General features: G+C 72.4%; 52 protein-coding genes. 28 read left to right on the plus strand and 24 right to left on the minus strand.

The window, feature by feature from the left end:
* Together KME80_RS31610 and KME80_RS31615 are read right to left on the minus strand one after the other, a co-directional pair.
* Nucleotides 1-1293, minus strand: a 1293-nt coding sequence (locus KME80_RS31610; RefSeq protein WP_219510140.1) for a serine/threonine-protein kinase, incomplete at its 3' end; no start/stop codon positions are given.
* Between the two features lie 58 nt (nucleotides 1294-1351).
* Entirely contained in the window at nucleotides 1352-2548 is a 1197-nt protein-coding gene (locus tag KME80_RS31615) for a serine hydrolase domain-containing protein (protein ID WP_219510142.1), read from the minus strand.
* Between the two features lie 122 nt (nucleotides 2549-2670).
* Here KME80_RS31615 and KME80_RS31620 point away from each other — a divergent pair, with 122 nt between their 5' ends.
* Genes KME80_RS31620 through KME80_RS31635 form a run of 4 tightly spaced genes read left to right on the plus strand, consistent with a single transcriptional unit; the run spans nucleotide 2671 to nucleotide 7482 of the window.
* On the plus strand, nucleotides 2671-3606 hold the full coding sequence (locus KME80_RS31620) for a cucumopine synthase-related protein (protein ID WP_308126003.1): 936 nt from the start codon (nucleotides 2671-2673) through the stop codon (nucleotides 3604-3606).
* Nucleotides 3603-4697 (plus strand): NAD(P)/FAD-dependent oxidoreductase, encoded by a 1095-nt coding sequence (locus KME80_RS31625; RefSeq protein ID WP_219510144.1) that lies wholly within the window; start codon nucleotides 3603-3605, stop codon nucleotides 4695-4697. Before KME80_RS31620 ends, KME80_RS31625 begins: the two co-directional genes overlap by 4 nt.
* Before the next feature lie 2 nt (nucleotides 4698-4699).
* Nucleotides 4700-5944, plus strand: coding sequence for a cytochrome P450 family protein (locus KME80_RS31630; protein ID WP_219510145.1), 1245 nt, complete (start codon nucleotides 4700-4702; stop codon nucleotides 5942-5944).
* Entirely contained in the window at nucleotides 5941-7482 is a 1542-nt protein-coding gene (locus tag KME80_RS31635) for a class I adenylate-forming enzyme family protein (RefSeq protein ID WP_219510146.1), read from the plus strand. Before KME80_RS31630 ends, KME80_RS31635 begins: the two co-directional genes overlap by 4 nt.
* Nucleotides 7483-7496: 14 nt before the next feature.
* Here the strand turns inward: KME80_RS31635 and KME80_RS31640 are convergent, their stop codons facing one another.
* A complete protein-coding gene (locus tag KME80_RS31640; RefSeq protein ID WP_219510195.1) occupies nucleotides 7497-8591 on the minus strand; it encodes a M20 family metallopeptidase in 1095 nt (364 codons plus the stop codon).
* Nucleotides 8592-8642: 51 nt separating this feature from the next.
* Nucleotides 8643-10151, minus strand: coding sequence for an AbgT family transporter (locus KME80_RS31645; protein ID WP_219510147.1), 1509 nt, complete (start codon nucleotides 10149-10151; stop codon nucleotides 8643-8645).
* Nucleotides 10152-10277: 126 nt separating this feature from the next.
* Here KME80_RS31645 and KME80_RS31650 point away from each other — a divergent pair, with 126 nt between their 5' ends.
* Nucleotides 10278-11246: an Lrp/AsnC family transcriptional regulator gene (locus tag KME80_RS31650; RefSeq protein ID WP_219510149.1), complete on the plus strand. Its 969-nt coding sequence runs from the start codon at nucleotides 10278-10280 to the stop codon at nucleotides 11244-11246.
* A gap of 10 nt (nucleotides 11247-11256) precedes the next feature.
* Nucleotides 11257-12483 (plus strand): alpha/beta fold hydrolase, encoded by a 1227-nt coding sequence (locus KME80_RS31655; RefSeq protein WP_308126005.1) that lies wholly within the window; start codon nucleotides 11257-11259, stop codon nucleotides 12481-12483.
* On the opposite strand, the gene KME80_RS31660 is transcribed toward KME80_RS31655, so the two are convergent.
* From KME80_RS31660 to KME80_RS31675, 4 genes are all read right to left on the minus strand, one after another.
* Nucleotides 12455-13894, minus strand: coding sequence for an ATP-binding protein (locus tag KME80_RS31660; protein WP_219510150.1), 1440 nt, complete (start codon nucleotides 13892-13894; stop codon nucleotides 12455-12457). The genes KME80_RS31655 and KME80_RS31660 overlap by 29 nt on opposite strands.
* A gap of 20 nt (nucleotides 13895-13914) precedes the next feature.
* Nucleotides 13915-15564 (minus strand): NAD(P)/FAD-dependent oxidoreductase, encoded by a 1650-nt coding sequence (locus KME80_RS31665; protein ID WP_219510151.1) that lies wholly within the window; start codon nucleotides 15562-15564, stop codon nucleotides 13915-13917.
* An 86-nt stretch (nucleotides 15565-15650) separates the two neighbouring features.
* A complete protein-coding gene (locus KME80_RS31670) occupies nucleotides 15651-16412 on the minus strand; it encodes an SDR family oxidoreductase (RefSeq protein WP_219510152.1) in 762 nt (253 codons plus the stop codon).
* Nucleotides 16413-16420: 8 nt separating this feature from the next.
* Nucleotides 16421-17284 (minus strand): RNA polymerase sigma-70 factor, encoded by an 864-nt coding sequence (locus KME80_RS31675; protein WP_219510153.1) that lies wholly within the window; start codon nucleotides 17282-17284, stop codon nucleotides 16421-16423.
* Nucleotides 17285-17408: 124 nt separating this feature from the next.
* Here KME80_RS31675 and KME80_RS31680 point away from each other — a divergent pair, with 124 nt between their 5' ends.
* Both KME80_RS31680 and KME80_RS31685 read left to right on the plus strand, forming a co-directional pair.
* Complete coding sequence (locus KME80_RS31680) at nucleotides 17409-18083, plus strand: ThuA domain-containing protein (RefSeq protein ID WP_219510154.1); 675 nt, start codon at nucleotides 17409-17411, stop codon at nucleotides 18081-18083.
* Between the two features lie 965 nt (nucleotides 18084-19048).
* Entirely contained in the window at nucleotides 19049-19555 is a 507-nt protein-coding gene (locus KME80_RS31685; protein WP_219510155.1) for an NUDIX hydrolase, read from the plus strand.
* A 9-nt stretch (nucleotides 19556-19564) separates the two neighbouring features.
* Here KME80_RS31685 and KME80_RS31690 read toward each other — a convergent pair whose 3' ends face one another.
* From KME80_RS31690 to KME80_RS31700, 3 genes are all read right to left on the minus strand, one after another.
* Nucleotides 19565-20446, minus strand: coding sequence for a phosphotransferase (locus KME80_RS31690; protein WP_219510156.1), 882 nt, complete (start codon nucleotides 20444-20446; stop codon nucleotides 19565-19567).
* A 148-nt stretch (nucleotides 20447-20594) separates the two neighbouring features.
* Entirely contained in the window at nucleotides 20595-21191 is a 597-nt protein-coding gene (locus KME80_RS31695) for a hypothetical protein (protein WP_219510157.1), read from the minus strand.
* Between the two features lie 31 nt (nucleotides 21192-21222).
* Nucleotides 21223-21756, minus strand: coding sequence for a DinB family protein (locus KME80_RS31700; protein WP_219510158.1), 534 nt, complete (start codon nucleotides 21754-21756; stop codon nucleotides 21223-21225).
* 142 nt (nucleotides 21757-21898) lie between these two features.
* Here KME80_RS31700 and KME80_RS31705 point away from each other — a divergent pair, with 142 nt between their 5' ends.
* Nucleotides 21899-23014: a right-handed parallel beta-helix repeat-containing protein gene (locus tag KME80_RS31705; RefSeq protein ID WP_219510159.1), complete on the plus strand. Its 1116-nt coding sequence runs from the start codon at nucleotides 21899-21901 to the stop codon at nucleotides 23012-23014.
* 8 nt (nucleotides 23015-23022) lie between these two features.
* On the opposite strand, the gene KME80_RS31710 is transcribed toward KME80_RS31705, so the two are convergent.
* On the minus strand, nucleotides 23023-23376 hold the full coding sequence (locus tag KME80_RS31710; RefSeq protein WP_219510160.1) for a winged helix-turn-helix transcriptional regulator: 354 nt from the start codon (nucleotides 23374-23376) through the stop codon (nucleotides 23023-23025).
* Between the two features lie 68 nt (nucleotides 23377-23444).
* On the opposite strand from KME80_RS31710, the gene KME80_RS31715 reads away from it, so the two are divergent.
* The gene (locus tag KME80_RS31715) at nucleotides 23445-24347 is read left to right on the plus strand and encodes an NAD(P)-dependent oxidoreductase (protein ID WP_443681635.1); all 903 of its coding nucleotides are present in this window, start codon (nucleotides 23445-23447) and stop codon (nucleotides 24345-24347) included.
* Here the strand turns inward: KME80_RS31715 and KME80_RS31720 are convergent.
* From KME80_RS31720 to KME80_RS31735, 4 genes are all read right to left on the minus strand, one after another.
* A complete protein-coding gene (locus KME80_RS31720) occupies nucleotides 24322-25110 on the minus strand; it encodes a class I SAM-dependent methyltransferase (RefSeq protein ID WP_219510162.1) in 789 nt (262 codons plus the stop codon). The two genes, KME80_RS31715 and KME80_RS31720, sit on opposite strands and share 26 nt — an antisense overlap.
* A gap of 44 nt (nucleotides 25111-25154) precedes the next feature.
* On the minus strand, nucleotides 25155-25775 hold the full coding sequence (locus tag KME80_RS31725) for a MerR family transcriptional regulator (RefSeq protein WP_246646090.1): 621 nt from the start codon (nucleotides 25773-25775) through the stop codon (nucleotides 25155-25157).
* A gap of 21 nt (nucleotides 25776-25796) precedes the next feature.
* Nucleotides 25797-26645, minus strand: coding sequence for a LysR family transcriptional regulator (locus KME80_RS31730; RefSeq protein WP_219510164.1), 849 nt, complete (start codon nucleotides 26643-26645; stop codon nucleotides 25797-25799).
* Nucleotides 26646-26767: 122 nt separating this feature from the next.
* Nucleotides 26768-27910, minus strand: a complete 1143-nt coding sequence (locus KME80_RS31735) for a methyltransferase domain-containing protein (protein WP_219510166.1) — start codon at nucleotides 27908-27910, stop codon at nucleotides 26768-26770.
* Nucleotides 27911-28056: 146 nt separating this feature from the next.
* Between KME80_RS31735 and KME80_RS31740 the strand changes: the two genes are divergently transcribed.
* On the plus strand, nucleotides 28057-28614 hold the full coding sequence (locus KME80_RS31740; protein ID WP_219510168.1) for a hypothetical protein: 558 nt from the start codon (nucleotides 28057-28059) through the stop codon (nucleotides 28612-28614).
* 315 nt (nucleotides 28615-28929) lie between these two features.
* Here the strand turns inward: KME80_RS31740 and KME80_RS31745 are convergent, their stop codons facing one another.
* The gene (locus KME80_RS31745; protein WP_219510170.1) at nucleotides 28930-30012 is read right to left on the minus strand and encodes an N-acetylglucosamine kinase; all 1083 of its coding nucleotides are present in this window, start codon (nucleotides 30010-30012) and stop codon (nucleotides 28930-28932) included.
* A gap of 59 nt (nucleotides 30013-30071) precedes the next feature.
* Here KME80_RS31745 and KME80_RS31750 point away from each other — a divergent pair, with 59 nt between their 5' ends.
* From KME80_RS31750 to KME80_RS31775, 6 genes are all read left to right on the plus strand, one after another.
* Nucleotides 30072-30956, plus strand: a complete 885-nt coding sequence (locus KME80_RS31750; RefSeq protein ID WP_219510172.1) for a MurR/RpiR family transcriptional regulator — start codon at nucleotides 30072-30074, stop codon at nucleotides 30954-30956.
* Nucleotides 30953-31699 (plus strand): sugar isomerase domain-containing protein, encoded by a 747-nt coding sequence (locus KME80_RS31755; protein ID WP_219510174.1) that lies wholly within the window; start codon nucleotides 30953-30955, stop codon nucleotides 31697-31699. The genes KME80_RS31750 and KME80_RS31755 overlap by 4 nt, the downstream gene beginning before the upstream one ends.
* Before the next feature lie 98 nt (nucleotides 31700-31797).
* Nucleotides 31798-33141: a cellulose binding domain-containing protein gene (locus KME80_RS31760; RefSeq protein WP_219510175.1), complete on the plus strand. Its 1344-nt coding sequence runs from the start codon at nucleotides 31798-31800 to the stop codon at nucleotides 33139-33141.
* Nucleotides 33142-33152: 11 nt separating this feature from the next.
* On the plus strand, nucleotides 33153-34400 hold the full coding sequence (locus KME80_RS31765; protein WP_219510176.1) for an extracellular solute-binding protein: 1248 nt from the start codon (nucleotides 33153-33155) through the stop codon (nucleotides 34398-34400).
* 4 nt (nucleotides 34401-34404) lie between these two features.
* The gene (locus KME80_RS31770; protein ID WP_308126006.1) at nucleotides 34405-35283 is read left to right on the plus strand and encodes a carbohydrate ABC transporter permease; all 879 of its coding nucleotides are present in this window, start codon (nucleotides 34405-34407) and stop codon (nucleotides 35281-35283) included.
* The gene (locus KME80_RS31775) at nucleotides 35280-36098 is read left to right on the plus strand and encodes a carbohydrate ABC transporter permease (RefSeq protein WP_219510177.1); all 819 of its coding nucleotides are present in this window, start codon (nucleotides 35280-35282) and stop codon (nucleotides 36096-36098) included. Before KME80_RS31770 ends, KME80_RS31775 begins: the two co-directional genes overlap by 4 nt.
* On the opposite strand, the gene KME80_RS31780 is transcribed toward KME80_RS31775, so the two are convergent.
* Complete coding sequence (locus KME80_RS31780; protein WP_219510178.1) at nucleotides 36088-37029, minus strand: N-acetylglucosamine kinase; 942 nt, start codon at nucleotides 37027-37029, stop codon at nucleotides 36088-36090. The two genes, KME80_RS31775 and KME80_RS31780, sit on opposite strands and share 11 nt — an antisense overlap.
* Before the next feature lie 79 nt (nucleotides 37030-37108).
* On the opposite strand from KME80_RS31780, the gene KME80_RS31785 reads away from it, so the two are divergent.
* From KME80_RS31785 to KME80_RS31805, 5 genes are read left to right on the plus strand one after another with little or no spacing between them, the layout of a single operon-like run.
* Nucleotides 37109-37978, plus strand: coding sequence for a MurR/RpiR family transcriptional regulator (locus KME80_RS31785; RefSeq protein ID WP_308126007.1), 870 nt, complete (start codon nucleotides 37109-37111; stop codon nucleotides 37976-37978).
* Entirely contained in the window at nucleotides 37979-38713 is a 735-nt protein-coding gene (locus tag KME80_RS31790; RefSeq protein WP_219510179.1) for a sugar isomerase domain-containing protein, read from the plus strand.
* Nucleotides 38714-38737: 24 nt separating this feature from the next.
* Nucleotides 38738-40147: an N-acetylglucosamine/diacetylchitobiose ABC transporter substrate-binding protein gene (ngcE, locus tag KME80_RS31795; protein ID WP_219510180.1), complete on the plus strand. Its 1410-nt coding sequence runs from the start codon at nucleotides 38738-38740 to the stop codon at nucleotides 40145-40147.
* Nucleotides 40147-41058, plus strand: a complete 912-nt coding sequence (locus KME80_RS31800; RefSeq protein ID WP_219510181.1) for a carbohydrate ABC transporter permease — start codon at nucleotides 40147-40149, stop codon at nucleotides 41056-41058. Before ngcE ends, KME80_RS31800 begins: the two co-directional genes overlap by 1 nt.
* A 3-nt stretch (nucleotides 41059-41061) precedes the next feature.
* A complete protein-coding gene (locus tag KME80_RS31805) occupies nucleotides 41062-41979 on the plus strand; it encodes a carbohydrate ABC transporter permease (RefSeq protein ID WP_246646093.1) in 918 nt (305 codons plus the stop codon).
* 3 nt (nucleotides 41980-41982) lie between these two features.
* Here KME80_RS31805 and metE read toward each other — a convergent pair whose 3' ends face one another.
* Nucleotides 41983-44160 carry a 5-methyltetrahydropteroyltriglutamate--homocysteine S-methyltransferase gene (metE, locus tag KME80_RS31810; RefSeq protein WP_219510183.1) on the minus strand — a complete coding sequence of 726 codons (2178 nt, stop codon included), beginning with the start codon at nucleotides 44158-44160 and terminating at the stop codon, nucleotides 41983-41985.
* 88 nt (nucleotides 44161-44248) lie between these two features.
* Between metE and KME80_RS31815 the strand changes: the two genes are divergently transcribed.
* Nucleotides 44249-45088 (plus strand): LysR family transcriptional regulator, encoded by an 840-nt coding sequence (locus KME80_RS31815; RefSeq protein ID WP_246646098.1) that lies wholly within the window; start codon nucleotides 44249-44251, stop codon nucleotides 45086-45088.
* A gap of 19 nt (nucleotides 45089-45107) precedes the next feature.
* Here KME80_RS31815 and KME80_RS31820 read toward each other — a convergent pair whose 3' ends face one another.
* Nucleotides 45108-45788, minus strand: a complete 681-nt coding sequence (locus tag KME80_RS31820) for a DNA alkylation repair protein (RefSeq protein WP_219510186.1) — start codon at nucleotides 45786-45788, stop codon at nucleotides 45108-45110.
* A complete protein-coding gene (locus KME80_RS31825) occupies nucleotides 45785-46456 on the minus strand; it encodes a TetR/AcrR family transcriptional regulator (protein ID WP_219510187.1) in 672 nt (223 codons plus the stop codon). The genes KME80_RS31820 and KME80_RS31825 overlap by 4 nt, the downstream gene beginning before the upstream one ends.
* A gap of 213 nt (nucleotides 46457-46669) precedes the next feature.
* On the opposite strand from KME80_RS31825, the gene KME80_RS31830 reads away from it, so the two are divergent.
* Nucleotides 46670-48205 carry a glycoside hydrolase family 3 protein gene (locus KME80_RS31830; RefSeq protein WP_219510188.1) on the plus strand — a complete coding sequence of 512 codons (1536 nt, stop codon included), beginning with the start codon at nucleotides 46670-46672 and terminating at the stop codon, nucleotides 48203-48205.
* Nucleotides 48206-48209: 4 nt separating this feature from the next.
* Complete coding sequence (locus tag KME80_RS52915; protein WP_219510189.1) at nucleotides 48210-48881, plus strand: pentapeptide repeat-containing protein; 672 nt, start codon at nucleotides 48210-48212, stop codon at nucleotides 48879-48881.
* A gap of 525 nt (nucleotides 48882-49406) precedes the next feature.
* Here KME80_RS52915 and KME80_RS31840 read toward each other — a convergent pair.
* Nucleotides 49407-50060 carry an NIPSNAP family protein gene (locus tag KME80_RS31840; RefSeq protein ID WP_219510190.1) on the minus strand — a complete coding sequence of 218 codons (654 nt, stop codon included), beginning with the start codon at nucleotides 50058-50060 and terminating at the stop codon, nucleotides 49407-49409.
* Between the two features lie 216 nt (nucleotides 50061-50276).
* On the opposite strand from KME80_RS31840, the gene KME80_RS31845 reads away from it, so the two are divergent.
* From KME80_RS31845 to KME80_RS31855, 3 genes are all read left to right on the plus strand, one after another.
* Nucleotides 50277-50534, plus strand: a complete 258-nt coding sequence (locus KME80_RS31845) for a hypothetical protein (protein WP_219510201.1) — start codon at nucleotides 50277-50279, stop codon at nucleotides 50532-50534.
* Between the two features lie 77 nt (nucleotides 50535-50611).
* Nucleotides 50612-50872, plus strand: a complete 261-nt coding sequence (locus tag KME80_RS31850; protein ID WP_219510191.1) for a hypothetical protein — start codon at nucleotides 50612-50614, stop codon at nucleotides 50870-50872.
* Between the two features lie 251 nt (nucleotides 50873-51123).
* A complete protein-coding gene (locus tag KME80_RS31855) occupies nucleotides 51124-51939 on the plus strand; it encodes an ATP-grasp domain-containing protein (RefSeq protein WP_219510192.1) in 816 nt (271 codons plus the stop codon).
* Between the two features lie 10 nt (nucleotides 51940-51949).
* On the opposite strand, the gene KME80_RS31860 is transcribed toward KME80_RS31855, so the two are convergent.
* Both KME80_RS31860 and KME80_RS31865 read right to left on the minus strand, forming a co-directional pair.
* A complete protein-coding gene (locus KME80_RS31860) occupies nucleotides 51950-52696 on the minus strand; it encodes an SDR family oxidoreductase (protein ID WP_219510193.1) in 747 nt (248 codons plus the stop codon).
* 34 nt (nucleotides 52697-52730) lie between these two features.
* The gene (locus KME80_RS31865; protein ID WP_219510194.1) at nucleotides 52731-54035 is read right to left on the minus strand and encodes a DUF2252 domain-containing protein; all 1305 of its coding nucleotides are present in this window, start codon (nucleotides 54033-54035) and stop codon (nucleotides 52731-52733) included.
* Nucleotides 54036-54195 lie beyond the last annotated feature (160 nt).

Below are 54195 nucleotides of genomic sequence, written 5' to 3' on the forward strand. Positions count from 1 at the left end.
CGGGGTCGGGGGCCGGGTCGGGGGCGGGGTGGGCGCGGCGGACGGCCGCACCGCCGACGCCGTCGCCGTAGGGGCCCGGGGCGTCGGCGTGCGCGTGGGCGTGCGCGTGGCGCGGCGGTCGGCGGGGGGCGCGGTGCCGGGCGGCGGGTCGCGCCTGTCGGGGGTGGTGGTGACCGGGTCCAGCGCGCTCGGGGTGTCGTCCGGGGGGAGCAGCACCGCGCCCGGCGGGACCCGGCCCTCGGTCATCAGCAGCGTGACCGCCACCGCCACCACCGTCGCGCCCGCCAGCCACAGATGCGTCGGCACCCCGGCCGCCCACGCCGTCCCGCGCCCTCTCCGCGCCCCACGGGAGGGCCGGGGCGCGTCCCCGGTCGGGGAGGCGGCGGGGGAGCTGCGAGCCATGGCCTCCGCGCGGGGCCGGGCGGCCGGGGCCGCGTCGGCCAGCGGGAACCGGAGAGCCAGCAGGGTGGCCAGCTCGCCCAGGTGGCGGCGTCCGCGTTTCTCCCATTCGGGCCCGTACGCGGTGAGGGCGTCACGTTCCAGCTCGGCGGCGAACCGGCGGGCCGAGGCGAACCGGGTGGCGGGGTCCTTGGCGAGGCCGAGGCGGAGCAGGTTGCGCAGGGAGTCCGGGGCGACCTCCAGCGGCACCGGCTCCACCAGGTGCCTGTCGCGCAGCGCCGGGACGCCGTCACCCCGGTAGGGCACGCGGCCCCGTACGGCCTCGAAGAGCACGCACGCCGTCGCGTACAGGTCGGCGGGCGGCCCGGCCTCGCCGCGCGTCCACAGCTCGGGCGACATGTACGGCGGGCTGCCGGGCGGGACGCCGGGCTCCTCGGCGTGCGCCACGACGCCGAAGTCGGTCAGCTTGACGGCCCCGTCGGCCTGGACGAGCACGTTGCCCGGCTGGACGTCGCGGTGCGCCAGCCCCCGCTCGTGGGCGGCGGCCAGACCGCCCAGCACGGCCTTGACCAGGGCGAGCGCGGCCTCGGGGCGCACCCGGCCGTGCTCGGCCAGGATCGCGCGCAGCGACACCCCGTCGACCAGCTCGGTCACGACCGCCGCCCGGCTGCGCGTCCGCACGTACTCGTACGTCCTGGCCACGCCGGGGTCGTCGAGCTCCACCAGGATCGCGGCGTCCTCGGCGAAGCGAGCCATGAAGGCGTCGTCGCGGCGCAGGGTGGCGTTCAAGTACTTGATGGCCACGTGCGCCCCGGTGGCCTGGTACGTGGAGAGGAAGACGCGGCCGGTCCGGCCCTCGCCCAGCTGGCGTACGTCGCGATAACCAGGGACCAAGTCGAACCCCCAAGGCAGACCGTCCAGGATTCGACGTTCTCACCCGAGGTTCCGGTTGTCACGAAATATCCGGCAGCGACGCGTACACCGCCTCCGTCAGGCGGTGGGCCCGCATGCTGCCCGACACCATGTCGGCCATCCGGTTCATCACGTAGCCCACGGCCAGCTCGTGCTCCGGATCGCCCAGCCCGAGGAACCCGCCCATCCCGCTGTGCCCGAACGCCGTGCGCGACGGCATCAGGAACGTCATCGACGGCCGCATGAACCCGAGCCCGAACGAGCTGTCGACCACCAGTACCCGGTCGGGCCCCGCGACCCGGGGCCGGATCGCGTCGGCCAGCGTCGCGGGCCGCAGCAGCTCGCCCGCCACCAGCGCCCGGTAGAAGCCGGCCAGCCCGGCGGCCGTGGTGACGACGCCCGCCGCCGGCCAGCCCGCGCGCAGGATGACGGGGTGGTTCGCGCCGCCGTCGAGGAGCCGCATCGCCGGGTTGCCGAGCGCCCGGTTCATCAGGCTCTCCGGGTCCCGCGCCGCCGCGGCCATCCGGTCGACCACGTCACCCCCACCAGGGGCCTCACGGGGCGCGGCGGCCTCCGAGGGGGCCTCCGGGGCGGGCTCCGGGGCGGGCGTCGCGGGGCGGCGGGCGGGGCCCGTGATCCGGGCGGCGCGGGCGATGACGTCGTCCGGCGCGCCCATCCACAGGTCCAGCCCGAGCGGCCCGGCGATCTCCGCCGCCACCAGCTCGCCGACGGACTTGCCCGTCACCCGCCGCACGACCTCGCCGACGAGGAACCCGTACGTGAGCGCGTGATAGCCGTGCGCCGACCCGGGCTCCCACAGCGGCTCCTGGCCCGCCAGCCGGGCGGCCATCGCCGGCTGGTCGCCGAACTCCGCCACGGGCACCGGCGTCTCGATCACCGGCAGCCCGGCCTGGTGGGTGAGCAGGTGCTCGACGGTGACCGCACGGGCGGCGAACTCCGGCCACACGTCGGCCACCGGCGCGGCCAGGTCCACCAGCCCGCGCTCGGCGAGCTGGAGCAGGACGGTCGCGGTGAGCGCCTTGGTGCAGGAGTACGCGAACGCGGGGGTGTCGCGCAGCCACGGCCGTCCGGTGTGCCGGTCGGCGATCCCGTCCCACAGGTCGACGACCAGCTCGCCGCGATGGTAGACGGCGAAGGCGGCGCCGAGCTCCTGTCCGTCGGTGAACTGCCGCTCGAACACTTCGCGCACGCGGGCGAACCGGGGATCGCAGTGCATCGTCCCTCCGGGGGCAAGGAAGCGCTTACTTGGCCAGCCGAGCGTAACAACGCAAAGGACAACCAGGCACCCCTCCTGATATGTCACGATATGCATGGGTACAAATACACACTGTGACTACTGTGAGACGCGTAGAAATCGGCTGGCCCAGCTTGGGCATGGCCGTCACGGCAGAACTGGACGAGCGCAACGCCGCTCTGGCACAGAGCCTGTGGGACGCGCTGCCGTACCGCAGCCTGCAGGGCCATGCCCTGGTGGCGGGCCATCACCTCTATCACGTAGCTCCGGTCCACCAGATGCTGCACCAAGCAGCCACGCACTCGGTGGACCGGCGGACCGTGCCCGACGGCACGATCTTCTCATCCCGGCTGCAACACCTCGGGATCAAGTACGGCGAACTCACCGAGCCGATGCCGGCCACGCCCATCGGCCGCATCACCGAAGGCGACCTCGACACGCTCGTCGAAGCCGGCCAGGCCGTCTGGGAGGCGGTCTACCGCACCAAGAAACCCGTCATCGCCGAGGTCAGAAGGGCCGGTGAGAGCTTCGGGCACAGCCTGCCCCGCCTGACCGTCTCCGACCCGGAGGTCGACGCCCTGATCGCCGACCTGCACGCCGAGACCGAGCGGATCTGGCTGGTCCCGCCGCAGGAACTGGTCGACCTGCACGAAGGCCGCATCACCTCGAACGCGGGCAGCTTCGAGACCGTCCTCACGACCCTGCTGTTCGTCAACGGCGAGACCCGGCCGCTCGGCTACGCCTGCTACGGCGGACTGGTGCGGGCCGCCCACGAGCAGATGCCGATGGAGTCGCTGCACCAGATGGCCAGGGTCCTGGCCAAGACCCCGGCCGAGTTCCTCGGCTACTGCGGCCTGCAGACGCTGTGGGGGTTCACCGAGAGGCTGTTCGACGTCCTGGACCGGCTCGACGACCGCGAGGACTTCATCGCGGTCATGTCGCACATGGCCCTGTACGTCAACTGCCTCGGCGGCTGGAACCTGCACCTGTTCCCCTGGCAGGTGGGCGACCACCTGCGGCGCGTGCGAGCGCTCGGGTGAACGCGCAGGCGCAGGTCGTCGTCATCGGCGGCGGGGTCATCGGCCTGTCGATCGCCTACCACCTGGCCGAGGCCGGGGTGCGCACCGTGCTGCTGGAGCGCGGCGAGCTCGGGTCCGGCGCGTCGAGGGCCACGGCCGACGTCGTCAGGTCGTACTTCGCGGGCAACCCGGTCAGCTCCGCGATGGCCGTCCGCAGCCTGGAGGCCTACCAGGCCTTCGGGTCGCGGCCGGCCGCCCAGGTGCCGCTGCGGCAGGTCGGCTACCTGGTGCTGCTCACCGAGCCGGAACAGGTGGCGGCGATCGAGGCCGAGCTGCCCGCGCAGCGGGCGGCCGGGGTGCGGGTCGAGCTCGTCGACGCGGGAGAGGCCCGCCGGCTCAACCCGCTCGTCGGCCCCGACCTGCCGCTGCTGGCCGCCGCCTGGTCGCCCCAGGCGTACGTGTCGGACACGGCGGCGATCGTGGCCGGATACGCCGAGGGCGCCAGGCGGGCCGGGGCGAAGCTGCGCACCGGCTGCCCGGTGCTCTCCGTCGACCCCGACCGGGGCCGGGTCGAGACCACCGACGGCACGATCACGGCCGAGGCCGTCGTGTGCGCCGCCGGCGCCTGGTCGGCGCCGCTCGCCCGCTCGGCGGGCGTCGACCTGCCGCTCACCGAGCCGGTCACCCAGGAGCTGCTGCTGACCGACCCGCTGACCGAGCTGTCGCCCATCCCGTCCGTCCCGGTCACCCTGCACGCCGCGAGCGGCCTGCTCATGCGGCTGCGCGGGGACCGGATCCTGATCGGCATGGGCTACCCGGACCGGGACAGGGAGGCCTGGCGCGCCCGCGTCGCGGAGCGGCTGGCCGGCACGTACCCGCGCCTGGCCGGGGTGGCGCTGCACCCGGCGATCAGCGGCGTGCGGGACGCCAGCCCGGACAAGACGGCGTTCATCGGGCACCGGCCGGGGCCGCCCGCGTTCCTGTACGCGGCCGGGTTCTCCGGGCACGGGCTGTGCAACGCGCCCGCCGCCGGGGAGCTCGTCCGCGATCTCTACCTGGGCAAGGACCCGTGGCTCGACGTCGCGGACCTGGCCGTGGAAAGGGCCGGATGACCATGACGACCGAACAGGAGAGCCGGGAGACCGGGCGGGCCTTCGTGCTCGACCCGGCCACCCCGGACGTGCACGCCGACAACGAGCGGCTGCGGGAGGCGGGGCCGCTGGTCCCGGTCGAGGTCGAGGGGGTGCGCGCGTGGGCGGCCACCCGCTACGCGACGCTGGCGGCCGTGCTGGCCCACCCCGACCTGTCCAGGGACGTCAGCCACTGGGCTCCGGAGGGCCGGGCCGAAGTCCGCAAGGCCACGGCCGTGGAGAAGATCACCTCGGACACGTCCATGCTGAACTCCGAGGGCGAGACCCACAAGCGCCTGCGCGGGCCGCTGATCAAGGCGTTCACCGCCCGCCGGGTGCAGGGGCTGCGGCCCAAAATCGAGCGGATGGCCGCCGCGCTCGTCGACGAGCTGGCCGCACTGCCGCCCGAACCCGTCGACCTGCGGCTGCACTACGCCTACCCGCTGCCGCGCGACGTCATCTCCGAGCTGATGGGCATCCCGCCCGGCATGCGCGACGAGCTGCACGAGCTCACCGACGTGGCCGCCCGCGTCGGCGACGGCCCGGACGACGTCAGCGGCTCCCGCGACGCCCTGTACGTGCTGCTCGACAAGGTCATCGAGGTGCGGCGCGGCACGCCGGGCGAGGACGTGATCACCGACCTGATCAGCGTGCGCGAGCAGGACGGGGAGCGGCTGACGCGCTCGGAGCTGCTCGACACGATCGAGCTGCTGTTCATCGCCGGGCACGTGACGACCGTCAACCTCATCACCAACGCCATCCGGGCCATGCTCACCCAGCCGGGCCAGCTCGACCTCGTGCTCGGCGGCTCGCTGCCGTGGAGCGCGGTCGTGGAGGAGACGCTGCGCTGGGACTCGCCGGTCGCCCACTTCCCGATGCGCTACGCCGTACGGGACCTGGAGATCGACGGGGTCACGGTGCGGAAGGGGGAGGCGGTGCTGGCCTGCTTCGCCTCCGCCGGGCGCGACCCCGACCAGTACGGCGAGCGGGCCTGCCGGTTCGACGCGGCGGCGCCGCAGCCGGGGCACCTGTCGTTCGGGCACGGGCCGCACTTCTGCCTGGGGGCGCCGCTGGCCCGGATGGAGGGCGAGGTGGCGCTGGCCGCGCTGTTCTCAGCCTTTCCGGAGATGAAGCTCGCCGGGCCCGCCAGCGGCACCCGGCCGCTGGGCACGGTGCTGGGCAACAGCACCCGGTCGCTGCCGGTGCTGCTGGGCAGGCGGGCGGGATGAGCGGGACGACGGCCCGCCGGGTTCCGCCCGGCGGGCCGGACCCGTTGCGGGCCGGCCGCCGGGCCTCCGGGCGGTCCAGGCCCGCCCGGACGCCCGGGTTCGGGGAGGCGCTGGTGCGCGGGCTGACCGCGGCCGGGCCCCGGGACGCGCTGGTGTGCGGGCAGGAGCGGCTGAGCGGGGACCAGGTGCTGGCCATGACGGCCTCGGCCGCCGCCGCCCTGGAGGCGCGCGGCGTGCGCGCCGGGCAGGCGATCGCCCTGCTGTACGGCGGCCGGCCGGAGTCGCTTGCCGCCCGGCTCGTGACGCTGGCGCTCGGCTGCCCGGCCATCCTGGTGCCCGTCGGGCTGCCGCCGGAGACCGCCGCCCGCGCGATGCGCGCGACGGGCGCCACGGCCCTGCTGTACGAGGCCGGGCGGCAGGAGGACGCCGAGGCGCTGCTGCGGATCTGCCCGGTGCCCGTCCACGGCCCGCTCGACCGGCTGCTCGCCACCGCGGGCGCCGGGACGGCGACGATCCCGGCCGGCCGGGGCCTGGCGTCGGTGACGTTCACCAACGGCACGACGGGGGAGCGCAAGGCCGTCGCCTACAGCCACGCCGTCGAGGCCGCGCAGCTCGGCGCGGCCAGGGCGCTGATAGGGCCCGGAGCGTGGCGCTTCCTGGTGTGGCCGGGCTTCCACCTGCCCACGCTGACCGCGCTGTGGACGCTGGCGACCGGCGGCACGGCGGTCCTGGCGACCGGCGAGGACACCGGGCGCGAACGCGAGCTGATCGCCCGCGAGGGCGTCACCCACGTGCTGGCCGGGCCGCCGTTCGGCTTCTACGGCCTGGCCCGGCGGCTCGGCCACGTGCCCGGCGTGCGCCAGATCCTGTACGGGGGAGCCCCGGCGGTGCCGGCCCGCAGCCGGGAGGCCGTCGAGGCGCTGGGCCGCGTGGTGCGGCAGTCGTACGGGCTGACCGAGGGCGGGTTCGTCACCACCCTGTCGCCCGCCGACCACGCGCGGCCGGGGCTGCTCGCGTCGGTGGGCCGGGCCGTGGCGGGGGTGGAGCTGGAGATCCGCGACGAGCGCGGCGCCCGCGTGCCGGACGGCGAGGTGGGCGAGGTGTGGACGCGCTCGCCGCAGGTCATGACCGGCTACCTGGACGATCCCGGGCTCACCGCGGCCACGCTGCGCGACGGCTGGGTCCGCACCGGCGACCTCGGCCGCCTCACCCCGCCGGCCGAAGGCCGCCACCTGTTCCTGGTGGACCGGGCCGGGAGCGGGCTGCCGCCCGGCGTGTACGCCTATCCGGTCGAACAGGTGCTCACCGGGCACCCCGGGGTGTCCGACGCCGCCGTGTTCGCGCTGCCGGACGGGGGCGTGGGGGCGGCCGTCGCCGGGCGGGCCGATGAGTCGGAGCTGCGCGAGCTGGTGCGCGGGGCGCTCGGCCCGGCCTGTGAGCCCCGGCGGCTGTGGCTGATGGACGACCTGCCCCGCACCGGCTCCGGCAAGCCCGACAAATCCGCCCTCCGCGCCCGGTACGGCCGCCGGCCCGGCTGACCCGGCGGGTCCCGCTAGGCGAGCGCGGAGATCAGCCCGATCGTCAGGGCGGTGCGCTCCGGGATGTGCTCGACCAGCACGTACTCGTGCCGGGCGTGCGCGCCGTCGCCGACCGCGCCCATGCCGTCGAGCACCGGCCGGCCCAGCCCCGAGACGAAGTTGCCGTCGCTGGCCCCGCCGACCGACGCCTCCTCCAGGGTCCAGCCCTGGGCGGCGGCCGTGGCCTGCGCCTCCTTGAACAGCCGCCGCGACGGCGGGTTCGGCGTCATCGGCGGCCGGTTCCAGGAGCCGGCCACGGACACGCTCACCCGAGGGTCGCTCGGCCGCAGGCCCGCGAACAGTGCGTCGATCCGCTCCATCTCGGCGAAGTCGCTGACCCGCACGTCGACGCCGCAGGTGGCGAGCCCGGCGGCCACGTTGCGGCCGGTGCCGCCGCTGATCAGGCCGACGTTCACGGTGGTGCCCAGCTCCGGCCTGCCCCCGGCCGCGATGACCGTGACCAGCTCGGCGAGCGCGTGCACGGCGCTCGCGCCCGCCGTCGGGTCGAGCCCGGCGTGCGCCTCGACGCCCGTCACCGTCACGTCGAACAGGCCCACGCCCTTGCGCGCCGTCTTCACCGCCCCGCGCAGCGACGCCTCGAACACCAGGCTGGCCAGCACGTCGGCGCTGGCGGCCTCGATGTGCTGCCGCGAGGCCGGGCTGCCGATCTCCTCGTCACCGTTGAACAGGAACCTGACGCCCGGATGCGGCAGCCCGAGCTCGCGCAGCCCGCGCAGCGCCCAGATCGACTGCACCAGCCCGGTCTTCATGTCGAACACGCCGGGCCCGGTCGCCTTGCCGTCGACCACGCCGAACGGCCACCCGGCCAGGGTCCCGGCAGGCCACACCGTGTCGTAGTGGCTCATCATCAGCACCTCACCGGGCGCGGTGCCCCGGTAGGTCAGCTCCAGCACGTCGCCGTGCGCGCCGCCGTCGTGCACGACCTCGTCGTCCGGCGTGCCCAGCCGCTCGACGGCCAGCGCGCGCACCGCCCGCAGCCCGGCGGCCAGCGCCGCCTTGTCGTAGCTGGGCGTCTCCAGCTCGACCAGGTTCTTGATGTCGTCGAGCATGGCCGGCAGGGCCTGCCGGCTCCAGTCGGTGATGGACAAGGGAGATCCTTCCTAGGCGACGGGCGCGCCGGGGCCGAGCGGGATGCCGAGCCACCAGAACACCAGGAACAGCAGCGTCCAGACGACGAGCAGGGTGAACGCGAGCGGGATGGTCATCGAAGCCAGTGTGCCGATCCCGGCCGAGCGGCGGTAGCGCTGCAGGAACCCGAGCGCCATCACGAAGTACGGGCTCATCGGGGTGATGGCGTTCGTGCACGAGTCGGCGATCCGGTAGAGCGCCTGGGTGTACTCCGGCGGGATGTCGAGCAGCATCAGCATCGGCACGAACACCGGCCCGACCAGCGCCCACTGCGCCGACCCGCTCGTCACCACCAGGTTGATCACGGTCACCACGATCAGGATGCCCAGGAACACCACCGGCCCCGACACCCCGGCCGACTTCAGCAGGTCGGCGCCGTTGATCGCGATGATCTCGCCGATGCCGGTCCACTTGAAGAAGGCCAGGAACTGCGAGATCGCGAAGAACAGCACCAGGATCGGCGCCATCTCGCGCAGCCCGTGCGCCATGAAGTCGGGGATGTCGCGGCTGCTGGTGATGCTTCCGGCGGCCTTGCCGTACGCCCAGCCGACGGCCAGGAACGCCAGCGCGAGGAAGATCGCGATGGAGCCGAGCAGCGGCGACTGGACGAGGCTGCCGCCCTCGCCGCGCAGCGGCGATCCGGCGGGCAGCACGGCCAGCACCAGCGCGACGACGAACACGACCAGCGCGATCAGCGCGGCCCGCAGGCCGCGGCGCTCCTCGGGGCGCAGGGTCAGCGAGCCGAGGTCGTCCTCCTCGGCGTCCTCGTCCACGGGCAGCGACTCGACCCGGCGGGCCAGCACCCGCTCGGTCACCACGGTGATCACGGCGGCGAGCACCACGGAGGAGGCGATCGAGAAGTAGTAGTTGGCCAGCGGCGTGACCACGTAGGCCGGGTCGATCGTCTGCGCGGCGGCGGTGGTCAGCCCGGACAGGATGGCGTCGACCGGCGTCACCAGGGGACTGGCGTCGTAACCGGCGGAGATGGACACGAACGCCACCACGATGCCGAGGATCGGGCTGCGGCCGACCGCGCGGAAGGCGAGCGCGCCGAGCGGGATCAGCACCACGTAGGCGGCGTCGGAGGCGACGTGCGACACCATGCCGGTGAAGGCCAGCGCGAACGTCACCCACCGGGGCGACACCTTGGCCACGCCCGAGCGCAGCACCGCGGCCAGCAGCCCGGACCGCTCCGCGACGGCCACGCCGAGCATCACCACGAGGATCGTGCCGAGCGGCGCGAACGACGTGTAGTTGTCGATGGCCCCGTCGATCATCGTCGTGACGCCGTCGGCGGACAGCAGGTTCTTGGCCACCACCTGCTTGCCGCTGGCCGGGTTCACCGCGGACACGCCGGCTGCGGCCAGGCCCCAGCTCACCAGTGCCAGGACTCCCGCCAGGATGACGAACAGCCAGAACGGGTGCGGCAGTTTGTTGCCGAGGCGCTCGATCCCTCCCAGGACGCGCAGCAGGCCGTTCATCGGTCAGGCTCCTTTCCCGTTAATGGTCACCCATTACAGGGGCGATGACCGATTTTGGCAAGTAAAATGTTCTGGCTGGCTGAATCAGTCGTCCAAACATGCCTGACTGGAAGATACAGTCTTGACATGCTCGACGACGCCGACCTCGACCTGGTCGCGGCGCTGCAGATCGCCCCCCGCGCCTCGGCCGCCGCCCTCGCCGACGTGCTCGGCATGTCCGCCAGCACCGCCGGGCGGCGGCTCGCCCGGATGGAGGAGCAGCGCATCCTGCGGGTGATCGGCCAGGTCGACTGGGCCGCCCGCGCCGAGGGCAACCCGCGCCACGTCTGGGTCACCACCGAGCCCGGCGCCTCCAGCCGCGTCGCGCGCGCCCTGGCCGACCTGCCCGAGGCCCAGCTCGTCGCCGAGACGTCCGGCAAGTCCGACGTCTACTGCGCCGTCCACCCCGTCGACCGGGCGCAGGCCCGCGAACTGCTCACCGCCCGCATCCCGTCGGTCCCCGGCATCGTCGCCACCCACTCCGAGCTGGTGCTGCGCGCGCTCACCAAGGCCGACTCCTGGCGGCTGCACCGCCTCGACGACGCCCAGGTCCGCGCCCTGTCGGAGCCCGCCGAACAGGCCGAGGAGCCCGCCCGCGGCGCCGACGAGCCCGGCGTGCTGCGCCTGCTGCGCAACGACGGCCGCATCACCGCCGCGCAGGCCGCCCGCGCCCTCGGCCTCAGCCAGTCCACCGCCTACCGCATGATCCAGTCACTGCTGCGGCGCGGCGTCGTCCGCCCCCGCGTCGAGATCGAGCCCGCGCTCCTCGGCTACTCGCTGGAGGTCGTCATCGCGCTGACCGTCTCGCCCGGCGCCATCCAGCCGGTCGCCGACGAGCTCGCCCGCCACCCCTCCGCCCGCTACGTCTCCATCGTCGCCGGCACCACCTCCGTCATCCACCAGGGCGTCTTTCGCCACGAGGACGACCTCGGCGACTTCCTCACCCGCGACCTCGCCCACCTGCCCGGCATCACCGCGCTCCAGGTCTCAGTAGTGCTCAAGATGCTGCGCCGCTACTGGATCTACCGGGAGGACGGCCGGTTGGTCAGCCCGTAAGGTGCTGGGCGTGAAAGTCACGATGCCCGGCCTGACGGCCGCCGACCATGTGTTCACCGTGCCGCTCGACCACGCCGACCCCGGCGGCGCCACGATCCAGGTGTTCGCCCGCGAGATCCGCGACCCCGCCCACACCGGCGACCTGCCGTGGGCGCTGTTCCTCCAGGGCGGCCCCGGCGGCAAGTCCCCCCGGCTGACCGGCCAGGCGCACTGGCGGCACGTGCTCAAGACGCACCGGGTGCTCCTGCTCGACCAGCGCGGCACCGGCCTGAGCAGCCCCGCCACCGCCACCGGCACCGACGAGGAGCTGGCCGCCCGGCTGCGCCACTACCGCGCCGACGCCATCGTGGCCGACTGCGAGCACATCAGGAAGGCCCTCGGCATCGAGCAGTGGGAGACCTGGGGGCAGAGCTACGGCGGCTTCGTCACCCTCACCTACCTGTCGCAGGCCCCCGAGGCGCTGCGCGCCTGCCACATCACCGGCGGCCTGCCCGGCCTCGACGCCACCGCCGACGACGTCTACACGCGCACGTACGAGCGCGTCCGCGCCAAGGTCGCCCGCCACCACCGCCGCTACCCCGGCGACGACGAGCGCGCCAGGCGCATCGCCGAGCACCTGGCCGGCAACGAGGTCCTGCTCCCCGACGGCGACCGGCTCACCGTCGAGCGCTTCCGCACCCTCGGCAAGAAGCTCGGCATGGGCGACGGCTCCGAACGCCTGCACTGGCAGCTCGCCGAGGCGTGGCACGGCGACCGCCTGTCCGACGAGTTCCTCTACGCGGTCATGATGGAGACCGGCTTCGTCGGCAGCCCCCTCTACGCCGTCCTGCACGAGTCCATCTACGCCCAGGGCGCCGCCACCCGCTGGTCGGCGGAGCGGCTGCGCCCCGCCGACTTCGACACGTTCGAGATGTTCACCGGCGAGATGATCTACCCGTGGATGTTCGACGACATCCGCGCGCTGCGGCCCTTCAAGGGCGCCGCCGAGATCCTCGCCGCCGTCGACGACTGGCCGCCGCTCTACGACCCGGCCGCGCTGGCCGCCAACGAGGTGCCCGTCGCCGCCGTGGTCTACCACGACGACATGTACGTCGACGCCGGCCTCTCGCTGGAGACCGCCGCCCGGGTCGGCAACGTGCGCGCCTGGGTCACCAACGAGTTCGAGCACGACGGCTTCCGCGTCGCCGCCGACCAGGTGGTGCCCCGGCTCATGCGGATGGTGACGGACCCCCTGTAGGCTCGCGCAGCGGCAGCCGCACCTCGAACCAGGTCGCGCCCGGCTCCGACCGGACCTTCAGGTCGCCGCCGTGCCGGCCCGCCACGATCCGGTAGGAGATGTCCAGCCCCAGCCCGGTGCCCTGGCCGACCGACTTCGTGGTAAAGAACGGCTCGAAGATCCGGTCCCGGATCGCCTCCGGCACGCCGGGGCCGGTGTCGCCGATCTCCACGATCGCCTCGTCCTCGTCGTGCGCGGTCCGGATCGTCAGCGTGCCCTCCTCTCCCATGGCGTCGAGCGCGTTGTGGATCAGGTTCGTCCACACCTGGTTCAGCTCGCCGCCGTAGCAGGGGATCGGCGGCAGCGTCCGGTCGTAGTCGGTGGTCACCGTGATGCCCGGCGGGATCTTGCCGCGGAAGATCGCGACCGTGCTGTCGAGCAGCTCGTGCACGTCCAGCACCTGGAACGGGGCGCGGTCCATCTGCGAATACTGCTTGGCCGAGCCGATCAGCGAGGTGATCCGCTCGGTCGCCTCCGTCACCTCGCCCAGCATCTGCGAGATCTCCACCGCCTCCGCCAGCCAGCGCAGCGCGGCCGGCGCGTGCTCCTCGCCGACCTTCAGCCGCACCTTCTCCAGGTGCTCCCCGCCGAACCCGGCGTTGACCAGCGCCGGAGCCAGCTCCCAGGCGTCCTCCACGCCCAGCTCGTCCAGCGCCTCGCCGAGCTCGTCCTCGGCGTCGGAGATCTCCAGCGGCGTGCGCGCCGGCAGCGTGCCCACCGCCTCCATGCACGCCTCCTGCATCTCCACCAGCGCCCGCAGCCGCTCCGGCGGGATGCCGTTCTCGGCCAGCCTGGCCAGCTCCACCCGCGACGACCTGATCAGCGAACGCAGCTCGCTCACCGCCCGCACCGCCGCGGCGGCCGGGTTGTTCAGCTCGTGGGTGAGCCCCGCCGTGATCGTGCCCAGCGCCGTCAGCCGCTGCCGCCGGTCGATGATCTCCCGCTGCAACCGGCCGCCCGACTGCAACCCGTCCAGCAGGTGCATCGCCATCGGGAACCACTCGGTCACGATGTAGGCGAACTTGCGCGCCGGCAGGATGAACACCCGCGACGGCGCCGTCGCGCGCAACGTGTGCTGGTAGGTCTGCGGCGCCCGGTCGCCCAGGTAGGCGGAGGTCGCGCCGCCGTAGACGCCCGGCTGCCCGGTGCGCGGCATGGCGACGGTCCCGGCGCTGACGGTCTCCGAGACCATCTGCACCTCGCCCTCCACCAGCACCGCGAAGCACTCCGCCGGCTCGCCCTGGCGGACGATCTCCGCGCCCTCCTCGAACTCCCGCATCCTGCCGCTGTCGGCCAGCTTGCCGAGCTGCTCGTCGGTCAGCCGCTCGAACAGGAAGAGCTTGCGCAGCTCGTCGATGTCCACAGTGCTCATCGCTTCTCCAGATACCGGGCTCATTGCTTCTCCAGATACCGGTGCACGAGCGCGACGGCCATCGCGCCCTCCCCGACGGCCGAGGCCACCCGCTTGATCGACTCGGCGCGCACGTCACCCGCCGCCAGCACGCCCGGCACGTTCGTCTCCAGGAAGTACGGCTCCCGGCGCAACGTCCAGTTACGCGGCCGCCTGCCCCCCTGCACCAGGTCGGGCCCCGTCAGCACGAACCCCTTCGCGTCCCGCTCGACCGTCTCGCCCAGCCACGAGGTGTAGGGCTCCGCGCCGATGAACACGAACAGCCACTGCGCCTCGACCGTCCGCTCCTCGCCCTTGCGCGCGATCGACAGCCTCTCCAGGTGCCCGTTGCCCGCACCGCCCGTCACCTGGCTCTCCAGGTGCACCTCGATGTTGCCGATCGCCTGGATCTGCTCGATGAGGTAGTGCGACATGGACTTCTCCAGGCCGTCACCGCGCACCAGCAGGTGCACGCGGCTGGCGTACCCCGACAGGTGGACGGCCGCCTGGCCCGCCGAGTTGGCCGCGCCCACGATGTAGACCTCGCTGTCCTTGCACGACGGCGCCTCGGTCAGGGCCGCGCCGTAGTAGACGCCCCGGCCGACGAAGTCGTCCAGGCCCGGCGCGTCCAGCCGCCGGTAGGTCACGCCGGTCGCCAGGATCACCGCGTGCGCCGCGATCTCCCCGCCGTCCTTGAACCCGATCACCCGGGCCTGGCCGCGCGGCTCCAGATGCGTCACCTTCCGCGCGGTCAGCAGCTCCGCCCCGAACTTCAGCGCCTGCCTGCGCGCCCGGTCGGCGAGCTGCTGGCCCGAGACGCCGTCGGGGAAGCCCAGGTAGTTCTCGATCCTGGAGCTCTGCCCCGCCTGCCCGCCCGACGCGTGCGCCTCCACCAGCACCGTGTTGAGCCCCTCCGACGCGCCGTAGACGGCCGCGCCCAGCCCCGCCGGGCCGCCGCCGACCACGATCAGGTCGTAGAAGTCCGTCGCCGGCGTCGTCGACAGCCCCACCGCCGAGGCCAGCGTCGACTGGTCCGGCGCCTGCAGCGACGACCCGTCGGACGTCACCACCAGCGGCAGCCGGCACTCCTGCCCCGCCGCCGCCACGAGCTGCGCCCCGTCGGGCTCCTCAGCCAGCATCCACCGGTACGGCACGTGGTTGCGCGCCAGGAAGTCACGCACCTGGTAGGACGGCGCCGACCAGCGGTCGCCCACCACGCGCAGCTCCGCCACCGGCACCCGGTCCGTCCGCTGCCAGGCGTCGAGCTGCCCGTCGATCACCGGGTAGAACTTCTCCTCCGGCGGATCCCACGGCTTGAGCAGATAATGGTCCAGATCCACGACGTTGATCGCCTGGATCGCCGCGTCGGTGTCGGCATAGGCGGTCAGCAGCACCCGTCGCGCGAACGGGTACATGTCCATCGCCTTCTCCAGGAACTCGACCCCGTTCATCTGCGGCATCCGGTAGTCCGCCAGGATGGCGGCCACCTCGTCACCACGCAGCCGCATCTCCTTGACCGCCTCGATGCCCTGCACGGCGGCCTCCGCGCGGACGATCCGGTAGTCGCGGCCGTAGCGGCGTCTGAGGTCGCGGGCCACCGCCCGCGACACGCCAGGATCGTCGTCGACCGTCACGATGACCGGCTTGTCCATTCCCCTGCCTCTCACATCGTCCTTGGGAGAAGGATGTCATGCGGCAGGGAACGGACTCCGGCCAGGCGAGGCCGCCGGGGACCTCGTCAGGCGATGACGCGGCTCTCGCCGCCGTCCACCAGGATCGAGATCCCGTTCACGAACGACGCCCGCTCGCTCGCCAGGAACGCCACCACGTCGCCCACCTCCTCGGCCCGGCCGATCCGGCCCAGCGGCACGACGGCCGCCCGCTCCGCCAGCCCGTCCTCGCCGCCCGCCACCTCACGCAGCCGGTCGGTGTCGATCGGGCCCGGCATCACGTTCGTGACCAGCACCCCGTCGCCGCCCACCTCACGGGCCAGCGTGCGGACCATGCCCGCCACGGCCGACCTCGTCGAGTTGGACAGGGCCAGCCCGTCGATCGCCTCCCGCGCCGACCGGCTCGTCACCGTCACGATGCGGCCCCAGCCGCGCTCGCGCATCCCCGGCAGCGCCGCCCGCACCAGCCGTACGGTGCCGAGCAGGTTGCGCTGCACCGCCACGTCCCACTCGGCCAGGCTCGCGTCCACGAACCGGCCCGGCGGCGGCCCGCCCGCGTTGGCGACCAGGATGTCGACCGGCCCCACCACGTCCTGCGTCTCGCGCACCACCCGCTCGGCCGCCTCCGGGTCCTCCACGTCCGCGAGCACCGCGTGCACCACGCCGCCGAACTCCTGCAACTCCACCACCGCGTCCGCCAGCTTCTCCGGACTGCGGGCGCACACGCACACGTGGCACCCCTCCCTGGCGAGACTCCGGGCGGCGGCCAGCCCGATGCCCGCGCTGCCACCCGTGACGAGTGCGACCTTGCCTGCGATGCCGAGATCCATAACGGCGACTATAGAGACGACGCCCGCACCCGGGCGAGCTTGTCCGGGTTCAGCACGCCGTACATGCCCCGCACGCGCCCCTCGTGCCAGTCGAGGACGACCAGCTGATGATCGGAGCCGATCTCCATCCAGATCCCCGGATGGCCGTTCACGTCCACGACCGACAGCCCGCCGTACTCGTAGCGGGCCAGCACCCCCTCCAGGAACCGCAGCACCTTGTCGCGGCCCTCGATCGGCCGCAGCGCCGCCCGGACCCGGCCGCCGCCGTCGCTCCACATCACGACGTCCTCGTGCAGCAGATCCGTCAACGGCCCCAGATCGCCGCCCCCGGCCGCCGCGATGAACCGCGCCAGCAGCTCCTCGTGCTCCCGGGACGACGGCCGGAACCGGTCCCGGCCCTCTGCCAGCCGCACCGACGCCCGATGGTGCATCTGCCGGGCGTTCGCCACCGACGCGCCGACGATCTCCGCGATCTCGTCGTACGGCAGCTCGAACGCCTCCCGCAGCACGAACACCGCCCGCTCCGGCGGCGACAGGCGCTCCATCAGATGCAGCGTCGCGTACGCCACCGTGTCCCGCAGCTCCGCCGTGTCCAGCGGCCCCGCCTCAGCCGACGCCACCGGCTCAGGCAGCCACGGCCCCGGATACGCCTCCCGCTTCACCCGGGCCGAGCGGAGCTGGTCCAGCGCCAGCCGCGACACCACCGTGATCAGGAACGCCCGCGGCTCCCGGACCACGTCACGATCCGTGCCCTGCCAGCGCAGCCACGCCTCCTGCACCACGTCCTCGGCGTCCCACATGCTGCCCAGCAGCCGGTAGGCCAGACCGAGCAGGGCGGGACGGTGTTCCTCGAACTCAGCGGTCCCCGTCATGCCGGGCAGGGTACCCGTATCAAGCATGCCCGCTCCTTCCCTCCTCCCGAGAGGACGGTCCCGCATCACCGGATGTGACAGCCGATGGGTAGAAATACCGCGATGAGCATGATGAGCTTGGGAAATGGCGCGAAATCTCATCCTTTCCGGAGGCCTGTACCACGACTTCGACGCCACGTCGGCCGCCCTCGCCGACGCGCTCGCCGAGGTCGGCGTCGAATCCGAGACCACCGAAGACATCGCCGGCGCCCTCAGCGAACCACCCGAAGTCCAGCTCATCACCATCAACGCGCTCCGCTGGCAGATGACCCACGAACGCTTCGCCGACCAGCGCGACCAATGGCGCTTCCACCTCCCCGCCCAAGCCCGCACCACCCTCCTCGACCACCTTGACCGCGGCGGCGCCCTGCTGTGCATGCACACGGCGTCCATCTGCTTCGACGACTGGCAAGGCTGGCCCCGCGTCCTCGGCGGCTGCTGGACCTGGCCCAAGTCCCACCACCCGCCGCTCGGCTGGACCGGCGTCCGCGTCCACGGCGGCCACCCCATCGTCGACGGGCTGCGCGACTTCGACGTCGTCGACGAGGTGTACAGCGACCTCGACGTGCTGCCCGACGTCCGGCCCCTCGCCTCCTCCCACGGCCAGCCGCTCATCTGGGCCCGGCCGGTGCGGCGGGGGAGGGTCTTCTACGACGCGCTCGGGCATGACACGCGCTCGTACGAGAACGAGATCCACCGGACCCTGCTGCAACGGGCGGCGCTCTGGCTCCTGAAACGCCCCACCACGATCACCGACTAACCACCTAAGGGCTTTAACCGGTCACGGAGTCGCGCTCCTACGGTCTCGACCTTCCAAACGGCAAGGCCCTCACGGGCGGGGCGCTGCGCGCCGGGCGGTTTCGGGCGTCCTTCCAGGGCGGCTGGCGCCGCACCGCATGGCCCTCACGGGTGAGGGCGCTGCGCGCCGAGCGGTTCGGACGTCCTTTCGGGGCGGCTAGCGCCGCACCGCATGGCCCTCACGGGCGGGGCGCTGCGCGCCGGGCGGTTCGGACGTCCTTCCAGGGCGGCTGGCGCCGCAGGGCATCGTCCTCACATGGGGGCGCTTCGCGCCGGGCGGCTCGGGCGCCCTTTCGGGGCGGCTGGCGCCGCACCGCATGGCCCTCACGGGCCGGGCGCTGCGCGCCGGGCGGTTCGGACGTCCTTCCAGGGCGGCTGGCGCCGCAGGGCATCGTCCTCACATAGGGGCGCTTCGCGCCGGGCGGTTCACGCGGTCACGGTTGGCGGCCCACACCGGAACGCAAGGCCCTCACCAGCGAGGCGTTGCGCCCCGAAAGGCTTGACGATGCGAGTGGGCTGTGGCCGGTGGGCTTTTCGGTGGCATCGGGGCGTTCCGCTGCGGCGTGAGCCGCCGTGGAAGAACGTCCGAACCGCCCGGCGCGAAGCGCCCGCCCGTGAGGGCCATGCGGCGTCAGCCGCCGGGGATGGGCGGCGCGGCGTCCGCCACCTGGGATCGGCGGCGCGGCGTCAACCGGCTTGGACGGGGGTGGCACGGCGTCAGCCGCCTGGACGGGGTGGCGCGGCGCCAGCCGCTGCGGAGAGCCGGCCCGACGACCGCTGCCTGGGGTAGGGCGGCGCGGCAGGCACCACGGCAGGAGCGCGACAACGCCCACCAACCCCCACGACGACCGGCCCCCGACCCCCAACCCACCCCCGCGTCCCCCTAGGGGTGTCGAAACTGTCACACCCGTCTGAGATCGTGGCCCCGTGGACGAACGTATAGAACTGGTGAACGAGCAGGACGACGTGGTCGGTGTCGCGGATCGCGACGAGGCCACCCGGCGGGGCTGGCTGCACCGCATCGCCACCACCGTGTGCAGGGACGAGCGGGGCCGCATCCTCGTGCACCGCCGCCCCGACGACTCCCCCCGTTTCCCGGGCTACTACGACGTGCTGGTCGGCGGCGGGGTGGACATCGGCGAGTCCTACGAGGAGGCGGCCCGCCGGGAGCTGGCCGAGGAGCTGGGCGTGGGGGCGCCGGTGGAGTTCGTCGTCAAGTTCCTGTGCCGGGGCATCCTGGGCCCGTACTGGATGGGGGTGCACGAGGCGGTGATCACCGGTCCGTTGCGCCCGGACCCGGCCGAGGTGCCCTGGTACGGCTGGATGGGGGAGGCGGAGCTGCGGCTGGCGATGTGCCGCTGGCCGTTCGTGCCCGACGGTCAGGAGGCCTTCGCCCGCTATCTGGCCATGCGTGCCACCTCGATGGCTTCGTGAGAAACGGCGTCAACCAGCGCGACGCGAGGCGGCATCCGGCTGGTCGGCATCGAGGGCGTCGAGGGCGGCGCGGAGCTGGGTGAGCCATTCCACGCCCAGCCGGTGCCCGTCCGGGAGCTGGTCGTCGCGGTCCCAGCGCCACGTGGTGACCATCGCCAGTACGAGGGTCCGGCAGTCGCGCAGCAGACCCGGGTCCATGCCCGGATAGTGCTGGCCCACGTCCTCGGGCGCATGGGCGAGGTCGAACTCCACGGGTCCGCGGCAGCACGTCTCGAGGTCGATGAACAGCAGCCCGTCCTTCGTCGTCAGCACGTTGCCCGGGTGGGGTTCGCCGTGCAGCAGCTGCTGGGCGGCGCCGCCACGCTCGTCCACGGCCCGGCCCAGGGTTCGCAACGTGTCACCGAGCAGGTCCCGGTCCTCGTCGGAGAGCGCCGGGGTGCGGTCATGGCTCGCCAGGAGCCGCAGAGCCTCCTCGACCCGATCGGTGAAGTGCGGCGCGGCGACATCGAGCGTGCGCATCCCGTGGTGCAGCCGTTCGAGCGCCCGGGCGTAGGCGTCCGGCGGTGGCGTGACCGCGTCCGGCGTCACCGGCTCGTAGTACGTCCACAACGTGATCGCGAACCCGTCACGCTCGTGCACGCCCGGCTTCACCCGAGCGTCCAGCGCGGCCACCGGGCTGCCGGTCGCGGCGAGGCGTTGCGCCAGCTCGACCTCGAACGGCGCGACGTGCTCCGCCTCGGGCGCGACCCTGGCCAGCACGTCACACGGGGTCAACCGCAGCGTGAGCTTGTTGGAGTCCTGGAGGACGACCGCGTCGTCGGCCGCCAGGCCGAGCGACGAGGCGACGGACCGGGCCGCGGCCACCGCACGCAGACCCTCTGACGCCCGCATTCGCCACCCGCCCCTCACGCCTCGATAACCGCCACCCGGCAACCGCCACCCGGCAACCGCCACCCGGCAACCGCCACCCGGCAACGGCAACCGGCACCCGGCAACCGGCACACGGCAACCGGCACCCGACCACCGGGCCGCCGCCGCGTCATGGAGACCCGTTGGTCAGTAGCAGGTAGAAGACATCCCCACGGTAGAAGAACGTGGCCGTGTCCGACTCTCCACCATCAAAGTAGGCCAAGCCCGCACAAGCCGCACCTGAGTAATACCCCGTGCCACGCAGGAAGTCCGGCCGCACCTCGCAGAACGACCACCCCGCCACGTCACCCCCGAACAGCGCCTCCGGCAACGGCCCCAGCACCGCCCAGGCCGCCTCGTCGTCCAGGTGCCGCCCGTAGGGACTGAACGCCTCCCGCAACATCCAGCGCAGCCGCCGCCAGAACCCGTCCGCGCCCAGCTCCCGTACGTCCGGCCGCACCGGGCCATCCACCACCAGCGGGCCGTCGCCGTCCTGCAGGTTCCACCACCCCCGAGTCCGGTCGACGGCGAGCATCATCTCCTCGAACAGCGGGTCGCGCAGGAACGCGGACAGGACCTCGGCCCGGTCGCCGCCGGTCACCGGCGCGTCGGCGCGCACCTTGAGCAGGAAGGCGTTGCTGTTCATGACGGTGTCCACCGCGTCGAGGAACGCCCCGACGGCCGGCGCCGCGGGCCCGTCATACAGCTCGTTCAGCAGCGAGAGCACTCGAAGGCCAAGCAGAGGGCGTACGCGGCGGTCAGCGGAGGTTCGCCCGCTGGAGGCGCAGGCTGCCGATCTCGGCGGCGTTCTTCATCAGCTCGACGTTCGCCCACGCCAGCACGTGGCCGAGGGTCAGGCCGCCCTCGGCGAACCAGGTGGTGCGGTCCGTCGCGTCGAGGTCGGCGTCGGAGAGCGCGTCCAGGGCGGCGCGCCAGCGGTCGTGGTGGCCGGTCAACGAGGTCACGGCCGAGCGCACGTCGCCCGGCCACGTGGTGGCCGCCGCCACGGCGGCCCAGTCGGCGGAGGCGCCGTCGCCGAAGCATCCGGCGTACGCGTTCTCCCACCACATGCCCATGTGCCACATCACCCATCCAATCGTCGGCAGCGGGATCGGGTCGAGCTCTTCCAGGGAGAAGTCCGCGGTCCACGTGCCGTCGGGGCGCGGCCGCACGGTCCAGCAGTTCGGCACCGGCTCCCACAGGGCGTCCTCGTCGGTGAGCTGGTCGAGGTGGAGGGTCAGCAGCGACCACGTCAGGTCGAACTGCCAGCGAATGCGATCAAGTTCAGTCATGTGATCACCCTATGGGCATGCCGGGAAGGCCCAGGACCGTCATGGTTTCACCCCTTTCCGGCGTCCGGTTCCGCGCTTCACCGGGCGGCGTCCACGGGGGGATGCTGGCGCTCGCCGGTCAGCTACGGGGACGGGAGACCTCATGACGGTACGGGGAGTGGTGGCGGCGGCGTTGTGCGCGGCCCTGACGACGGCCGCGCTCGCCGTGCCCGCCGGGGCACGCACGGCGGCGGTGGCCTGCGGCGACGTCGTGACCGCCGACGTCACGCTCGACGCCGACCTGAACTGCGCGGGCGGCGGCCTGGTCATCGGGGCCGACGGCGTCGTGGTGGACCTCGCCGGCCACACGATCACCGGCTCCGGCGCCGGCAGGGGGATCGACGTGGCCGGGCATGCGGGCGTGACCGTGCGCGACGGCGCCATCAGCGGATTCACGTACGGGATCCACCAGTTCGCCAAGAACCCGAGCTCGCCGCTCACCGTCGAGGCGGTGCGGTTCGCCGCGGCGCCGGTGCGGGTGTTCGCCGGGGTGCTGACGATCGGCGGCACGCCCGCCACCTGCCGGCTCGACGGGCTCGACAGGCAGCTCGGCCCGGTCACGGTCGATCGGTGCTCGGTGACGGGCGGGGTCGTGCTGCGCGACGCCAACAGCTCCGCCATCCGCGACAGCCGGCTCACCACCGGCTGGCTGAACGTCGTCCAGTCCGACCGCGGCGTCTACACGGGCAACACGTTCGACGCCTTCCCCGTCAGCACGGGCGTGGAGAGCCGCCGCAACCGGTTCGCCGGGAACGTGTTCAGGAACGCCGCCGTCGCCCTGGGGGCCGGCGAGGTCTACCAGCCGGAGGCGGCCGGGGTGGTCGAGCGCAACCTGTTCACCGGCAACGACATCGGCCTGCGGGCCACGGGCTTCCGCAACGTGGTCGTCCGGGACAACGTGTTCAGCGGCAACCACACGGCGGGCATGCTGCTGATGAACCAGGTTCCCGCAGCCAGCCCCGAAGGCGCGATCCGGAACGTGTTCTGGCGCAACGGGCACCGGCCGAGCGGCGTGACCGACCCGGGCGGCAACCCGGTGCGCGGCGGCATCCACGTGTGGACCGACGGCGCCGAGGCCACCCGGATCATGCTCGCGCGCAATGTCGGCGCCGGGAACGCCGGGCCGATGATCTGGGCCCCGGCCGGGCAGGTCGTCGACGGCGGCGGCAACCAGGGCCCCTGCGCCCCGGCCCAGAACCCCGGCCTGACCTGCTTCTGAGGCCGGGGCTAGGAGGCCGCCGCGTGGTCGTGGGAGGCGCGCCCGTTCAGCAGGTGCTCACGCCCCCACGCGCCGAGGGGCGCGAGCGCCGCGTTGAGCGAGACGCCGAGCGGGGTGAGGGCGTAGGTGACGCGCCGCACCGCCCCCTCGACCGCCTCCTCCCGGAAGACGATCCCGTCGGACTCCAGCTCGCGCAGGTGCGAGGTGAGCACCTTCTCGGTGACACCGGGAATCCCGCGCCGCAACTCGCCGAACCGGCACGGCCCGTCGTTCAGCGCCCACAGGATGAGCACCTTCCACTTCCCGCCGACCACGTCGATCGCCGCGTCGATCCCGCACACGTACGTATCCCGCCTGGTCATGAACCCACCATAAGGTAACCACCCACAATAAAGTGCGTTCTTGATCTTGATCAGGGGCGGGCGCGAGCCTGGACGGCATGAACACGTCCAAGACTCCCATCACCCTGCTCGGCCTCGGCGACATGGGCGCCGCGCTGGGCCGGTCCTGGCTCGCCGCCGGCCACCCGCTGACCGTCTGGAACCGTACCCCGGAGAAGGCCGGACCACTGGTCGAGGCGGGCGCCCGCGCGGCGGGCAGCGCCGCCGAGGCGGTGGCCGCGGCCACCGGTCCCGTGATCCTGTGCCTGCTGGACGACGACTCCGTCGGCGCGACGCTGGACGGCGCCGACCTGGCCGGCAAGGACCTGATCAACCTGACCACCGGCACCCCCGAGCAGGGCAGGCGGCGCGCCCGCTGGGCGGAGGAACGCGGCGCCCGCTTCCTGGACGGCGGCATCATGGCCGTACCGCCGATGATCGGCGTCCCGGAGAGCGGCGGCTACATCCTCTACAGCGGCGACCAGGCTCTGTTCGAGCGGCACCGGGAGGCGCTGGAGGTCCCGGCGGGGGTGAACTACGTCGGCTCGGACGCCGGCCACGCGGCGCTGTACGACGTCGCGCTGCTCAGCGCCATGACCGCGATGTTCGCCGGCACCACCCACGCCTTCGCCCTGGTCGACGGCGAGAAGGAGGTGGACCTGTCGCGGTTCGCCACGCTGCTCGCCGGCTGGCTCGGCGCGATGTCCGGAGCCGCCCACGGCATGGCCGCCCAGCTGGAGAGCGGCGACTACACGCTCGGCGTGCACTCCAACCTGGCCATGATGTCAGCGGGCAACACCACGTTCCTGGACACCTCGCGGGAGCAGGGCGTCGACCCCGGGCTGCTGACGCCGTTCATGGACCTGATGGCCCGGCGGGTCGCGCAGGGCCACGGCGACGAGGGCCTGGCCGGGATCGTCGGGCTGCTCAGAGAGGGCGCCGGGCGAGCGTGAGCAGGTGACCGCTCACCCCGAGCAGCGACGGCTCGGACTCCATGACCCGCTGGGCGTCGAGCAGCAGCGCCCGCCGCCCCGGGTCGTCGAGCCAGTCGTCGAGGTCCCCGTACAGCCAGAACGCCCCCTCCAGCCCGTACCTGCCGACCTCGGGGAACCCGGCGTCGGCGAACTCGCCCGGCACGTCGTCCGGATCGTGGAAGTAGGCGGTGAAGCCGCGCCCCGGCGAGAGCATGACGCCGCCGGTCGCGGCGGCGAGCGCGGCCTGCCGCTCCGGCGCGCGCACGTAGTGGCCGAGCTGGATGGTGCCGTGCACGGCCGCGTAGCGGTTGATGGTCGCGGCCGCCACCAGCCCGCCCGGCCGCACGGCGCGCCGGGCCTCCGCCAGCGCCCGCACCCGGTCGGCGCGCTCGGGCAGGTGGTAGAGCGGGCCCAGCAGCAGGACCGCGTCGGCGCTCGCGTCGGGCACCGGCAGGCGGCGCGCGTCGCCCAGCCGGGCGCGCACCCCGGGCAGCCGCGCGGCCCGCTCGACGTGCAGCGGGATCGGGTCCAGCAGCTCGACCTCGTAGCCGTCGGCGCTCAGCCATTCGGCGTGCGCCCCGGTGCCGCCGCCCACGTCCAGCACCCGGGCCGGGGCCGGGGGCAGCGTCCGGCGCAACACGTCCTGCGTGCGCCACAGCTCCAGCCGGTTGCGCCCTTCGCGCAGCCGTTCGTGCTCCAGGTCCTGGGCGTAGTAAGCGACGAGCTCGGGTGTCAGCGCCATACTCGATCTTGCCGAGCGGCGGGGGCCACCGGCAACCGGAATTTTCAGGAACTGCCGGACAGGCGGCGGGCCGAGGTCGACTCGTGGGCCAGGCGGCGCAGCGCGTCGAACGCCCGCCCGTACAGGACCGTCCCCAGCACCAGCGCCTCCACGGCGGCGTCACGCGGGCCGTCGTACGGGATCGTGTCGATCTCGACCTCCTCGACCAGCCTGCCGGCCGCCGCCGCGTACGGGGCCAGCTCGGGCGTGTGGCCGAGCTGGCGCATCCGCATCACCGTGTGCGCCAGCTCGTGCCGGGCCGGCGCCTCCGGCTCCACCTTCCAGCCCAGGCCGGCCAGGAACGCGTCGACCTCGGCCAGCGCGGCGTCCCACTCGGGCGTCGCCTCCGGCTCGACGCGCGGGCTGAGCGCGTAATGGGCGGTGCCGAGCATCGTGTGGACCGGCAGCGACTCGTCCTCGACCGCCTCCACGACCTTCTTGATGGCCGACACCGGCAGCCTGCCCACCTCCAGCAGCGCCCGGATCAGGCGCAGCCTGCGCAGGTGCGTGGCGTCGTACTCGGCCCGGGTGGCGGACGTCTGCTCGCCCGGGTGGAGCAGGCCCTCGCGCAGGTAGTACTTGATCGTGGCGATGGGCACGCCGGACTCGGCGCTCAGTTCGGACATGCGCATCACTGGATAATATTGCTATCCAGATCTGGCCAGGTGTCGCGCCGCGCTCACCACGTCCTGCACGTCCGCCTGGCGGTTCCACAGCAGCACCACCTCGATGGGCGGCACCTCCTCCTCGATCGGCACGAACGCCAGCCGCTCCGGCACCGGAACCCCCTCGCGCACGCACAGCGCGTAACCCGCGCCCTCGCCCACCATGGCGACGACCGTGTCGTGCGTGGCCGCCGACGGCCCCAGCCGGGGATGCAGGCGATGGCGCACGAACGCCTCCAGGAACCGGCGCGCCCCCGCGACCGCCTCCGACTCCGGCATCACCAGCGGCTCGCCCGCCAGCGCCGCCAGCGGCAGCCGCACGTACGCGGCCAGCTCGTGGTCGCGCGGCAGCAGGGCGCGCACGGGGGAGCGGTGGACGAGCACGCGCGCCACCCCGCGCGGCAGCGACCCCGGCGCGTAGCCGAGGCCCGCCTGGAGCGTGCCGTCCATGAGCGAGACGAGCTGCTCGGCGGTGCCCATCGGCGCCATGCGCAGCCGCGCCTGCTGGAGCTGCGCGAGCAGGCGGGCGGCGACGTCGCCCAGCCCGTCGGCCACGCCCAGCCTGGCGGTCCGCCCCTTGCCCCGGGCCGCCGTGGCTGCCCTCCCCAGCGCGTCCACCGCGACCGTCGCCTGGGCCAGGAACACCTCGCCCGCCTCGGTGAGCTGCACCCCGGACGGCGAACGGCTGAACAACTCGACGCCGAGCTCCCTCTCCAGCGCCCTGAGCTGTTCCGACAGGGTCGGCTGGGCGACGCGCAGAAGAGCCGCGGCTCGGCGCAGGCTGCCGGCACGGGCGATGGTGATCGCGTACCGGATATGGCGTAGGTCCATCCCTCACCTCGACTCTGTCTTACAGAAATTGACATGCGTCGTGAAGGGCCCCGGTGAATTGCCCGTGCTTCTACGGACATGTAGGGATGTCCGATAGGCCGCGGACAGAGCAGATCGGCCGGCTACAGCGGCCGCCCAGGGTCGTCCAGCCACACCCGTTGCCCGTCGGCCGTGACCGTCATCCCGAACCGTTCACGACCCGGCTCACCCCAGCTCACCCACCGGAAGTAGGCGTCGGTCACCTCGTCCCACAGCGGCCGGTCGCCCACCTGGAAGACCTCGTACTCCTCGGCGTCCGGCCGCCAGTCCACGACCGCCCACGACCCCGGCTCCTCCGGGTCCGACAGCCACATCCGATACAGATCCCCGTCCTCGTCGGGTTCGGCGCTGCCGTGACAGGCCACGCCGGTCAGCGCCGCGACGGCCAGATCCGCCCCCGCCGGGGCGTGCGCGATCGTCCGGGGATCGACGCGGGTGGTCAGATGGCGCCTGTCCTCGGGCCCGCGCGGCGGCCGGACCGGGCGGGGCCGCTGGGAGCGCATCATCATGTACGAGGCGAACCCCGGGAACCGGCCGTACGCGGTGCCGTCCCGGGTGGTGACCAGCCGGAGGCCGTGGCTGGTGCCGAACCCCGGGCTGTAGGGCAGCACGATCACCGCCCCCGGACGGGCCTGGCGGACCCAGGCGTACGGGATCGTCCGGACGCCGCACGTGACGTGCACCCGGTCGAACGGCGCGCGCTCCGCGCACCCGTCCGCCCCGTCTCCCACGACCAGATGGGGGCGGAGCTCCGCCTCCGCCAGCCTCCAGGCCGCCTGGCCCGCCACCACGGGGTCGATCTCGATCGAGGTCACGTTCGCCGCGCCCACCAGGTGGCAGAGCAGGGCGGCCGTCCAGCCGGTGCCGGTGCCCACCTCCAGGACCCGTTGCCCGCGCTCGGCGCCGAGCCACCGCAGCAACTCGACCACGGTGCTGGGCGCCGAGGCGGACGAGGTGTAGTCGCCGTCCAGATCCTCGACGGCGCTCCTGCCGTCGTCCAACTGGGTCACGATGCTGGTGTCGGTGTAGACGGCCGCCATCCAGTCAGCCGGATCGGCGTCCCGGTCGATGAGGCGAACCGTGTCGTCGGGCGCATGAGCCAGCCCGACGGGCGGGACGAACCGGTGCCGATGCACCGCGCGCAGCGCCGAGGCGATCGGGCCGTCCACCGGGCCGATCTCCGCGATCAGCGCTTCAACCCCGGGGACTATTTCCGCCCCATTCAACTTTCCTCCCCGCGTTTCACTGACGCGCATTTGTCGCAATGGGGACTGTAACCATAAAACGGATAGTAATCTTACAGATACTCTGAGTAATTCATAGAGTGGGCGTCACCAGACCCGGTCCCTCTTTATCGGGAGGTCAGCCCCTCATGCACACCCTCATCCGTGCAGCCGCGCTCACCGCCACAGCCGCCGCCCTGGCCATCGGCGGCACCGTCACGGCCCCCGCCTCTACGGCCGCCGCCGTCGCCCAGCTCCACCCGATGCCGTCCGGCATCTCCTACCTGCCCGCCCGGGTCAACCTGCAGCCGACCGCCTCCGGCACCTGGGTCGACACCCGGCTCGCGGTCACCCTGCCCGAAGCCGGCACCTACTCGCTCGACCTGAACGTCCGCACCAGGCTCTCGGGGGTTCCCCCGGTCAACACGTACATCGTCGGCCGCCTCCGCAACGCCACGGCCAACACCGTCCTGCCGCGCAGCGCGCGGATACTCAACCAGATCGCCGACCACACCCGCGCCGGGAACGGCGCCGGTCACATCGGCCAGAACACCACCAGCCCGATCAGCGAGCGCATCACCGTCGACGAGCCGACCAGAATCGTGCTGGAGGTGCGCCGCATCAACAGCCTCGGCCATTCGACCGCCGCCGACGTCTGGAACGACGGCAACGGCCTGACGTCGTTCCGCTTCACCAAGACCGCCTGACGCCCGACGAATCCGACAGGTCCCGTACGCCCTCCCGTACGGGACCTGTCGGCGTCATTTCTTGGTGCCGCTGCCACCGGCGTGCTTTCCGTCGACCCCTTTTCTGGCGTCCGGCTGAGGCTTGTCTGGGGTGAACGGTTTGTCCTTCTTCGGATCCCGCTCATGCTTGCCCACGGCGCCTCCAGTGCGCTCGTTCCAATGCTGGCTGTGACCTTACGATCACGCCCTGAAGGCGGCAACCGATCCACCGGAAAAGGGAAACTCGAATTTCCCGACCCCATTTTCCGGGAAACACAATTGCCACAATGGCGACTTCTATGCACTCCTGGGAGCAGGAAACGTCCTCCGAGCGTTGGAGCGCCTCGGGCCTGACGGTCGGCTTTCCGTCGAGCTGGGCGGGCTGGGCTGACTGTGGGGGACGAAGCGGGCATGGCGTTTCTCGGCATCGGCCGGGTCGAGGAGGGGCAGGGTCGCCAGCCAGGCTGCCGCGCCGGCCGGGTCTCCCGCCGTGTGGACGGTTCCCAGCAGGTCCCGTACGGAGTCCCGGACCGGGCCCGGTGAGGTGAGGACGCTGCCGGCGAGGACGAGGGGCGAGCGCGGATCGTGTACGCGCAGGGCCGTGGCGGCCAGCAGGTGGGCGGCTTCCGTGGCGATGGCCACGGCCTCCGGGTCGCCGGCGGCTGCGGCTTCGGAGACCAGGGGCGCCAGTTCGGCGAGGGCCAGCGGTGGCCGGGAGTGCACGGCGGCGACCAGGCGGTCCGCCAGGGCGGGGCGCAGGGCCAAACCCAGGGCGGGACCCGGGGCCGGATCGTGGGGTGGGGCGGCGGGGAGGAGGCGGCGGGTGACCAGATCAGCCAGGGGTGACGGCCGGCCTTCCGTGAGCGCGCGGAGGGCGGCGCGGGCGGCGGTGCGGCCGAGCCAGAAGCCGGAGCCGTCGTCACCCAGGAGCCAGCCGTAGCCGTCCGAGGTGGCGACCACGGCGCGGCCGGTAATTTTTGCCGCGATCGCCCCAGTCCCCGAGATGAGGACGGTGCCAGATGGGGACGGGGTGCCGGCGCAGAAGGCGGTGACGACGTCGCCGACGTTCCGGACGAGGCGCGGGCGGAGGGCGTGGGGGAGGCCGGTCTCCGGGGAGGCGGCGAAGAGCCGCCGGGTCAGGGCGCCGGCGAGGGCGGGGTTGCCGGCCAGGCCGAGGGCGACCGACTCCACCAGGGCGGAGTCCGCTCCCGCGAGCGCGGAGGCGATGGCGGACGACACGTTGGCACAGGCGTGGTCGAGGCCGAGGGTGCCGGGGTTGCCGCCGTCGGCGGTGCCGCGTCCCACTTCCTCGCCGTCCACGGTGAAGGCTGCCGCGCGGGTGGAGGTGCCGCCGGCGTCGACGCCCAGAACCAGCCTCATGTCAAGAATTATCGCCACAAGCCTTGACCAAGCCAAGAGTTGAGCATAATTATCACCACATGGAACTACTCGGCCGCATCAGGACCGAACGGCATGAGATGCCGGAAGCCCTGCGGAAGGTCGCCGACGCGATCCTCGCTGATCCGGGCGAGGCGGCGCGGCTGACGATCGTGGACCTGGCGGAGCGCAGCGGCACCTCGACCGCGACCATCACCCGGTTCTGCCGGGCGCTGGGCTTCGGCGGCTACGCCGAGTTGCGCGTGGCCGTGGCCACCGAGACCGGGCGGGTCAAGCAGCAGACCTGGCAGACCGACATCGGCCAGGAGATCCTGCCCGGTGACAGCCTGGAGAAGGTGCTGGGCGTGGTGTCGGGCAACGACATCCGGCTGATCCAGGAGACCGGCGACCAGCTCGACCTGGCCGTGGTGGAGAAGGTGGCGCAGGCGGTGGCGGGGGCCGGGCGGGTGCTGCTGTTCGGGGTGTCGAGCAGCGCGGCGGTCGCCAGCGAGATGGAGTACCGGCTGCAGCGGATGCGGGTGCCCACCTGGAGCAGGTCCGACGCGCACAGCGCGCTCACGGACGCGGCGCTGCTCGGGCAGGGTGACGTGGCGATCGGCATCTCGCACAGCGGCCGGACGCGCGAGGTCATCGAGGTGCTGGCGGAGGCCGGGAGCCACGGCGCGATCACGGTCGCGGTGACGTCGCATCCCCGTTCGCCGCTGGCCGAGGTGGCAGAGCTGGTGCTGACGACCGCGAGCCGGGAGACGACGTTCCGGGCCGACGGGTTCGCGGCGATCCATTCGCAGTTGCTGGTGCTGGACGTGGTGTACGTGTCGGTGGCGCAGCGGACGTACGAGCGGACGCGGGAGGCGTTCGACGTGACGGTGCGGGCCGTGGAAGGGCATCGCCTGCCGGAAGACGGACTCCCCGAGGGAGATTTATGACGATAAATCCGCAACAATTCGCCGACCACATCGCCGAGCTCGTCCGGACGATCCCTGACGACCCGGCCATCGAGAAGGCCGCCGAGCTGTTCACCAGGGCGCTGACCAGAGGCGGGGTCATCCAGGCGTTCGGCTCGGGCCACTCCGAGGCGGTCGCCATGGAGATCGCCGGTCGCGCCGGCGGCCTGGTGCCGACCAACCGCCTCGCCCTCCGCGACATCGTCCTGTACGGGGACGCCCCCCGTGAGGCGCTGGACCGCTACGACCTCGAACGCGACCCGGCCGTGGCCCGCGCCATCCTGGAGGCGGCCCCGGTCCACGACGACGACCTGTTCGTGATCATCTCGAACTCCGGCGTGAACGGCGTCGTGGTCGAGCTCGCCACCCTCGTCAAGCAGCGCGGTCACGACCTGATCGCCATCACCTCGCACGCGCACAGCGACGCGGTCGCCTCCCGCCACCCCTCGGGCCGCAAGCTCGCCGACCTGGCCGATGTCGTGCTCGACAACCGGGCCCCGTACGGCGACGCCGTGCTGCCCCTGCCCGACGGAGGCGCCACCGGTGCCGTCTCCACCATCACCTCCGCGCTGATCGCCCAGCTCGTCGTCGCCAGGACGGTGCGCGACCTGCTGGCGGCCGGCCAGGTGCCGCCGGTCTACCTGTCGGCCAACGTGCCGGAGGGCGACGCGCACAACCTCAGGCTCGAAGCGCTGTACGCGGGCCGCATCCGCCGCGGCGCCTGACCGCCGAGCACGAAACCCAGCCGCACGGAACCCAGGAGCACGACAGCTCTTTTCGGCATGCCATTCGGGGGCCCGCTGAACCAAGGAGAACCCCACCCATGTCCCGAAAAATCGGAAAGATCCTGCTGGCCTTGACCCTCCCCGCCGCCCTCGCCGTGGCCGTCGCCGCCCCGGCCGACGCCGACCAGGCGGTACGCCTCCAGTACCGGACCAGCTCGACCGGCGCCACGACCGCCCAGGCCGAACCCTGGTTCCAGGTCTTCAACGACGGCACGACCTCGATCCCGCTCAACCAGATCAAGATCCGCTACTACCTCAAGGGCGCCGAGTCGTACCGCTTCGCCTGCTCCTGGGCGGTGGTGTCGTGCTCGACGGTCACCGGGCACTTCGTCCCGCAGGCGGACGGCAGGCAGTACCTGGAGGTGGGCTTCACCTCCGGCACGCTGGCCCCCGGGACGAGCACCCGCGACCTGCAGCTCCGCTTCTACCGGGCCGACTGGCAGAGCTTCACGCAGAGCGACGACCCGTCCTTCGGCCCGCACACCTCCTACACGAACTGGGACAAGGCGACCGTGTACGTGAACGGGCAGCTCGCCTGGGGCAACCCCAGCGGCAGCGAGCCGGACCCGGACCCGACCGATCCGCCGGGGCCTGGCGGTGAGCTGTTCGACGACTTCACCTACACGAACGCCTCGGACCCGCGCCTGCAACAGCGCGGCTGGACCGTGCGCTCCAGCCAGGGCGGACCCGGCGTGCCCGGGGCGACCTGGTCGGCGTCGGCGGTCTCGTTCCCCGGCGGCCTGCTGACGCTGGACTCCTCGACGGACGGCACCGCCTCGGGCACCGTCCAGACCGAGCTGTCCACCGCGAACCGCAAGTTCCACGAGGGCACGTACGCGGCCCGGGTGCGCTTCAGCGACGCGCCGGTGAGCGGCCCGGACGGCGAGCACGTCGTGCAGACGTTCTTCACGATCACCCCGCTCCGCTTCAACCTGGACCCGGACTACGGAGAGCTGGACTTCGAGTATCTGCCGAACGGCGGCTGGGGCGAGCCGGCGAACATCCTGTACGCGACGAGCTGGGAGACCTACCAGGGCGACCCGTGGCAGGCCGTCAACACGCACACCGAGGAGCGCACGAGCTTCGCGGGCTGGCACGACCTGGTGATCCAGGTGTCCGGCGGCCACATCAAGTACTACGTCGACGGCCGCCTGTTCGCCGACCACAGCGGCATCCACTACCCCGAGACGCCCATGTGGATCATGTTCAACCAGTGGTTCATCGACCTCCAGGCGGCGACCGGGACGCGCACGTACCGGCAGCAGGTCGACTGGGTCTACCACGCCAAGAACGAGGTCCTCTCGCCCGCGCAGATCCAGAGCAGGGTGGGCGCCTTCCGCACCGCCGGCACCGCCTTCCAGGACACCGTTCCGAACCCGTGACGAGGAAAGCCATGAAGAACCGCATCCTGGCCCTGGCCGCCGTGTTCGCGCTGGGCGCGTGCGGCGGCGGCGGTGGGCAGCAGGAGCCCACCGGCCCCGCCAGGCTGACCGTCTGGATCATGGACGGCAGCGTCACGCAGGACCTGCTCAAGACGTTCGAGACCCGCTACGAGGCCGAGCACCCGGACGTGGACCTGGCCCTGCAGATCCAGCCCTGGGACGGCATCGGCGAGCGCGTCACCGCCGCGCTGGCCAGCACCGACGCGCCCGACGTGATCGAGGTGGGCAACACCCAGGTCGCCCAGTACGCGGCCAGCGGCGGCGTCACCGACCTGACCGCCAGGATCGCCGACCTCCAGGGCGAGGACTGGCTCCCGGGCCTGGCCCAGCCGGGGAACATCGACGGCAAGCAGTACGGAATCCCCTGGTACGCCGCGAACCGGGTGGTCGTCTACAACAAGGACCTGTTCGCCGAGGCGGACATCGACGAGCCCCCGAAAACGAGGGACGAATGGCTAAATATCACCAAAAAGCTGAACAAAGGCGGTAACCAGGGCATCTACCTGACCGGCCAGACCTGGTACGCCCTGGCCGGGTTCGTCTGGGACGAGGGCGGCGACCTGGCGATCCAGGAGGGCGGCGCCTGGAAGGGCGTGCTCGACACCCCGCAGGCCCTGGCCGGCATGGAGTTCTACCAGCGGCTCCAGGCCCTCGGCAAGGGCCCGAAGGACGCCGACGAGGCCAACCCGCCCCAGCACGAGGTGTTCGCCCAGGGCAAGGTGGCGCAGATCATCGCCGCCCCGGGCATCGCAGCGCGCGTCCTGGAGGTCGAACCCGGCTTCAAGGACAAGCTCGGCTTCTTCCCCATCCCCGGCAAGACGCCCGACAAGCCCGGCGCGGTCTTCACCGGCGGCTCCGACCTGATCGTCCCGGTCGCCTCCCGGCACCAGGAGCAGGCGTACGAGGTCGTCAAGGCGCTGACCGGCGAGCGGTTCCAGACGGAGCTGGCCAAGGAGATGGCCTTCGTGCCCAACCGCACGTCGCTGGCCGGCGTGCTGGCCGGTGACGAGGCGACGGCCGCGATGGCCGCCGGGGCCGCGCAGGGCCGCGCGACGCCCAACACCCCCAACTGGGCGGCCGTCGAGGCCACCTCGGTCATCAAGCAGTACATGACCGCGGTGCTCACCGGCGGCGACCCGCGGGCGGAGGCCCGCAAGGTTTCCGAGTCCATCACCACGACGCTCAACAGCGGGTCCTGAGCCCGTGCGCAACCGTTCGCTCTGGCCCTACCTGCTCATCGCGCCCACGGTGGCGGGTGGGGCCTTCCTCCTGCTCTATCCGATGCTCAAGGCCGCGCTGATCTCGCTGCAGCACTTCCGGATGGGCGAGCTCATCCGGGGCGGCGCCGAGTTCGTCGGCCTCGGCAACTACGCCGAGCTGCTGGCGGGCGCCGAGTTCTGGCAGGTCGTGCTCCGCACGCTCGCGTGGACCGCGGTCAACGTGGTGCTCATCGTGGTGCTGTCCACCGGCGTCGCGCTCATGCTGGTACGGCTGCGGCGCGGCATGCGGCTGGCCCTGATGAGCGCGCTGGCGCTGGCCTGGGCCACCCCGGTGATCGCGGCCACCACGGTCTTCCAGTGGCTGTTCCAGTCGGAGCTGGGCGTGGTCAACTGGGCGCTGGCCTCGCTCGGGTTCGAGTCGTTCCGCGGCTACACCTGGTTCGCCGACGGCGCCGCGACGTTCGCCGTGCTGGTGATCCTGGTGGTGTGGCAGTCGGTGCCGTTCGGCGCGCTCACCCTCTACGCCGGGCTGACGACCATCCCGGGAGAGCTGTACGAGTCGGCCAGGATCGACGGGGGCACCGGCTGGCAGGTGTTCTGGCGGGTCACGCTGCCGATGCTGCGCCAGCTGTTCGCCCTGATCGTCGCGCTGGAGGTGATCTGGGTGGCCAAGTGCTTCCCGCAGATCTGGGTGCTCTCGCAGGGCGGCCCCGACGGCGCCACGACCACCCTGCCCGTCTACGCGTTCAAGATCGCCCGGGTGCTGCACCGGTACGACCTGGGCTCGGCCGTGGCCCTGCTCACCGTCGTCCTGCTGGCCGTGGCCCTGGTCGCCAACCTGCGACGGATGGTGCGCTCATGAGAAGGCTCGCGCTCAACGCCGCCGCGCTCGCCGTGCTGGTGATGACGATCTTCCCCGTCTACTGGATGTTCCTGACGGCCTTCAAGCCGACCCGCGACATCCAGGCGCGCACGCCGTCGTTCTGGCCGTCCGCGCCGACGCTGGAGCACTTCGTCACCGCCGTGAACGCGCCCGGGTTCTGGACCTACTGGCGCAACAGCCTGCTCGTGACCGTCGTGGCCGTGCTGCTGGCGCTCGTGGTGGCGCTGCTGGCGGCGTTCGCGGTCACCAGGATGCGCTGGCGGGGGCGCGGCGCGTTCGTGGTCATGGTGTTCGCCGCGCAGATGGCGCCGTGGGAGGCGCTGCTGGTGCCGGTGTTCATCATCGCCAGGGACACCGAGCTGCTGGACTCGCTGGCGATGCTGACCGGCGTCTACTTCATGATCACGCTGCCGTTCACGATCGTGACCCTGCGCGGGTTCCTCGCCGCGATCCCGCTGGAGCTGGAGGAGGCGGCGCAGGTCGACGGGTGCAGCCGGCTGGTGGCCTTCCGCCGGGTGGTGTTCCCGCTGCTGGCGCCGGGGCTGATGGCGACCTCGCTGTTCGGGTTCATCACCGCGTGGAACGAGTTCGCGTTCGTCAACGTGCTGATCATCAAGGAGCAGGACCGGCGCACGCTGCCGGTGTGGCTGTCGTCGTTCCGCGACGTGTTCGGCACCGACTGGGGCGCGACGATGGCCGCGGCCAGCCTGTTCGCGCTGCCCGCGCTGCTGCTCTTCCTCTTCCTGCAGCGCAGGGTCGGCGTCGGGATGACCGCGGGGGCCGTCAAGGGGTGAAGCGGGAGTGCAGCGCCGCGCGCTCGCCCTCCGGCAGCAGGTCGAAGGCGGCCAGCCAGGCCGCGCCGCCCGCCGCGTCGCGCGCCGTCGTCACCGTCTCGCCCGGCAGCAGCCCGAGCACGGCCTCCCGTACCGGCCCGGCGTTGGTCAGGACGCTGCCCGCCAGCACGATCGGCCCGCCACGGTGGACCCGCCCGAGCGTGTCCACCAGGTGCGCGGCGGCCTGGCGGGCGATGCCCAGCGCCACCGGGTCGCCCTCGGCGGCGGCCCGGCTCACCGGCGCGGCCAGCTCGGCCAGGCGCATGTGGGCCGCCTGCGCGATCCGGACGAGACGGTCGGCGCTCTCGCGGGCGGTGGCGCCGCGCTCGGCGCCGAGGAAGTGGCCGAGCACGAGCTCGGTCAGGAGGGAGGGCGGCTCGTCGCGGTCCAGCGCGGCGACGGCGGCCTTGGCGGCGGCGCGGCCGATCCAGAAGCCGGAGCCCGCGTCGCCGAGCAGCCAGCCGAGCCCGTCGGCGACCGCGGCGCGGTGATGGTGACCGGCGACGCGGGCGGCGATGGCGCCGGTGCCCGACAGCAGGAGGGTGCCGTCCGGCTCCGGGGTGCCGGCCACGTACGCGATCTCGGTGTCGCCCCTGACCTGCGGCCCCGCCGGGATGCCCAGCTCCGCCCAGACCTTGCCCAGCGCCGGCTCCAGCTCGCGGACGTGGCCCGCGACGCCCGCCAGGGAGGCGACCACGCGGGAGCCCGGATGCGTGCCGAGCGCCTCGCGCGTGGCGGCGGCGATGGCGGCCACCGCGCTGTCGAGCCCGTGGGCCGTGGGGTTGCCGGCGCCCGCGCGCGCGTAGCCCAGCCGGGTGCCGTCGAGGGCGTGCACGGCCACGCGGGAGGAGGTCGCGCCGGCGTCGACGCCGATCACGAGCGAATAAGTCACGATCAGATTGTGGGTCTTGACGTGACCGAGAAGCAAGAATAATTTTCGCCAGAAGACCGGGTATCCGGAAGGAATATTCGTGACTTCAGGAGCGCTGGGGCGCGTCGAGACCGAGTTGCCCGGCCTGCCGGAGGCGCTGAGGCGCGTCGGCGAGGTGATTCTCGGCGACCCGGCCGAGGCCGCCCGATCGACGATCATCGCGCTGGCCGAGCGGGCCGGCAGCTCACCCGCGACCGTGACGAGGTTCTGCCGGGCGTTCGGCTTCTCCGGCTACGCCGAGCTGAGGGTGGCGCTGGCCACCGAGACGGGCCGGGCCGCGCAGGCCGGCTGGGGCGCGGGCGTCGGGCACGAGATCGGCCCCGACGACCCCATCGACGCCGCCATCGAGGTGATGGCCGCCGCCGACGCCCGGCTCATCCAGGACACCGCCGCCCAGCTCGACGCGTCCGTGGTCTCGACCGTGGCCGACCGCGTGGCCGCCGCCCGCCGGGTGCTCCTGGTCGGCGTCTCCACCAGCGGCAACGTGGCGACCATGCTCGAAGGGCGGCTGCGCCGGATCGGCATCCCGTGCTGGAGCGCGGGCGACGCGCACGTGGCGCTGTCGGAGGCGGCGCTGCTGCGCGACGGCGACGTGGCGATCGGCATCAGCCACCGGGGCCGCACCCGCGAGGTCATGGAGTCGCTGGCCGAGGCCGGCAGCCACGGCGCGCTGACGGTCGCGGTGACCTCGTTCGCCCGCTCCCCGCTGGCGGAGCTGGCCGACCTGGTGCTGACCACCGCGAGCAGGGAGACCACGTTCCGGCTCGGCGGGCTGGCCGCCGTCCACTCGCAACTGTTCGTGCTCGACGCCGTCTACGTGGCGGTTGCGCAGCGCACGTACGAGCGCACCAACGAGGCGTTCGAGCTCACGATCAGCGCCGTGGAGAGCCACCGCGTGGAGAGAGGCTGAATGACGTACGCATCCAAGGCCCTGGAGACGGCCCGCCGGGTGGCCGAATCGCAGGTGGAGCAGGTCGGGCAGGCCGCAGAGGCGATCGTGACGTCGCTGCGCGCCGGGGGAGTGGTCAACGCGTTCGGGTCCGGGCACTCCGAGGCGATCGCGATGGAGATCGCCGGCCGGGCCGGCGGGCTGGTGCCGAGCAACCGGCTCACCCCGCGCGACCTCGTCCTGTACGGCGGGGAGCCGCCGAGCGTGCTCACCCCCGAGCTGGAACGCGACCCGGCGATCGCGCACCGGATCTACGAGCTGGCGCCGGTGGAGCCGCAGGACGTGTTCGTGCTCGTCTCCAGCTCCGGCGTGAACGGCGCCGTCGTCGAGCTGGCCACGCTCGTCAAGGAACGCGGCCACCCGCTGATCGCGATCACCTCCGTCAGCCACAGCGTCCGCATGACCTCGCGCCACCCGTCGGGCCGCAAGCTGCTCGACCTGGCCGACATCGTGCTGGACAACGGCTCCCCCTACGGCGACGCGATCCTGGAGCTGCCCGGGGGCGGCAGCTACGGCGCGGTCTCCACGATCACCTCGGCGCTGCTCGCCCAGATGGTGGTCACCGAGGCGGTCGAGCGGCTGGTGGCGCTCGGCGAGACGCCGCCCGTCTACCTGTCGGTCAACGTGGCCGGCGGCGACGAGCACAACAAGGCACTGGAAAGCCGCTACGCAGGGCGCATCAGGCGCGGAACATGAAGTAGCCCAAGGAGTAGAACAGCAATGTCGAACACCCCCCACATCACCCGGCGCGGTCTCCTCCGCGCCGCCGCCCTGGCCCCGATGGCGGGCGCGCTCGCCGCCTGCGCCACCCCCGCCCAGCAGGCGCCCACGGCCTCGGCCGCGCCGGCCGCCACGAGCGCGGCCAACCCGTTCGGCGTGGCCGCCGACAAGCCGCTGGAGATCTGGATCTTCGACGGCGGGTTCGGCAACAAGTACGCCACCGACATCCACCAGCCGCTGTTCAAGTCGAAGTACCCGCAGGTGGAGATCAAGCACAACGCCACCAAGGAGATCACCAAGGTCCTGCAGCCGCGCTTCGCCGGCGGCAACCCGCCCGACGTCATCGACAACTCCGGCGCCAACGCGATGGACATGGGCGCGCTCGCCCAGGACGGCCAGCTCCAGGACCTGACCCCGCTGCTCGACGCGCCGAGCTGGGACGACCCCAACGTCAAGGTCCGCGACATCCTCGACCCGGCCGTGACCGAGTTCGGCACCTACGACGGCAAGTTCAGCGTCCTCGGCTACGTCAACTACATCCACGGCATCTGGTACTCGCAGAAGGCCTTCCGCGACAACGGCTGGGAGATCCCCAAGACCTGGGACGCCTTCCTCGCCCTCTGCGAGACGATCAAGAAGTCCGGCAAGATGGCGCCGTTCACCTACGCGGGCAAGCACCCGCAGTACCTGTACGAGCCGCTGCTGACCATGGCCGCCAAGATCGGCGGCAACGAGGTGCTGGTCAACATCGACAACCTGGCCGACGGCGCCTGGTCGGCCGAGCCGGTCAGGCAGGCGGCGGAGGCGTGGGCCGAGGTCGGCGCCAAGTACCTCATGGAGGGCACCACCGGCCTCGACCACGTGCAGACCCAGACGGCCCAGAACAAGTACCAGGTCGCCATGCTGCCCTCCGGCTCCTGGCTGGAGAACGAGCAGAAGGACACCACTCCCGACGACTTCGAGTACGGCATGTTCCCCATCCCCGACTTCACCTCCTCGGACAAGATGCCGTACGGCACCCTGCACACCCAGCCGGGCGAGTCGTTCATCGTCCCGTCGAAGGGCGCCAACCCGCAGGGCGGCATGGAGTACCTGCGCGCGATGCTGTCGAAGAAGGCGGCCGGCGACTTCAGCGAGCTCGTCCGCACGGTGTCCGTGGTCAAGGGCGCCGGCGAGGGCCGCAACCTGACGCCGGGCGCGCAGAGCGCCACCGACGCGCTCGCCGCCGCCGGCGCCAACACCGTCTACTACCGCTGGCGCACCTGGTACGCCCAGCTGCACGACGAGGCCGTGGCCGCCACCGGCCAGCTCATGTCCGGCGGCGTCACCCCCGCCAAGTACGTGGAGCGCCTGCAGAAGAAGGCCGACGAGATCAAGAACGACTCCTCGATCAAGAAGTACACGCGCTGATGTTCAACACCTATCGCCGGGGCCTGTTCATCACCGCGTTCCTGGCGGCCCCGGTGACGCTCTACCTGGTGTACGTGATCTCCCCGTACATCCAGGCGTTCTACATCGCGATGACGGACTGGCGGGGCGTCAGCGCCACGCCGAACTTCGTCGGGCTGGACAACTTCGTCAGGCTGTTCGCCGACGGCGTCTTCTGGAAGGCGGTCACGCACAACGCGGCCCTGCTCGTGCTGCTGCCGCTCATCACGATCGTCATCGCCCTGTTCTTCGCGTTCCTGCTCAACGTGGGCAGCGGAGGGCGGGGCGTGGGCGGCGTGCCCGGGTCGAAGTTCTACCGCGTGGTGTTCTTCTTCCCGCAGGTGCTGGCCGTGACCGTGGTGGCGGTGCTGTTCCAGCAGGTGTTCCGGCCCGACGACAGCGGCATGCTGAACGCGCCGCTGATGGCGCTCGGGCTGGGGCCGGTCTCCTTCCTGTCCGATCCTGGCATCGCGTTCTGGTCGGTGCTCGGCGTCATGGTGTGGCAGGCGGTCGGCTTCTACGTGGTGCTGTTCTCCGCCGGGCTGGCCTCGATCCCGCGTGACATGTTCGAGGCCGCCTCGATCGACGGCGCGGGGCGGGTGAGCCTGTTCTTCCGCATCACGCTGCCGCTGCTGTGGGACACCGTCCAGGTCGCCTGGGTCTACCTCGGCATCCTGGCGCTGGACGTGTTCGCGATCGTGTGGGTGATGACCGACCAGCAGGGCGGCCCCGACTACTCCACGACCGTGATGGCGACGGAGATCTACCGCAACGCGTTCGAGTACTTCCGCTTCGGCTACGCCTCGGCGCTGGGCGTCGTGATGTTCTTCTTCACCATCGGCTTCGCGATCCTGTCGCTGCGGCTGTCGCGTCGTGAGCGAATCGAGTACTGAGAGATGACGACGATGACCTCGTGGACGGTCGCGAACTCGCGCAAGGCCGCCCGGCAGGAGCGCCGCCGGAGGCTGGGCCCGCTGGCGACGCTCACCCATCTGGCGCTGCTGCTGTGGACCGTGCTCACCGTGGTGCCGATCCTGTGGACGTTCCTGGCCTCGGTCAAGAGCGAGGACGAGATCTTCGGCGACGCCTGGTCGCTGCCGGCCACGCCGCGCTGGGACAACTTCGCCCGCGCCTGGGACCAGGTGAACATCGGGCAGTACTTCGTCAACAGCGTGATCGTCGTGGCCTTCAGCGTGGCCGGGACCATGCTGCTGGGCGCGATGGCGGCCTACGTGCTGGCCCGCTACCCCTTCCGCGGAAACCGGGCGGTCTACCTGCTGTTCGTCTCCGGCCTGGCGTTCCCCGTCTACCTGGCGCTGACGCCGCTGTTCTTCGTGGTGCAGAACATGGGCAGCGTGCCGCTGATCGGGCCGTTCATCGGGCTCAACACGCATGCCGGCCTGGTGCTGGTGTACATCGCGTACTCGATGCCGTTCACGGTGTTCTTCCTCGCCGCGTTCTTCCGCACGCTGCCGACGGCGGTGGGGGAGGCGGCCATGGTCGACGGCGCGTCGCACACCCGGGTGTTCTTCCAGATCATGCTGCCGATGGCGCGGCCCGGCCTGATCAGCATCACGATCTTCAACGTGCTGGGCCAGTGGAACCAGTACCAGCTTCCGCTGGTCCTGCTCCAGGAGCGGGACAAGTGGGTGCTCACCCAGGGCATCGCCGACATCTCCACCGCCGCTGGCTACGACGCGGACTGGGCGGCGCTGTTCGCCGCGCTGACGCTCGCCATCCTGCCGATGCTGATCGTCTACACGGTCTTCCAGCGCCAGATCCAGTCCGGCCTGACGATGGGGGCCCTGAAGTGAGGCTCAGCCGGCGTCGCGGGTGAGCTCGGCGCGCAGCCTGCCGGTGGCCTCGGCGACGTTCGCCAGGGCCGCCTCCACCTGCGCGTAGGTGCGGGTCTTCAGGCCGCAGTCCGGGTTCACCCACACGCGCTCGGCCGGGAGCGCGGCCAGGGTCCGGCGCAGCAGCGTCTCGACCTCGGCGGACGACGGGACCCGGGGGGAGTGGATGTCGTACACCCCCGGGCCCAGCCCGCGCCCGAACGAGCCCACCGCGTCCAGGATGCGGGCGCCCGAGCGGGCCGACTCGATCGTGGTCACGTCGGCGTCCAGGCCGTCGATCGCGTCGAGGATCTGGTCGGCGTCCGAATAGCACAGGTGCGTGTGGATTTGCGTGCGGTCGGCGACCCCCGACGTCGCCCGCCGGTAGGCGGCCACCGCCCACTCCAGGTAGCCGGCCCGCGCTGCCTGCCGCAGCGGCAGCAGCTCGCGCAGCGCCGGCTCGTCCACCTGGATGATCGACACGCCGGCCGCCTCCAGGTCGCGCACCTCCTCGCGCACCGCCGCCGCCACCTGGAACACCACGTCACGCAGCGGCAGGTCGTCACGGACGAACGACCACGCCACGATCGTCACCGGCCCGGTGAGCATGCCCTTGACCGGCCGGTCCGTGAGCGACTGGGCGTGACGGGCCCACCGGACCGTGATCGGCTCCGGCCGCGACACGTCGCCGTGCAGGATCGGGGGCCTCGTGCAGCGCGAGCCGTACGACTGGACCCAGCCGTTGGCCGTCACCGCGAAGCCGTCCAGGTGCTCGGCGAAGTACTGCACCATGTCGTTGCGCTCCGGCTCGCCGTGCACGAGCACGTCCAGGCCGAGCCGTTCCTGCAGCCGGATCACCCGCTCGATCTCGGCCTCGACGCGCCGCTCGTACTCCTGCGCCGGGAGCGTGCCCGCGGCCAGCGCGGCGCGGGCCGCGCGCAGCTCGCCGGTCTGCGGGAACGAGCCGATCGTGGTGATCGGCAGCGCGGGCAGCCCCAGGTGCGCGGCCTGTGCCGCCGCCCGCACCGGGTACGGGCCGCGCTCGTCGCGGACGACGGGGGCGGGCTCGGGTGCGGGCCGCACGGCGGGGGCCGGGCCGTCGAACCCGCCGCGCGCCAGCGCGACCACCTCCGCCACCTTCTGCTCGGCGAACGCCAGCCGCGCCTTCAGCGCCGGGTCCAGCCCCGGCTCCGCCTCCAGGTCGTACGGGACGTGCAGCAGCGAGCAGGAGGTGCCCACGACCACCTGGGCGGCGTGCTCGGCCACGGCGCGCAGCGCGTGCGCGGCCCGCTCCGGCGAGGTCCGCCACACGTCGCGCCCCGACACCACGCCCGCCACGACCGTCTTGCCCGCCAGCGCGTCGAGGCCGTCGAGCCCGCCGCGCACCAGGTCCACGCCGATCGCCTCCACCGGCGTGGCCGCCAGCACCGGCAGCGCCTCGCCGAGATGGCCGAAGGGCGCGGTCACCAGCAGCCCCGGCCGCGCCGCCGCCGAGCCGAGCCGGTCGTAGGCGGCGCGCACGGCGGCCAGCTCCCCGGGCGTGCGGTCCTGGACCAGCGCGGGCTCGTCGAGCTGAACCCAGGCCACGCCCTCGGCGGCCAGCACGCCCAGCAGCTCCTCGTAGCAGGCCAGCACGTCGTCCAGCCGCTCCAGCGCCGCCCCAGGATCGGCGGCCAGCAGCAGGAACGTCACCGGCCCCACCACCACGGGCCGCGTCTCGAAGCCCAGCGCCCGCGCCTCCCGCAGCTCGGCCAGCGGCTTGGCCGCGTCGAGCTTGAAGACCGTCTCCGGCCCGATCTCGGGCACGATGTAGTGGTAGTTCGTGTCGAACCACTTCGTCATCCGCAGCGGCGCCAGCCCTTCGGTGCCCCGCGCCATGGCGAAGTACGGGTCGGCCGCGCCCCGATACCGCTCCGGCACCGCGCCGAGCAGCACGGCCGTGTCCAGCACCTGGTCGTAGAGGGAGAAGGTGTTGGACGGCAGGCCGTCGAGGCCCAGCTCGGCCAGCCTGCGCCAGGTGGCGGCGCGCAGCTCCGCGCCGACGCGGTCCAGGTCCTGCCGGGTGGCGGTGCCGTCCCAGTAGGACTCCAGTGCCCGCTTCAGCTCCCTTCGCGGGCCGATCCTCGGGTATCCGAGCACGGTGGACTGCGGGAAACGGGACATGGGCGCTCCAAGCGTTCAGCGTCGATCGTCAACGCCTCGCATCGTGCACCGGCCGCCGGGCGTGATGCATTATCTATTCGTGTTGCTTATGCTCAGGGAGATCCAGTGCTTCGCGCGGGTGGCCGCGCGGCTCAGCTTCTCCACGGCCGCCGCCGACCTGGGCCTGTCCCAGCCGGCCGTGAGCCAGGCCATCACCCGGCTCGAACGCGCCACCGGGGTCAGGCTGTTCACCCGCACGGCCCGCGAGGTGCGGCTCACCGCCGCGGGCAAGGCGCTGCTGCCCCACGCCGAGCAGGTGCTGGAGTCGGTGTCGGCGTTCGCCGCGGAAGGCGCCCGGCTCGCCCGTCCGACCATTCATCTGGCTTATCCACCGATCGCCGGGCCGCTGGCCGCGCGGATCGCCAGGAGGATGGCCGGCCGCACTCCCGCCGTCGGGGTCGAGCTGCGCGTGGCCGGCCGGGCCGCCGCCTCGGCGGCGCTGGAGGCGGGCGAGGTGTCGGCGGCGATCCTCGCCACCCCGGCCCCCGCCCGGTTCGTCACCGCCGCCCGCTTCCACGTCAGCGTGGACCACCTCGCCGTGCCCGCCGGGCACCCCCTGGCCTCCCGCTCCGCCGTCGAGCCCGCCGACCTCGTCGGCCGCGTGCTCCTCACGCCGGGCAGCAGGCCGTGGGCCGGGCTGCCGGGCCAGCCGCGCATGGTCGCCGACGACGACTTCGCCGCCGCGCTCGACCTGGTCGCCGCCGGGGCGGGCGTGCTGCCCGCGCCGCAGCTCCTGGTCCGCGCCACCCGCCGCGACGACGTCAGCTTCGTCCCGCTGCACGGCGCCGGGCTGCGCATCACCTACGCGCTGGCCTGGTCCAAGGAGCGCGTCACCGGCGAACTCCTCGGCCTCGTCCAGGCTGTACAGGAAGCCCTCTGGACCAGGTGATCGGGACCGGGACCGGTTGCTAGGTGACCGGCAGGTTGCGCAGGGCCTCGCGGCGGCTGAGCCCCGACAGGCCCTTGGCCCGCACGTAGCGGACGACCTCGCGCGGGCTGGTCTTGGCGTACTCGCGCAGCGCCCAGCCGATCGCCTTGCGGGCGAAGAAGTCGTTGTCGGACAGGCTCGGCTCGATGCACGCGAACAGCAGCGCGGTGTCGGTGCGCTCCCGGAACCGGTTCTGGCACAGGATCGCGGTGCGCCGCTTCCACAGGTCGGCGTCGTGCGCCCACTCCAGCATCAGCGGCCGCATCGTGTCGGGGTAGGCGGCCAGCAGCCCGCCGATCCGGTGCGTGGCCAGCTCGTCCACCAGGTCCCACCACGCCCCGCTGACGATCATCTCCTCGTACATCGGCACCGTGTAGAGGGTCTGGAAGTCGCGGTAGAGGTGGTGCCCGGAGAGCTGCACGGCGGCGTAGCGCTCCTCGCGGTATTCGGCCTCGCGCCACAGGTCGAGCACCGCGCGCCGCCACTCGGGCGCGGTGTCGAGCCGGTGCTCGGCGAACACCCGCCTGAGCACCGTGCGCCGCGGCCCGGCCTGCACGCCGAGGAACGGCATCGGGGACTTCATGTACGACTGCATCGCGGCGGCCTTGTCCGGGTCCGCCGCCTCCCGCAGGGCCAGCCGCACCGCCTTGCCGAGACTCATCCCTGCTGGGAGGTCCGCTCGCCGGTCGCCAGGCCGTCGAACAGCACCGTGATGTAGTGGTCGGCCAGCGTCGCGGTGTTGAGCCTGCCGTCGGGGCGGAACCAGCGCACCGCCACCCAGATCGTGTCGCGGATCATCCGGTAGGTCAGCTTGGGGTCGACGTCGGGCCTGAACAGCCCGGCCGCCTGCCCGGCCTTGATCTGCGTGACCCAGATCTGCTCCACCTCGTCCTCGGCCTTGACCAGGTAGCTGAAGCGCTCGAACTGGCGCAGGTAGTTCCAGTCGTTCTGCATGACGGTGATCGCGGCGCGGTGCGGCTCCAGCGTGCCGAAGCCGATGCGCACCATCTCCGTCAGCACCGCGCGGGCGTCGGGGCCGGAGTCGATCGCGGACCGGTAGCGGGCGATGAGATCATCGAGGAACGTGGACAGGACCTCGTCGACGATCGACTCCTTGGAGTCGAAGTGGTGGTAGAGGCTGCCCGAGAGGATGCCGGCCTCCTGGGCGATCTGGCGGACCGTCGTCGCCTGGAAGCCCTTGGCCGCGAAGAGCTCCGCCGCGAGCTTGACGAGATGGTCCCGGCGCTCCGAGGCCGCCCCCGTCGAGGCCGCGCGCTGGCGCTTGGCCGGAGCCGGGGTCGTGCCGGCGGAGTTCTTTCGCGTTGTCACACGACCATTATGGGCCCTCGGACAATCGCTTGTTCACGGCCGAAGCCGCTGCTGGCGCCGGGGAGCGGCGGCCCGCCGGGGGCGCGCGGCGGCGGCCGTCGGCCGGGCGGGCGCCCTGTTGCGCATCGCGGCGGAGTTCGTCCGGCAACCGAACCTGCTGACGTTCGAAAATGCCTCTAGCAAATAAGAAACTTTCCTATTAGATTGCGGGTCATGTCCAAGAGTGGTGACCTTGTGCGCCTGGCCGACGCCGTCCTCCTGCCGGGCTTCGAGGGGGTCACCCCTCCAGACTGGGTACGCCGGCGGCTCGGGGAAGGCCTGGCCGGGGTGGTGCTGTTCTCCCGCAACATCACCGGCCCCGCCCAGGTGGCCCGGCTGACCACGGCGCTGCGGGCCGAGAACCCGTACGCGCTGGTCGGCACCGACGAGGAGACCGGCGAGGTGACCCGCCTGGAGGTCGCCACCGGCAGCACCCGCCCCGGCGGCTACGCCCTCGGCGTCGTCGACGACGTCGCGCTCACCGAGACCCTGGCCCGCGACCTGGGCCTGGACCTGGCCGCGTGCGGCATCACGATCGACTTCGCGCCCTCCGCCGACGTGAACTCCAACCCCGACAACCCGGTCATCGGCCTGCGCGCCTTCGGCGCCGACCCCGACCTGGTCGCCCGCCACACCCGGGCCTTCGTGCGCGGCCTGCAGTCCGCCGGCGTCGCCGCCTGCGCCAAGCACTTCCCCGGCCACGGCGACACCTCCGTCGACTCCCACCACGGCGTGCCGGTCGTCGCCCCCGGCGGGATCGAGGACGCGCTCCGCCCTTTCCGCGAGGCGATCAAGGCGGGCGTCCGGTCCGTCATGACCGGCCACCTGCTGGTGCCCGTGTACGACCCCGACCTGCCCGCCACCCTCAGCCCCAAGGTGCTCACCGGACTGCTCCGGGAGGAGCTCGGCTTCGAGGGCATGATCGTCACTGACGGCATCGAGATGGCCGCCGTCTCCGAGGCGTACGGCATCGGCGGCGCCGCCGCCCGCGCCATCGCCGCGGGAGCCGACGCGATCTGCGTCGGCGGCGAGCACGCCGACGAGGCCACGGCCATCGAGGTACGGGACGCGATCGTCACGGCGGTCGCCGATGGACTGCTGCCCGAGGAGCGACTGGCCGACGCCGCACGCCGGGTCCGCGAGCTGGCCGTCTGGGCCGCCTCCTCGGGCAGCACACCAACGGACAACATGGTCGGCGCCGGGGCGGACGGCATGTCGGTCACCACCGAGCGGGCCGCGCACAACGGCCACGCCGGACTCGCGGCCGCCCGGCGCGCCGTGCGGGTCACCCGCCGCACGGGAGCCGCCGTCCTGCCGCTCCGCACACCCCCGCACGTCGTGGAACTCGCCCCCGAGATGAACCTGGCCATCGACAAGTCCACCCCGTGGGGCGTCGCCGGCCCGCTCGCCGAGCTGATGCCCGGCACCGCCGTCACCCGCTTCGCCGCCGGCGAGGCGTCCGGCGCCGCCATCGAGGACCTCGTCGCCCTGGCCGCCTCCCGCCCCCTGGTCGTCGTCGTACGCGACGTGCACCGCTACCCCTGGCAGGGCGAGGCCGTACGGCACCTGCTCAGCGCCCGCCCCGACGCCGTCGTGGTCGAGATGGGCCTGCCCCAGCGCTCCGACCTCGGCGCCGTGCACATCGCCACGTACGGCTCCGCCCCCGTCTGCGGCCGGGCCGCCGCCGAGGTGATCACCGGTAGCCTGTGACACCGTGAACTTCGACGGCGAGGACCTCTCCGGCACATCCCTCACCGACCGGCTCGCCCCGGACGAGACGCACGTCTTCCGCGGCTGCGACCTCACCGAGGCCGACCTGTGGGGAGCCTCGCTGGCCGGGGCCCGGTTCGAGTCCTGCGTGCTGGAACAGGCCGACTTCCGCAAGGCCGACCTCGACGGCGCCGTCTTCACGGGCGGCGGCGGGATGCGGGTCAGGTTCAGCGACGCCGACCTCATCGACGCCGTGTTCACCGACGTCGACCTGTCGTCCGCGCAGTTCGGCGGCGCGCTGATGACCGACGCGTCGTTCACCGGCTGCCGCCTGATCGGCGCCTCGCTCACCGGCAGCCGCGGCACCGGCTTCCGCGTCACCCGCTCCAACCTGACCATGGCCAACCTGGGCGGCTGCTCCCTGCGCGGCGAGGAGATCGAAGGCGTCCGCTTCGACGAGGCCGACCTGTCGGGCTGCGACTTCACCGACGCCACGTTCACCGACTGCCGGCTGCGCGAGGCCAAGCTGCTCAAGACCGTGTTCACCCGGGCCGACCTGCGCGGCGCCGACCTGGGGGAGATCGACGACGCCCGGCTGCGCGCGTTCGGCGGCGCGATCGTCAACCGCGCCCAGGCCGACGCCATCCTCGCCGCCCGCGGCATCACCGTCCTCTGACCGCCGGGCCCCGGCTGGGGGTCAGCGATCGGGCCAGTAACGCGCCGACCGGGCGGCGGCCTCCAGGTCGCTGCCCCGGCCGCCCCCGCCGCCCGCCGGCGACCACGTCAGCAGCGGCCCCTCGGGCACCGCCCCGGCCTCGCCCCGCCCTCGCCCCGCCCTCGCCCCGCCCTCGCGTTCACTCCATCAGCCGACCACATCGGCCCGACCCCCACATCGGCCCGACCCCCACATCGGCCGGCGACCGCGTCCGCCTCCCGCGCCGACCCCCGCCTGGGGTCGCCTCACGCCGCGACGCCCATGTTCGCGTCCGCCTCCGCGTTGGGGGCCGCCCTACCGGGGGCCGCTCTGCCTGGGGGCGCCCCAGCCCGCATCGGCCCTCGGCGGCCCTGTGGGGGTGTGCTTCCGCGTCCGCCCCGGTGGGCGGCTGGGCCTTCGGTTGGACGCTGGCTTTCTCTCGGGCCCGCGCCCCGCCTTGAGCCGCTCCGCCTTGGGTCCGGTTCCGTTGAGGGGCGGGGGCCCGGGTCAGCGGAGGGTGGAGCGGGGGGTGGGGGTGAGGCGGAGGCGGCGGGGTGGCGCGGTGAGCCGCTGGGCGAGCGCCGGGACGTCGACCACCCGCTCGTCCGCTTCCCTCTCGAAGCGGGCGAACCACACGAACACCTCTTCCCCCGTACGGACGGGCAGCAAGGGGTAGGTGTTCTCCGCATGCTCGGTGGCGAAGCAGGCCACCGGAGGCGTACCGCCGGCCGCCAGCAGGGACGCCACCTCGTCGGCGAAGAACGCCTCGAATCCCGGCTCGACGTGGTAGATCGTGGCCACCCACAGTGACGAGGCCGCCTCCCCGGAACCCAGGGGAGGCCGGTCCCATCGGGGCAGACGACCCCCGGCGGGCCGCAACAGCAGCACGTCGGTCGAGTCGATCATGGTGGCGTTGGCCGCCTCCCGGTGCGCCTGCCACGCCGGTCCGGTGTAGAACGCGGTGAGCGCGGCCTTCCTGTCCGCCATGTTGGGAAACGCCCGGATCCAGGGGAAGGCGTCGGGGTCGTCGAGGTCGCGGAACTGGCCGATGACGTCGATGCCGACGGCCTCCTGCGTCTCGACGAACTCCCGCTCGAACAGCGACAGCAGAGTCTCCCGCCGCCCCGGCCGCAGCGTGTAGCGGCGCAACTCGTAGATCATGCGCCGGACGCTAGACGGCCCTCGCTGACACCTCCTGTCAGCGAGCACGGCACAGAAGAATCTTCTAATTACTCAAAGCTACCGATTGGCAACCCATAGTTATATGCTCGCTTTGACCTTGACCTCTCCGGGTCAAGACAGGTCAAAGGGGCGGTAGTGCACCTCGGGCCCATGCCTGCTGCCCCTGGAAGCCAATCCTCTGGCGAAGGAGCTGTAGTGATCAAGAAGCTGTGCGCGGCGGGTGCCGTGGTCGCGGCGGCGGCGGGCGTAACGCTGCTGGCCGCCCCGGCTCACGCGGACACCTGGAGTGACAACTGGAGCACCAACTCCGAGTCCTCCCAGGCCGGCAACAACTTCGCGCACGTCGGCGCCTCCAACAAAGGGTGGGGACGCTCGGTCAACGTCAACAACCTCAACGGCATCGCCACGACCGCTTCCGACGGAAGCATCTCCGTGACCTACATCTTCTACTAGGCGATCCGCCTTCCCCGATTCCGCCGGCCCCGTCCGGCGGGCCCGTAACAGCAACACTCATCGGAAGGAACATCGACATGATCAAGAAGCTCTGCGTGACCGGTTTCGTCGTGGCCGCCGCTGCCGGCGCCACCCTGCTCGCCGCCCCGGCCCAGGCCGACACGCGTAACGACAACTCGAGCTGGAACGAGGAGTCGTCGCAGACGGGCAACAACTTCGCCAACATCGGCACCAGCAACGTCGGCGGCTGGGGTTCGACCAACGTCAACAACATCAACGGCAACGCCAACGTGGCGACCGACGACAGCGCCGCCCGCCAGGAGGTCGAGGTCGACTAGTGACCTCCGCCCACGCGCCCGGGCCTGGGCACGGGCGCGTGGGCCCCTCTCCGGCATCAACCCCTCCGCAGTACGCCCCGCAACCAGCAAGCCCGCAACCAGCCACCCCGCGATCAGCAAGCCCGCAACCAGTAATCCCGCGACCAACCCGCGCGATCACCAACCGCGCAACGACCAACCCCGCAACGAGCCACCCCGTAACCAGCAGGCCCGCAATCGGCATTTGTTCTGTCCGCTATTAGCATCAGCGGATGGCTACCTGTGCATATGCGACGTTTGACGACCCCGACACGCACGACGACGAGCGCGAGCTCGCCCTGGCCGCCTGGCGCGAACAGGGCATCGAAGGTGGCACCGAACGCTGGGACGACCCCGGCGTCGACTGGAGCGCCTACGACGCCGTCGTGGTCCGCTCGGTCTGGGACTACGTCGACCGCAGGGCGGAGTTCCTGGCCTGGACCAGGCGGGTGGAGCAGGTTTCCCGGCTCCTCAACCCGGCCTCCGTCATCGAGGCCAACACCGACAAGACCTATCTGCGCGACCTCGGCGTTCCGACGGTGCCGACGCACTGGTCGGCGCACGACCTGCCGCGCTGGGACGAGTACGTCGTCAAGCCCGCGATCTCCGCGGGCGCCCGCGACACGATCAGGACCACCGACCGCGACCGGGCCGGTGCGCACGCCGCGGCCCTGGAGGCCGCCGGCCGCACCCCCATGGTCCAGCCCTATCTCGACATGGTCGAGGCCGAGGGCGAGACCTCGCTCGTCTACTTCAACCGCCGTCTCAGCCACGCCGTCCGGCGCACCCCGATGCTCACGCCCGGCATGACCGGTGCCGACAACGCACGGGCCGAGGTGCGCACCCCGGCCCCGGACCAGGTCGAACTCGCGGAGAAGGTGCTTGCCGCCATCCCCCAGGCCCTTCTTTACGCCCGGATCGACCTGGTCCGGCTCCCCGACGGCAGCCCGGCGGTCATCGAGCTGGAGCTGACGGAGCCGTACCTCTATCTGCGCTACGAGCCGGGTGCGGCGGCGAGCCTGGCCACGGCGCTGCGCGAGCTGCTCTGACTTGGGCCGGTCAGCAGGAGATGCCGCCGTCCACCGGGATGACGGTCCCGGTCAGGTAGGCCCCGGCCCGCGACGCCAGGAAGATCGCCGCTCCGGCCATGTCGTCGGGGCGGCCGATCCGGCCCAGCGGCACGCTCGCCGAGATGGCGTCGCGCGTGGCGGGGTCGTCGAGCGCGAAGGCCATCATCTTGGACTCGAACGGCCCGGGGGCCAGCGCGTTGACCGTGATGTGCTCGCGGGCTAGCTGCTTGGCCAGGTGCCGGGTCAGCATGTGGACGCCGGACTTGGTGGCCGAGTAGGCGAACGTCTCCATCGACGGCACCTTGATCCCGTCGATGGACCCGACGTTGATCACCCGTGCCGGGTCGTCGGCGGTGGCGGCCTCGCGCAGCTGGGGCAGGAGGCGCTGGGTGACGTAGAAGACGCCCTTGACGTTGATGTTCCAGAGCTTGTCGAAGGCGCTCTCCGGGTAGTCCGCGAGCGGCGCGCCCCAGGTGGCGCCCGCGTTGTTGACCAGGACGTGCACCGGGCCGTCCACGGCCGCCTCCAGCGCGGCCACCCCTACGGGGGTGGACAGGTCGGCGACCACCGAGGAGCAGCCCAGCTCGGCGGCCGTCCGTTCGACCTCGGCCGCCTTGCGGGCGGTGATGTGGACCTTCGCGCCGGCCGCCGCGAACCCTGCCGCGATCATGCGGCCGATGCCGCGCGACCCGCCCGTGACGACGACTGTCTTGCCTTCCACCGAGAACAGAGTCATATTCCGGAAGCATGCCATACCGACCGGTCGGTCGTCACACCCCTGGAAGGCGGCCGTTGCGGAACAGGTCCACGAACCGCCGGTGGTCCTCGCGGGCCTGCGCCCCGTAGCGGTGCGCGAACTCCACCAGCATCGCGGTGAACCCGCCCGCGTCGCCGCCGGCCACCGCCACGATCGCCGCCTCCGTCGAGAAGCTCACCAGGTCGTGGCTGGAGTCGTCGTCGGCGACCGCGTGCATGCGCGCCACCGCCCGCCCCAGGTCCCGCACGATCGCGTGCAGCTCCGCGGGCTCGTTCACGTCGCCCCAGTCGAGGTCGGCCGAGTACGGGGACACCTCGGCGACGAGCTGGCCGACGCCGTTCAGCGTGGTGTGGCCGAGCCACGGATCGGCGTACGCCTGGAGGGCGCGCTGCGACTCGGCGGTCCGGTGCCCCTGGTGCTGAAAGTACCGAGAGACCTTCTCGTCGGTGACGTACCGGGCCACGGCCGGAACCTGGGCCTGCTTCATGTAGAGGATGACGTCGTTCTCCAGGGCCTGCGAACGGCCCTCCAACAGCAGGTTGTAAGAGGGCAGCCCGGCCGAGCCGATGCCCACGCCCTTGCGCAGCGCCATGTCCTTGATGACGTGCTCGACCGGGTTCGCCGGGGTGGCCGGGGCGGGCAGCGTGGTCAGGTAGTCCTCGAACGCGGCCCGCACCGCCGCCCGCATCCCGTCGGCCACCGGCACGCGCCCCTCCATGAGCGCGAAGCGCCGGTCGTAGTCCTCCACCACGGTCTCCACGTCCAGCATCGCCACCCGCGTGCTGAGCCGGGCCGTCTGCAGCACCCGGTGCAGCACGCCCGAGGTGGTGTCGAGGGTGAGCGAGCCGATCGCGTCGTCGCCGCCCCGGGCGATCGCCGTCAGCTCGGTCAGGTACGCCCCCGCGAACCCGCCGACCAGCTCGCCGATCGCCGCGTCCGACAGCGCCTTGGCGTAGCCGAGCAGGGCGACGCTGGCGGCGAACCGCTTGAGGTCCCAGACGTACGGGCCCACGTACGCCTCGTCGAAGTCGTTGACGTTGAAGACCAGCACGCCGGAGGCGTTCATGTACGTGCCGAAGTTCTCCGCGTGCAGGTCGCCGTGGATCCACACCCGGCTGGTGGCCTCGTCCAGGTAGGAGTCGTCGGCGAACGGCCCGGTGAGGTCGGCGTAGAACAGGCAGGCGCTGCCCCGGTAGAACGCGAAGGGGGAGGCCGCCATCTTCCGGAACTTGCGCCTGAATGCGGACGGATCGGTGGTGATCGACTCACCGAACTCCGTCATCAGGACGTCGAGCAGGTACGAGGAGCGTGTGCCCATACTGCGGACAGTAGAGCGGCCCAGGTCCCGCGCCTAGATCGCTGATGTGAAATTTGGTGATCGGCTGCGGGCGTGACGAAGGGCGTCCATGGTCGGTGTGTGAAGACAGACTTGGACGCCCTTCTGACCGCACTCTATGTCTACTTGGACGATCACGTGA

The sequence above is a fragment of the Nonomuraea ceibae genome (assembly GCF_019396325.1).
Lineage (GTDB): Bacteria > Actinomycetota > Actinomycetes > Streptosporangiales > Streptosporangiaceae > Nonomuraea > Nonomuraea ceibae.

Coding starts and splice junctions, on each gene's coding strand:
- KME80_RS31615 (WP_219510142.1), bottom strand. CDS start 2,548: ATGCACTGCGATCCCCGGTTCGCCCGCGTGCGCGAAGTGTTCGAGCGG.
- KME80_RS31630 (WP_219510145.1), top strand. CDS start 4,700: ATGACGACCGAACAGGAGAGCCGGGAGACCGGGCGGGCCTTCGTGCTC.
- KME80_RS31635 (WP_219510146.1), top strand. CDS start 5,941: ATGAGCGGGACGACGGCCCGCCGGGTTCCGCCCGGCGGGCCGGACCCG.
- KME80_RS31640 (WP_219510195.1), bottom strand. CDS start 8,591: ATGCTCGACGACATCAAGAACCTGGTCGAGCTGGAGACGCCCAGCTAC.
- KME80_RS31645 (WP_219510147.1), bottom strand. CDS start 10,151: ATGAACGGCCTGCTGCGCGTCCTGGGAGGGATCGAGCGCCTCGGCAAC.
- KME80_RS31650 (WP_219510149.1), top strand. CDS start 10,278: ATGCTCGACGACGCCGACCTCGACCTGGTCGCGGCGCTGCAGATCGCC.
- KME80_RS31660 (WP_219510150.1), bottom strand. CDS start 13,894: ATGAGCACTGTGGACATCGACGAGCTGCGCAAGCTCTTCCTGTTCGAG.
- KME80_RS31665 (WP_219510151.1), bottom strand. CDS start 15,564: ATGGACAAGCCGGTCATCGTGACGGTCGACGACGATCCTGGCGTGTCG.
- KME80_RS31670 (WP_219510152.1), bottom strand. CDS start 16,412: ATGGATCTCGGCATCGCAGGCAAGGTCGCACTCGTCACGGGTGGCAGC.
- KME80_RS31675 (WP_219510153.1), bottom strand. CDS start 17,284: ATGACGGGGACCGCTGAGTTCGAGGAACACCGTCCCGCCCTGCTCGGT.
- KME80_RS31680 (WP_219510154.1), top strand. CDS start 17,409: ATGGCGCGAAATCTCATCCTTTCCGGAGGCCTGTACCACGACTTCGAC.
- KME80_RS31690 (WP_219510156.1), bottom strand. CDS start 20,446: ATGCGGGCGTCAGAGGGTCTGCGTGCGGTGGCCGCGGCCCGGTCCGTC.
- KME80_RS31700 (WP_219510158.1), bottom strand. CDS start 21,756: ATGACTGAACTTGATCGCATTCGCTGGCAGTTCGACCTGACGTGGTCG.
- KME80_RS31705 (WP_219510159.1), top strand. CDS start 21,899: ATGACGGTACGGGGAGTGGTGGCGGCGGCGTTGTGCGCGGCCCTGACG.
- KME80_RS31710 (WP_219510160.1), bottom strand. CDS start 23,376: ATGACCAGGCGGGATACGTACGTGTGCGGGATCGACGCGGCGATCGAC.
- KME80_RS31720 (WP_219510162.1), bottom strand. CDS start 25,110: ATGGCGCTGACACCCGAGCTCGTCGCTTACTACGCCCAGGACCTGGAG.
- KME80_RS31725 (WP_246646090.1), bottom strand. CDS start 25,775: ATGTCCGAACTGAGCGCCGAGTCCGGCGTGCCCATCGCCACGATCAAG.
- KME80_RS31730 (WP_219510164.1), bottom strand. CDS start 26,645: ATGGACCTACGCCATATCCGGTACGCGATCACCATCGCCCGTGCCGGC.
- KME80_RS31740 (WP_219510168.1), top strand. CDS start 28,057: ATGCACACCCTCATCCGTGCAGCCGCGCTCACCGCCACAGCCGCCGCC.
- KME80_RS31745 (WP_219510170.1), bottom strand. CDS start 30,012: ATGAGGCTGGTTCTGGGCGTCGACGCCGGCGGCACCTCCACCCGCGCG.
- KME80_RS31750 (WP_219510172.1), top strand. CDS start 30,072: ATGGAACTACTCGGCCGCATCAGGACCGAACGGCATGAGATGCCGGAA.
- KME80_RS31755 (WP_219510174.1), top strand. CDS start 30,953: ATGACGATAAATCCGCAACAATTCGCCGACCACATCGCCGAGCTCGTC.
- KME80_RS31760 (WP_219510175.1), top strand. CDS start 31,798: ATGTCCCGAAAAATCGGAAAGATCCTGCTGGCCTTGACCCTCCCCGCC.
- KME80_RS31765 (WP_219510176.1), top strand. CDS start 33,153: ATGAAGAACCGCATCCTGGCCCTGGCCGCCGTGTTCGCGCTGGGCGCG.
- KME80_RS31775 (WP_219510177.1), top strand. CDS start 35,280: ATGAGAAGGCTCGCGCTCAACGCCGCCGCGCTCGCCGTGCTGGTGATG.
- KME80_RS31790 (WP_219510179.1), top strand. CDS start 37,979: ATGACGTACGCATCCAAGGCCCTGGAGACGGCCCGCCGGGTGGCCGAA.
- ngcE (WP_219510180.1), top strand. CDS start 38,738: ATGTCGAACACCCCCCACATCACCCGGCGCGGTCTCCTCCGCGCCGCC.
- KME80_RS31800 (WP_219510181.1), top strand. CDS start 40,147: ATGTTCAACACCTATCGCCGGGGCCTGTTCATCACCGCGTTCCTGGCG.
- KME80_RS31805 (WP_246646093.1), top strand. CDS start 41,062: ATGACGACGATGACCTCGTGGACGGTCGCGAACTCGCGCAAGGCCGCC.
- metE (WP_219510183.1), bottom strand. CDS start 44,160: ATGTCCCGTTTCCCGCAGTCCACCGTGCTCGGATACCCGAGGATCGGC.
- KME80_RS31815 (WP_246646098.1), top strand. CDS start 44,249: ATGCTCAGGGAGATCCAGTGCTTCGCGCGGGTGGCCGCGCGGCTCAGC.
- KME80_RS31820 (WP_219510186.1), bottom strand. CDS start 45,788: ATGAGTCTCGGCAAGGCGGTGCGGCTGGCCCTGCGGGAGGCGGCGGAC.
- KME80_RS31830 (WP_219510188.1), top strand. CDS start 46,670: ATGTCCAAGAGTGGTGACCTTGTGCGCCTGGCCGACGCCGTCCTCCTG.
- KME80_RS31840 (WP_219510190.1), bottom strand. CDS start 50,060: ATGATCTACGAGTTGCGCCGCTACACGCTGCGGCCGGGGCGGCGGGAG.
- KME80_RS31850 (WP_219510191.1), top strand. CDS start 50,612: ATGATCAAGAAGCTCTGCGTGACCGGTTTCGTCGTGGCCGCCGCTGCC.
- KME80_RS31855 (WP_219510192.1), top strand. CDS start 51,124: ATGGCTACCTGTGCATATGCGACGTTTGACGACCCCGACACGCACGAC.
- KME80_RS31860 (WP_219510193.1), bottom strand. CDS start 52,696: ATGACTCTGTTCTCGGTGGAAGGCAAGACAGTCGTCGTCACGGGCGGG.
- KME80_RS31865 (WP_219510194.1), bottom strand. CDS start 54,035: ATGGGCACACGCTCCTCGTACCTGCTCGACGTCCTGATGACGGAGTTC.